This window comes from Paenibacillus sp. J22FR21 (assembly GCF_056269135.1).
Window position 1 is genome coordinate 1 of record NZ_JBWDNJ010000013.1, and the last position, 57,671, is coordinate 57,671.

A 57,671-nucleotide genomic window follows, 5' to 3' on the forward strand; every position below is an offset into this window, starting at 1 on the left:
GAAAAACCTTCCAATATAAATTCGGAGGGTTATTTGTAATGCTTAGATTCTAGTATAGCAGTATTTTTTCAAGCTTCTAATGAAAAATGTTGACAAGATATTAGCTGGTTTCGTTCTTCACCTCACTAGAATTTCACTTATTCTACATCCAAGCGCAAAAAAGAGACCCGCAGCAACGGGCCGCGGGTCTAAAGTATATTTTTAAAAGGGGGTTGAGACTTATTATAGACGGACTTCATTAAAGCAAGATGAAGTTAGCATTTCAATCGTGTTACATTTTTGAGCTAGCGTGCCCCGACAGTTGGTGTCCCCTCTCACTTGCGTTTCCCAAAGAAAAGCTGGCTCACACGTTTAGAGAAGTCTTCTATTCCAAAACTTGCTGTATCAATTCGGTTATACCAGTTCGTTATGGTTTCCAAGATCCATAGAGGTACCTGTACCTCACTTATCAGAGGATAAAAATGTTTATATGTCCACACCAAGTGCTCCCACCGACTATCGTTACCTTCCTTGATATATTCCGATACATCAAGCACTTTGCCCCTGCCTTCATGCAGAAGAACATTTTTCAGATGAATATCCCTCGGGTTCAGTCCCAGACTGCGGACAAACTCTCTGGCATGTTCAACGTCTTCTATGACTTGCTCCGGAACACGGACACCTTGCAGAAGACAATCATATAGGGTGACGCCTTGTTCAAAACTTAATACCAAATAGTTAGGTCCTGCACCGTAACATTGAGCGAAGTACGGTGATCCTTCTAAGCGTTTGTATATTTCGGCCTCCGCTTCCTTCTTCTCTAATGACTGAGCGGAATACACTTTATAGGCGTAATTTGGGGTGTTCGGGTGATAAAAGACCGCGGCATCCGTACCGATGCCAATGCAGCGCAAGTCTTCGGCAAAACCGATGACGGAAACAGGCTTATTATTTTCATGTCCCACGACCTCAATATCCCTCAATACTTCCTCAACTTGACTCCAGTCTGCAGCCATCACGATCTTCTCCTTCTACTTCATATTTGAGTATGTAATCTTTTCTCCTGATTTCAGATTTATGGGTCTACTACTATCAGTATTCCCCTCAATTTTAAAAGGATTCCCTTTAGAGCCGTTCGTCGTGATAATCGGATCATACATATAAAAGTGTAGATCACTAATCTCCAATTCACCGGTGTTCTTCACTTCAATAGAATAACTTCTGTATTCTTCACCAATCTCCTGACTAATCAAACTAATCTTCATTACCGATCCCTTCCCTTTGGCGAAGTATACAATATAACAACTCCCCCAAACAACCATTATGTGGGATTAATATAAATATGAGGGAGACTATCGAATTCTTTAACGGTTGCCAGCGTGGCTATTTTATGAAAGGAACACCTATTAAAATTCTAACGGTTGCGAGCATCGTTATTCACGAGATAAGCTTTGCTTTCTATCGAAAAATGCCCAAATAAGCCCGTTTGCAACCGTTAGAAAATAAAAACGGGCTTTTTCAGCCAAATAGCCACTGTCACAATCGTTACAGGTTGGTAGATGGCTTTTATGTAGAAGGGTCATCCCTTTTGCACGATAGGCTAAAAAGAAAAGCCCACCTTTCCGCTACAACACGGAAAGATGAGCCTCCACTCATGCATTAATAGAAATAATCGTATCCACCGTATCCGCCATATCCGTCATAATAACCGCCGTAACCGCCAAACCCTGTGAATAGTCCAATTGCGAGTAAATCGAACAGTAACAATGGAAGAAGAAATTTCACTTTAACTGTTTTGCCTTTTTCCTGTGTAAGAATCACACGGTTACCTTGAATTGACGACAGTGTTCCTGTAACTACTGTCCCGTCCTTCTTGACCACATAGATCTTCTTACCGTAATACTTTGAAATCTGTTGTTTGCTGACAGCCATTCGTCATTCCTCCCTCTCAACAGCTTGACTACTCTATTACTCTATTCAAGTGCACCGGAGGATGTTTGGGATTTTCGTAGAATTGCAAGGACCAAATTAATTTAATACCTAATAACGAGAACAGCACTCCGCATAAACGCGAAGTGCTGCTATTCTCAGCTACCAAATGAACGAAGCCAATGAAGCCGTGACCTAGTTGCCGTAGACTTCAAAATCATAAATGGAGTACGCATAGGTGGTTCCTCGCACGGTGCCGGACATCCTCACGAATTTGGCATTCGTTGCGGCAAAGGTAACGTTCGATACGCCGCCTGTTCCGGTAGTCGTCGAATACTTATCTGTCCACGTGTTGCCGTCGGGGGAGGTTTGGATTTTGAAGCTGCTGGCATAGGCGGCTTCCCATCTAATGATGGCCCTCGCTACCGATTGCGATGAGCCAAGATCCACGTAGATCCACTGCGGATCACTTGTTGCGGATTCCCATCTGGTGGCCGTCGTTCCGTCCGTAACATAGCTTGCTGCATTGCCATTCTGTACAGAGCTTGCCGTTGCCGTCTTCCCTAATGCCAGATTAGTTGGCGCATAGACCTCGAACTCATAGATCGAATAGGCGTACGTCGTCCCCCGCGCCGTTCCATTCATTCGTACATACCTGGCGTTCACAGGGTTGAACGTGATGTTCTGGATTCCACCGGTACCGGTTGTAGTCGTATAAACATCCGTCCAATTCGTGGCATCCGTCGACACTTGAATTTTGAAGCTGCTTGCGTAAGCGGCCTCCCAATTCAGCTTGACGCTGCCAACCGTCTTCGGTGCACCTAAATCCACATAGATCGTTTGCGGGTCACTCGTAGCGGATTCCCATCTTGTTGCCGTCGTTCCATCGGTTACATAGTTAGCCAAGTTATTGTTCTGAACCGAGCTTGCCGTAGCTGTCATTCCCAATGCTAAGTTCGCGGACGGTCTGTATCCCACAAACACATTATTAATGAGAATTTTGTTCCCGCTATAGGTCTTGGTTCCGTTCGCCGGCGACAATACGATTACAGCAGCCGAATCGGCTGGGAGCGTTATCGATCTTGATCCGGTAACGTTCGTTTGGAGGATTGAATCGCTGACCGCATCATAAATATCGACAGCAGTACTCCCAACGTTAATCGATACCGTCTGGCTGGTCGTATACGGATTATAGTACAGATAGGAAGCATAAGCCGAATCATGGAAGAAGTCCGTTTTCAGCAGATCGAGCTGCAGGATTTGGCTTATATTCGTCGTCTTAATGATCCCGCCAAACACACCTGAGAGCGCACCGGAGTAAATCCCGAAGTTCGTATTATAAGGCCAGCCATACGTTAAAGGATCTCCGGTAGCAAACGGCGCCTTCGTGCTGTCTCCGATTTTGCGGTAACGCAAGCCTTCATACGGAATGCCATGATTAGGGTCGCCTGTCCAAAATGCGCTGTCCTGCAGGGTCGATCCCACTTGATCGCCATAATAGAGTCTGGCATTACTCGCCGCATTGAGCATCCATTTGCCGATTGCACGCGCATACCGCTGGTCATATCTGGCTACCGGAACAATTCCCATCGCCGCTGCAAATGTGTTCATAGCAAACGCATAATTGCCGCCATTGTCATTATTGGAGCCCATCAGTCCATCCATAGCATAACTGCCGAAGCTTCCTTTGAGCCCTCCCCAAGTAGGACGATGGCTGGAATTCGCATCAAATGCCCAGTTCATCATCTTGGTCACATCGTAGCTTCCACCTTGCTCCGCATTTAACCGCGATGCCAGCAGCGGCCCCCAATATTCGAGCGCTTCGTAGGATGGATTGCTCGTTTGATTTTGCAGGAAGTTCATGCTCCATTTGGCCGCGTTCAAGTAGTTCGCCGTTCCGAATTTCTTGTAAGCCCAATATTGCAGCAAACCCGCTCCTATTGCCGCATCCGGCTCCGTGCGATTACCGGTAAAGGGAGCATTCGCCGCAAAATCATAACCCAAGTAATTATAATTCACGTTGCTTCCACCCATGTTCACAATCGCGTTATACCACTTATTCGCTGTACCCTGTAAAGCGGCGTCCATTGCAGTAGAGGGATACAGATAATCCAAGCCGGCAAAAGTTAACGTAGGAAGGAGCACATACCAGAACTCCTCGCCTGCCGTGACCGCATTCGGGTTATTGTTGATGATGCCTTCAGCAGTGAAGTAGGTCCTTGTCATATCTGCAAAATTGACGTTGGAGTAGCCATTGCCGGTCTGATTGCTCTTATTAATGCCCGTAAGTGCACCGCCGAGAACGGCTGCCATCCCTGCAATTGCCTCTTGTTTGCCATCAGGTATGACGCTAGTCGGTCCGACATAAGCAGGAAGCTTAAAGGTTGTCGTCGTCATATTCAGATGCGTGGCATCCCATAATGCAAGTGGCTTATAAGTCCCGGTAGAGGCGAAATCGAAGACAACGGAGTCAAAATCCCTTGCCCGCTGATTCCAATCGATCATACTGTAATTCACAGGCTGATTCGGCAGTGAATCGACGTAACCGATACTCGCCTGTCCAATCGGTGCGGCATGAGTCGTATCCGGAAAGACCGTTAAGGAGACGGAGCAAACCATTGAAGCAACCAGAGAACAGCTAATCACACGCTTTAGCATTTACATAACCCTCCCGATTTGGATGCCTGCACACCTACTAACCAACTCCCACTCTACTTCCCCTTCTATTAAATGGAGCCCCCTTTCACCTTTAGAGTTATCGCAAGTTATACCTGTTCGTACTCCAGAAAAGGATCGCCGATCTCGATCCGATAAGCTTCGGCGTCACTCGCCCCTACATAGAGATCAGCAAGACCATTCGGCCTCCTCACAATCCCCCCGCTAAAAATAACATCCGTCAGATCAGGCCGTTTGGCTGCCCCCTTCGGAAAGCTGGACCGTCTTGCGATAATTTTCATCGGTGTTTTCTCGAACGTATCCGGATGAATGGCGAACGTCATCGCTTGATAATGTCTGTCCTCGCCTTCAAAGGAAGCAATATGTCCCAGCACGCCTACCAGACCATTGGAAAGCAGATGTGGTTCATTCGCTCCGCCCCACTCCAATTCTAAGAATTGATCTTGAAATACAGGCGCATCCGCAATTCGATCTGCCGTAATGTCTTCCAGTCCGGCGCATTTGAAGAAACCAATCTTGCCTCGACCTCCCTTCTCGCCTTGCGGTCTGGTTAGGACGCCGATTTCACCGGTCGCCAATTCAATAAGGCGCACATCCTTCATATGACTCGGTCCCGTCAAGAACAGCGCCAAGCTTGCGATATCCTGTCCCCGGTAGAACTCCGTTACCCACGAGATGATTTTGTCCGGGTTGGCCGGATCCATGACGAGCTTCACGCCGCCGAAAATCAGCTCACCCTTAATACGGGTGAAGAACGGATCCTGCAGTTCGTATGGCGCATGCGAAGGATGCGGAATCCACGAATCGCCACGCTGATGGAAGAAGACGACTTCGGACAGTTCGGTTTCACGGCTCTCGACACGTCCCGCGATAATGGGTTCCCCTTTATCTAAGAAAGGCGCAGAAATATTGTAGACGTCCCGAGGGCCGACGCCTACAAATTGAATCCGCACCCCGGGTTGAACACCGGCGCTGGACTGCTGTTCGAACTGCTCCAGCAATTCCGCGCAGCTCTGCGGCGCTGTATGTTTGTGTAACATTACCATTCGTACTTACCTCCTCTATCTGTAAAGCAAAGTGCTACTCCTCGTAGGGAGGCGTCTTGTAACCGCCGGCATAAGTCGAATCCGGTTTGGCGAAATCACCTAGGAGGCCGCGACGCAGAGGCGTTGTTCGCTCCATAAGTTCGCTATCATTCTCGAATCGGTCGGAATACCGGAGCCAAGGCGGGCTGTAAATATAATGCATCGTGTACCGGTCATAGTCGTGGTTATGCTCATGCGAACGATGCCAAACCGCGTTATGAAACACCAATGCTGAACCTGCGGGTGCACAGACCACATGCCGAAGCGGACATTCCTCTGTTCCCTTCCGGACACTATCCGGCATTGGCACACGGCTGCGATGACTGCCCGGAATCATTTCCATGTTTCCTTTACCTGGCTCGCTTTGGTCCGTCAGCAAATACGAGACTCTAAGCTGAAGAAGCGGAATCGGATGCCCCAGCAGCTTAAAGTCGAATGCGCTCGATCCATCCTGATGCCAGCCGCCATGCTTACCGCCGGCAGGCTGAACGGTGCACCATGCGGATTGCAGAATGATGTTATCGGAGCCGTATAGACCGCGCACCTTGGGCATCGCTGCCGGGTGATCGATCAGCCGCTCCAATGCAAGTTCGCTTGCATAACCTTCGCCGACCTGATGGGAAACCTTCTTCGGCTGATCGGCATGCAGACGCTGCGAAGCTTCCAGACATGCCGCGATCTCCTCCGGACTTAGGACGTTCGGAATGACAAAATACCCCCATGATTCAAACATGAATCGGTCAAGCTCCGTAAATTCGCCTGGTTTGACGATCGGATTCAGCACATCAATCTCCTCCTTCGGGAAGCTCCCGGCTTCCCTTCATTAATAACAAACAGGCTCCCAAGAATCTGAGAGCCTATTCGCCTTTTCATGCGATTTGCTTATGTTATTGACCTTCGTATGGATTTGTTTTCAAGAACTCATTAAATTGTTTCTCAACTTCAGCGACTACCTTCTGGTACCCTGCTTTATCGAGTGCTTTCTGAATCTTAGTTAGATTACCTGCGGCATTGTCCACTACGCCGTGACCAATGGTGTACATCTGCGAGCGAACCTCGCTTACTTTCGCAACTTCTGTCTTCACGCTGTCAGGCACGAAGCTGAAGCCGGCATTCGGCATCTTGTAGAAGAAGTTTGTATCCCCCATGTTGTTGAGCATCGTTACAATATTATCCGGTGTTTTGTTGTCGTAACGAACCATCGTAGGGTTCCAAGTAAGCGTGAAGCCCGGGAAGTTGTAGTTCGTTGCTGCATCAACTGTTGCCGGGTAGGAGTATTTCGTATCCCCTTCCGCCTGCCAGTGCTTGCCTGCAATACCGAACTCGAACAGGTCATGATTCTCTGGACTCGCGAACAACCAGTCAAAGAAAGCAAGCGTGCGATCAACGTTCTTGGAATTTGCAGGAATAGCTGCAAAGTTCCACGCTTTAAAGTCGCTTCCTACTGCTTTTGCTGTTCCATCCATAAGGCCCGGTGTAATGACGTAAGCACCGATCTTCGCACCTGGAATGGATGTCTCCAGCTGTTGGCTTTCCGAAGAGTAAATATCAAGCGTACGGAACACGGATGCTGCCTTACCGGACATAAATTGGCCATCCGGATCCTTCTGTGCCAAGATATCCTTCTCTAGGTAACCTTTCGTGTACCATTCGCGAACCATATTGAACCCTTTAAGCGGATCCATTGTATTCATCGGCTCAGGAAGCAGCTTCAGGAATTCCGGATCGCTGTAGCCATCGATTGTTTTCGCTGCATAAGCCGTTCCGTCCGGCTTAATGGCGACGCTGACGCTTGTACCGCCCATGTTCACCATGTAGTTATGTTTTGCTGTGAGCGGCTGTGTCATCGTGAGCAGCAAATCGGAGACGTAATCGGTGCTGCCATTGAACGTAAATGGAACGATCCCTTTGTCATTGGCAAGCACTGCATCGTAGAACTTCTCCAGATCAGCCAGTGATTTAATCTCGCCGATGCCGTACTTCTCAGCCATGTCTTTGCGGTAATAAATGGTTGCGCCGCCACTGAACGCATGCGTAAACGGAATGCCATAGACATGCGAGCTGCCTGTTTTGTCTGCGAAGCTGTTGTTCTTGAGATATTCCGGTGTGAAAGCTTTCTTCAGACCCGGGTATTTATCATTATTGAAGTAAGAGTCCAAATTGACGAGCTGATCCTTCGAAATCATCGCGCTGATGTTCGGATTCGTCCACTGCGCCGTAAATACGCTGTCCACTTGCTCGCCGGCTGCCAGCTTCAAGGAAACCTTTTGGCCGATGTCATCAAATGTCGTGAAGTTGAAATGGATCTTCGTATTGAGCGTATCTTTCGTTTCTTCGTAGAACTTGTCGAGCACCGCTTCCAGATCGTTGACGTTCGCAGTTGGAGAAGGCATGTAGAATTCAAGCGTCACTTCTTCAGGAGCCGTGCTCTCTGTTGTTTCAGCTGCGTTTGAAGTGTTGTTGGTTGCCGCCGTATTCGTCTCGGCTGCCTTGTTTGTGGTGTTCGCCGTATTGGCGTTATCCTCGGAATTACCTGAACAACCTGCTAATGCTGAAAGAGACAATGTCGCTGCAACAAGTAGCGCCGCGTTTTTATGCAACTTTTTTCTCATTTGTATACCCCTCTCGATCTGATTGGAACGCTATATGCTAACCGGCTTTCCGGTAATAGCCTGAACGAACGCTCTATGAATCTGGTCAAGCTTCTCTCATCCTTTAACGGCTCCGACCGTTAAGCCCTTGATAAAATACTTCTGAAGGAACGGATAGAGCAACACAATCGGACCGATCGATACCATCGCTGTCGCTACTCGAATGCCGATGGTCGGCACCGTTGCACCGCCAAGCGCTGCCCTTGCCGCTGAGCTTAATGAGGAGTTCAGAAACTCAGCCTGCTGCTGCAGCCGCATGATCAAGTATTGAAGCGTAAACAGCTTCTGATCATCGATGAAGAGGAGAACTCGGAACCATTCGTTCCAATACCCCATGGCCGAGAATAAACCGATGGTTGCAAGAATTGGCGCTGACAGAGGCAGGATGATTTTGAAGTAGATATAGATATCGCTTGCTCCATCGATCTTCGCTGACTCGGACAATGCCTCCGGCAAAGATGCGAAGTAATTCTTCATTAGGAATACGTTAAAGCCATTCAACGCACCAGGGATAATCAGTACCCAGATGTTGTTATGCAAATGCAGCATGCGAGTCGTTAGAATGTACGTCGGGACCAAGCCACCGTTAAATACCATCGTCACATAGGTGAAGAATGTGATGCGATTCCGGTACTTCAAGGTGCTGACCGTCAGCGGGTAGGCCAGCGAGCTCGTAAGGAAGAGCGTCAGTATAACGCCGCCGATGGTCGTGATGATTGTAACGGAATAAGCGCGGTAAACACTCTGCGTCCCTGTGAAGATCAGCTTGTATGCGGTCAGATCGAACTGCGATATCCATAAGCTGTAGCCATTGCGAATCAGTGCCAGTTCATTGGTGAACGATGCGGCAAGCGCAATCCACAGTGGCAGCATACAGATGAGCGCGAATCCGATGATGGTTACGTAGAAGACGGTTAGCAGCGTCCGGTCCCCCATCGTCTTGTGGTGCATGGCGATTCCTCCTTTCAAGGCCGGACCTTAGAACAGTGCCGAATCCTTCGATAACTTGCGTGTGATGCCATTAGCTGAGAGTACGAGGATGAAGCCGACGACGGCTTGGAACAGGCCGACTGCCGATGACATTCCAATATCATTGTTCATGCGAAGAGCGCGGTACACGTACGTATCAATGACATCCGTCGTCGGTCGAAGTACCGGATTATCGCCTACAAGTGCATAGATCATGCCGAAGTCTCCGTAGAAAATGCCGCCGATCGACAAGATGAACAGCATCAGTGTCGTTGTCTTCAGCATTGGCAGTGTAATGCGAGTAATCGATTGGAACCGGTTGGCTCCGTCAATGCGAGCCGCTTCGTACATCTCTTGATCCAAACCGCTAATCGTTGCCAAGTAGATGACGGTACCGAATCCAACGCCCTTCCACAGACGAAGCATGACGAGAATGAACGGCCACCAAGAAGCATCCTGATAATAATTGATAGGCTCTAGTCCGAAAATACCGAGTACATGATTGATAACTCCCGCATCGGTGGAGAATAGCGCGATCGAGAAGATCGAGATAACCGTCCATGAGATAAAGTTCGGCAGAAACATAAAGGATTGCGCGATCTTCTTCACCGTCTTGCTGCCAATCTCGTTAAGACCAATCGCCATAAACATTTGGACAGCAAGCCCGGTAATGATGAACAAGATGTTCAGATAGATCGTATTGATCGTGACCGTTATCCAATCGTTGGAGGTAAAGAAGAACTTGAAGTTCATCAGCCCTACGAAGTCACTCTTCAGTCCATACAGTCCTGCCATCGGATTGTAATCCACGAATGACATGTACAGCCCGGCCATGGGTAAGTAGTTGAACACTATGAGGAACAGAATACCGGGTAAAGTGAGCAAGTACAGATACCGGTTCTTCATAATCTCTCGTAAGAACGTGTCTTTCTTCTTCCTCTCAGTCGGTGGCTTCGACTGCGTTTGCCGCTCAAGCGTTATGGGAGCTGGCATGGTTGTTCCTCCTCTGGTCTATCATTTGTGTACACTCAAAGTTGATTATTCAGCTGCTTGAGCCCAAGGTTGGCTCTAATTGCTTCTATTGAGATTTCTACATAACCGATCGAGGTATCGCTTGCCCCGTAGTAGATCTTCACCAGGCCATTCTCATGCAGAGCGCCGCAAGGGAAGATGACATTCCCGAAAAATCCTTCCCGCTCATAGTCCGTCTCCGGCTCCATGATCGGCTCCACACTTCGTGCAATGACTTTCCATGGCTCATGCTTATCCAGCAGCAGCGCCCCGATGCAGTAGCGATTGGACTTGTCCGCACCGTGATAGATTTCGAGCCAACCCTCTTCGATTTCGAACGGGACTGCGCTGGCTCCAATTCGGCCGTCATCCCAGAAGCCCTGCCTTACGCCAATGAGGTGACGATGGTTGCCCCATTGCTTGAGATCGCTGGATTCTGCAATCCACATCTCCGGTTGTCCGTAGTGGGAGCAAGATGGACGGTGAAGCGCATAGTAGCTGCCTCCAATCGAAGCCGGGAAGATCGCAACGTCTTTGTTATCGGGGTGAAAAATGTTCCCTTGTCTAGTAAAGGTAATGAAGTCTTCGGTTGTGATCATGGAGGTGCAGATGCCATATTCAGAGATTGCAGAGTAGGTTATGTAATAGATGTCTTCTATTAAAGTAATGCGGGGGTCTTCGATGCCATAGCTCTCATAGGAATTGCTGGGCAGAAGGGTTGGTTCAGAATCGATTGTGAACTGAATGCCGTCTGTGCTCCTCGCCAGTCTTAAATGAGAGATAGACGTTAGATAATTTCGTTCAGGCGTGCGGATGACTCTTACATCGGAGAAATCATATTCCGGCTTGCGTTCAAGCGTATGCAGCATGATACGGTCTTCGGAAGGACGATACAGGGGTACTACGTAAACCTCGGGATTATCGTTAATCGGACGTTCAGCAACACGGAGCAGCAGGATCGTTTCATCTTGATAGCAGGTAACTCCTGCATTGAATACCCCGATGACCTCCATATTCGAATTGGAAGCGTTAACATTTTGAGGTTGAATAATAGGGTTACTCGGTGATCGCCTCGGTTTCGTCAAGGGCACTCTCTCCTGTCCATTACTTCTCTGTTGTTTCAGGGGGAATTTATTACCTTATGTAAGCGATTATAAATTAGGTTATTATTTCCTGTCAACGGTTAAAATAAAGTTATTTTTCTCGAGGCGATTTTAACAGTAAATTGTTGGAAACAGCCATTAAACCTAGTATTAGTGCGGGTTTTATTGAAGTTAAGTGACCTTCAAAACCTACTTTATCGTAACTTTATGCCGAAACACAGGAAAGACACTTGGAAACTTATAACTTTACAATTGACTTGTTAAGTAACTTTTTATAGTATTTAGTTAGCAGTCAAAATGACATTATTAGGGGAAATTCGCATGCAGGTGGGTAAAGTTACGCTAGATACCATTGCCGCGCAGCTCGGCATTACGAAAGTGAGCGTATCTAAAGCTCTAAATAACCAGCCGGGTGTCAGCGATGAGTTAAAGAAACGTATCGTTCAATCTGCCCGTGAGCTTGGATATATTAAGAAGGGGAACGTCAAACCTTCTACTGCCGTCTCCAAACTGGGACTTATTGTACCTAAACGATTCTTTCTGGAATCGGATAACTTCTATACGAAGATCTATTATTATACCAATCAGGAATGTGCTAGGAAGGATATCAGCCTATCCTTATATGTTCTTGATCCCGAGCAGGAGCAGAACGGCTCGCTTCCGCTCTCCCTCATTCAGGACCAGAGCGAGCTGGACGGCCTGTTCGTTGCAGGAGAGGTAGAAGCAGACTACATGAAGGTGCTGCTGGGCTGCCCATTTCCCATTGTAGTTATTGATTTCTACAAGGCGGGTATGACACTGGACTGCATTCTGGCCGATAACTATCAAGCCGGTTATACCGTAACGAATTACCTGATCCAGAACGGACATACGCGGATCGGCTTCGTTGGCAATCCTCAATTCACAACCAGCGTAATGGACCGCTACTGTGGATATATTAAAGCCCTTACCTATCATCAGCTTGAGATTAATCCGAGCTGGAGAATCGTGAATAATGATATTAACAATTCCTATGTCATGGACTTTCAGCTTCCGGCTGAGCTCCCCACCGCATTCGTATGTCACTGTGACATGGCTGCCTATAAGCTGCTGCTCAAGCTGCAAAAGGAAGGCATTTCCGTACCTGACGAAGTATCTCTCATCAGTTTCGACAACACGGACCTGAGCCAGAGTGTTACTCCTGCGCTGACTTCGATGAATATCAGCAAACATGATTTTGCGACCGAAGCCGTTCACCGCATGTTGTGGCGTATCAAGCATGACAGCGCGCAGAGCAAGACGACGTATCTGCAAAGCACGTTGATTGTACGGGATTCAATTAAACGGGTGTAAATCCTATTATACGAAGGAAGGCTGCCGGAGCAATTGTGCTCGGCAGCCTTCCTTTGTTATTTACGTTTATTGCTACAAGGCAATAAATCGGATTAATCCTACTATTGCAAAAGCGAATAATACCGTGCCGGCCCCAATACCCGTAATCGCGCTGTTGGCCACTTGGAGCCTAGGGGCTACAAGTACGGCTACAATCGAGACGATAACCATAAGCGCTGCCAGCAGCCATAAGCTGGGATCATCAAAGACACTTTTCAAGCTAATAAAATGAATGCCTACGATAAAAGCGATCCATGGAGCGACATAAGCCTTGCGCTTCGATCGGATCAACATATACGCACCCACGCCAGCCAGGACAAATTCGCCATAAAACGAAATCAAATAGTTACGGAAAGCGGACACCTCATTCAAAGCGGATGGTGCATCCCAGTTCGTAACGCTCAAATATACTCCTGTTAAGCACACTACTAACGCAATCCCCGATGCAATGCCCAGATATATTCGCCAGCTAGTTCTGGGATTCTCTTGTGCCCAGCCAAACCATGCAAAACTAAACATGCCAAATACCGATGCATACATGGCGTAGTCCCTAATGTAATCCATTAACAGCCTCCTCCGCGATCACGTTGTTTCTTGACACCCATATTAGCTATTCATCTTAAATCAAGAAAACTTTTCCACTTAGGTTAAAACGAAATACGGTCATTAAAGTTGCACTTATTCTCCAGCCTTGTAGTTGTCCCAAAAGAGGACTCTTCATTAAGAAATTATTTTCATAGGACAAAAAAATGGCGTCACAGTTCTCCGATCTGTGGCGCCATTACAAACGCTTTCCTTTTTGTCCATTCGTCGAACTGACAGTGCATAGCCCTCTTGATAACTCTAACGAAACGTACAGGGCTTATAAGGATAATGCTAAGCTCCGAATGAGCTCAGCCTGCGTGAAGGGTTGTTTCCTCCCCCAGCTTTTCACGCTAACGAGGTAAGGACTTGCCGGGTTCTTCCGGTGGTAGAAACCGGGAACGCGCATGACGCGAGCGAGGTCTGTGATTTTGGGATCGGAGTTGAACTTACGGGCCAGTGCTCGCTGAATGGGAACAAACCAGCCGATCGAGCCTTGACGGATTGCCCAGTAGATGTGGTAGCCGTTCTTGGTTTCGACGATCATTGCACCGCGAATGAGCTTTCGGTGCTTGGCAAGAAACTTCTGTTTGAGCTGCCGCACTCTTCGCTTGCCTCGCTGTCCGAGCAGCTGATAAAGCCCTTGCTTGGTGGGTGTCACGCTGATGGATTCGATCTGTTCCAACCGGTCCGCTTTCAGCTCCTGCATGCGGCGCTCCGCCTCTTCTCTCGTATCCAACAATTCGGAGATCTTGTTGAGGTCGACGTCGATGAAGTGAGCGCGAACCTCCTTGAAACGGCCTCGGGCCTGCTCCCGATAATTCACGGTCATGAACACCGCATAACCTTCCTTGTTTTTGCGGAGCAGCGGAACGGTACGCTTTGCGGGAGTCAGCAGCGTAATCCGGGACAGCCGGCTCTCTAGCTGATTCAATGGCTTATGCAGCGTCATCGCCCTCGTCTTGCTCTGCGAGGTGGGTAGAGTTGGCTTGCGGGCCATCGTATCGTGGACGAGCGTAAAATGTAAGGTTTGGCCTCTTTTGCAGCCGAGCTTCTTGATAAAATGCCGGAATTGACGGGAACGCGACCGCATGCGGCTGGCATGCAGGTTCAAACTCTGCTCCACTCCATCACTTCCCTCTATTTTAGGCTGACATCACACGATCACACGCTGCATCCGCCTTTACACAATCATATTCTGCCAATATTCCATTCGTGTGGTCACACATCATGCTTTGCTGCATTCATACTAATATCTACTACTTGTTTCGCGAATGCAGCAAACGGTTCAATCAGATCAGGCCTACGATTAATAGCCCATCTGAGGTTATCGAAAGCCCTTAATAACAAATAATGCCTGATGTCAGAAAGGTCTTTTCCACTCATTCCATACCCGTCTATAAACGCTTCGAATTCTTCGGCATTTGGGCTCTCTTCCAGCCCTAGAATCTGGTAGTGCATTAATTGAGCAACAGTCGCATGAGGTACCACACTTACTTTCGCATTCCAATCCAGCAATACAACTTGGTTTGCCTGATTGACAATGGTATTCTTTAAAGAGAGATCTCCGTGGTTTAAGCCGAATTGGAACGGTTTATTCTTCATAACTTCAAACCATTCTATTATTTTCTTCGACTCCAGGTTAGTGATTACTCCAAGCTCAATCAAGCGATCCTGCTCAGTCAAACTATTAATATTGTGCTGTACATACCCTTGCCAACTACCGTCTGATCCAGCATGAGGCGGTGACTGAAACTCACCATGGATGGGATCAATCAGATTCTCCCCGTATCCTTTCACTGGAATAGAATGAATAAGCTTGGCATATTCACCCAGTTTTCTCCAAACATTAGACTTGGGTAAAGTAGTGTCAACCCCGCTCTCTCCCTCAATAAAGACTTGCATCATATATGCGCTCTCATCAACTATGCCAACGGACAACACCTCAGGACCCGGTACTCCTGCTTCGACTGCTTGCTCAATACACCATTTCTCTTTAATAAAGCTTGGGAATGCGTCTTCATTGTTCATACGAACAACAACTTTATGCGTCTTCATTTCGACTACGTAAACCTGATTTGTGATGCCTTTATCTATTATCTGATAAGAAGCTATTACCTGCTCCTGGAGAAAATCGCCTGCAATTTGTGCTGCCAAACTAACTAAGGATTCCTTCATTGTAACTTTCATCCTCCCAGAAGTGCCGTGCTCCGAAATCCCAGATAGCTTAAACCTAAATCGAACTGAATGCAAACATGATTTCTGCTTCACAAACCATTTCATTGTTAACCATGGCAAGGCCTTTTCCTTTGACTATCTGTCCCTTGATTCGCGTTACTTCAAACGTAAGGAGGAGTTGGTCTCCTGGTTTAACTTGCTGTCTGAATCGACAATTATCGATACCGGTCAATAAGCCTATTGTTTGACTGCTTTCTCCTTTGGACATAACGATACCACCGACCTGCGCCAATGCTTCGACAATCAAGACTCCAGGCATAACTGGATAGTCGGGAAAATGACCAAGTAAATAAGGTTCATTGATTGTCACATTTTTGATTCCAACCGCTTTCTTGCCCTCATCTATTTCTAAGATTCTATCAACCAATAGAAATGGATATCGATGAGGAATAACCTTTTTTATTCTTTCAATATCAAGCATGGATTGCCTCCTCCTGTAGGTCAGTGTCCAAGATGGTCTAAAACATACTTGCGTGAACTGCTTTTTGGAATTCTATACTGCCCTCACCGTATTCGGCAATAAGTTCATGTTTTTCAGCATCCGATAGATCAGCTTTTACTACAATCTGTTCATATTGATTGATGTCGGTAGCTACGTCCTTGTGTTTAACACTTACCTTAGCATGGATCTCTTGTTGCTTTTGTTCGAGTTCTTTTTTTAATAATACCTGAGTTTTCTTGATTACAACTTCTTTACCCTTGAAGTAATCTTTCAACTTAGCAGACAGCTTTTTAGTCTGTGCATTATTTACTTCAAACACAAACTCATAGTGGATATTCTCCCTATTTATGCTGTTCAACCAGTAAAAACCAGCTTTATCAAAGTCAGCATTGTTAGGATATACTTCTTTGATTACATCGTACATACCCGCATCGTACTTTTCCTTATAAGCACCAATCTTAGGATCCAAGTCGTCAGACACTTCTGCTTTCTTATTAGGAGGAGCAGGCAAGTCCTCAGACACTTCTGCTTTCTTATGAGGAAGAGCAGGCAAGTCCTCTGACACTTCTGTTTTCTTAGGGGTAAGATTAACTGCAATTAATATTATTGCTAGACTTATTGCTGCAACGATTACATATCGAATAATAAAATGTCTCCTCCTGTCAGTGCGGTACTAAGCCATCATATCAGCGATTGCGATTGGATAATACAGGGGATTTCAGGGTTGAACAATCATGTCCATTACTTTAATCCCATGAGTCAATAAGCCACTTTCCATTCTCCATCTTCAGCACATAAAAAGCATCAGATGCTTCTCCATTTGTCCCTGGAAGGTCAGTCTTTTCTGAGACAATTGCAAAATACTGACCATACTCATTCTTGTTAATTGATCTTAGCGTAGCAGATAAATATGTTACGTCACTGGACGTGTAATGACTTTTTCCATGGTACTTGATAAAATTGGTTGTAAACAGCTCATCATGAGCAGCATTGTTACGCTCATTCTGATACTTCACATGGAGATTTATAACGTGTATGCATTCTAGGGTCTCACCTTTAAAGGAACTCTCATCGATATAAGTTCCATATTCATTTTCAAAATTAGGGAATGTTGCGGTTGCTATTCTCACATATCCGCAGCCCGTAATAAATAAAAGCAGCAATGTGATTATTAAGAAACGATTCATCAGAAACTCATCTCCTTCACACTAATTATTTACGAAGGAAATGAATAATAAAACCATTCGTTAAATTACGCTTTTTCGCCCTTTAACGCAATAAATAAGAGCAGCTGCGGATCGCAAGCTGCCCCATGATTATTCTAAATTATCGATCTCCGATAGTTTAGTGATTTGCGAGTTCGAAATTGTGCCATGATAGATAAATACATATAACTGCTACTGCATAGAAGATTACAGAAAGTTGAAGATTCCTCCGCATTTTGATGCCATACGCACAAAAAAAGATAGCAGCAGCTAATTTGGCACAGCTTTGATAATACGCATTATCCGAAAAAAAAGAACTACTAAATATAATTGTAATAAGTAAAGTTGAAGAAATTAGAATTTTAAACCACAGTGGTTCCCTCAAGAATTGTCTATACATAAATTTAATCCTCTGCATCACGTCTATATTCCTTCCTAGTTAAGTTGCTTTTTTTACCATAATAGCACTGGCTTTCAAGCCAGTCTGTTTACTTCGGATTGCTTTTCTTGCATGAAGCCACCTCTTGTTTCTAGAATGGCATTGCTTTCCACTTTATTTCCTCGTTAGCCCGCTTCGTATTCTCTTGTTATCGAATCATAAATTTTTACCATCCTTAGAAAATGATGAGTTTCTTCCTTGATACATCTAACAAGGTAGTCACTTAAGAGTTTTTTTCGAGGAAGTTTTCTATCTAGATTACCAAAGCATGCTTCCGGAATCTCGAGTAGTTGTTTCTTGAATACAGGTATTAATTCAAAAAAAGTCGGAGGGTCAAGCTCCCATGTTTTAGGGCTCGTCCCCTTTCGGAATATATTATGATAGTGGAGAGGAGCCCTATACTCTAGTTGTAGTTTCGGAAATATCCAATTGTCACAAGCAACGATGATATGACCAACATTCCAGAGAATATTGTTATTGAATCCATCTGGAACAATAAGGGCGAAGTCTGGATTTATCCCTTCTATAAAGGCTATAGATTTGTTCCGAACTTCCTTAAATTTCATGATGTCATTATCCAAGTTCTATTCCTCCTTTTTGCTACTACTATCGTTGATGCCATTCGACTATGAAATCTAACAAAAGATTTATAAAATATTATTGGCAATTCCTAAGGCAATTGAAGGCCGGGAGCGAGGTGAGCAATTTCCTTATGCTATTTTCGATAAGGAACTGAAGGCTTACGTAGGCTCTACTCGGTATTTGCGTATCTCGGAGGAACATCACAATTTTCCTGCTACTCATTTCTAAATTTTGCAGCTGCTTTTACTCACTTAATTAAACTCATGTAATTGGTGGTTATTGGAACTTGTTTAAATCCCCATTTTTCGTAGAATATCACTTTATTATCTGCGCAAAATAAATCAACTCGTTCGATTCCCCTTATTAATGCACTATTAACTACCGCTTCGATTAGCAACCTTCCAAATCCTTCACCTTGAAATTGTTTCAAAACGATAACATCATAGATAGTTGCTCGGAAGACGTAGTCAGTCACAACTCTCGTAAATCCTATTAGTTGATCTGATTCAGAATCACATAAACCAAATATATACGAGTTATCAATCATCAATCGAACTTCTTCACTCGTTCTTGCCTTTGTCCATGAAGCTTCATTGTATAAGTTCATTAAATCTTGAAAATGCCTTTCTGATAGCTGATTTACAATATAGGTCTATTCATTATTTTACTTCCTTCCTGATAGCCGGTACGGGTTGTATAAAGCCAATGCTTCCTTAGTCATTACTCATGAAGCCTTCAACAAAGTTCCTTCTTTTTGTAACCATACTACAAGTTTATCGAATGTTATCTTAGACTTTCCGTATATTTGGTATTCTTTATTATCAATCATAAAAGTTCCGGATTCGCGATAATCAACCATATAATTTCTAGTATCACCGTCCTTATCTCTATAAATAATATTAATCATAATGACATCAGCAGCACCGCCTTTAAAACTAGTAACTCTTCTTCGATAAGAAGTGGAATCCAGAATGCTAACCAACTCATTTTTATTTTCCATTAATTCTTGCTTATTTCTAAATTCATATTCGAGAAACTGTCCACCCGTAATATAGGTCACTTGAATAGTTTGAATATTATCAGTCGCGGGTAGTATTTTTTGAATTTTCAATGGATACGTAAAATAGGTTATTGCACCTAAAGTTAGTAGCACAATAAGAAGCAACAATAATCTTGAAAGTTTCAACAACTTGCCCCCAATCTTCGCTAATTTACAAATTCTGCGAGGTGATAAACTTTCCTGCCAGTGAACAAAAACAGCCATCTGTATAAAAAAAGACCACCAGCATGGTGGCCAGGCTGTCGAAACCCTCTGCGATGAGCGCATGCTTTGTCGCTTCCGGCTCTAACGGTTGTCACAGTGGTTATTGGGCATAAATTCGCCTATTTTATTTTCTAACGGTTGCCAGCGAGCTTATTTGAACATTTTCCACTAGGAATAGCCCCATATGCTGTAAATAACGTCTGTCACAACCGTTAGCCTTTCAAAAAGCCTTATTTTCATGAAATAGCCACGCTGACAACCGTTAAACTTTATTCCCACCGAAACCGAGACTTCTCGGGCAGATTAAAGGCTTGAACATTATTGTTCAAGCCTCAGGCTGCCCGAGACTTTCTCGGGCAGCCTGAGAAACCCGCCGTTTTAAAAAACGGCAGGTTTCACTACAATCTGACCACCAGCATGGTGGCCTATAAACGGTTATGCAGATATTCGGTAACAGTAATCACGAACCGACATAATACTGTGCCTGTGCATTCCACAGTTCAGCGTATTTCCCATCCCGGTCGGTTATGAGTTTGTCATGGGAACCGCGTTGGATTAGACGACCCTCGTGAAACACGGCGATGTCATGACAGAACTTACAGGACGAGAGCCGGTGGGAGACGAAGATTGCTGTCTTGTTGCTTATTAACTCATTGAAACGGGAATAGATCTCGAACTCCGCAATGGGGTCCAGTGCCGCCGTTGGCTCGTCAAGTACCACAAAAGGCGCATTCTTATACAGTGCCCTTGCCAGAGCGACCTTCTGCGCTTCGCCTCCTGAAATTTCAACACCGTCATCCGAAAAGTCCTTATGCAAGAAGGTATTTAGCCCTCCCGGCATTTGGTTTAACTTCGAGCCAAACCCTGCCATAAGGAGTGATTCCTCCGCCAATTCTGCGTCATAGCTCTCGGAAGCAGCAACGTTATGGCCGAGTGAGAAGGAATATAGCTTAAAATCTTGAAACACGACACTGAAAACGCCCATATAGGCCGAATAGTCGTACTCCCTAATATCGATGCCGTTTAAAGTGATTACACCCTCTGTTGGTTCATAAAGCCGGCAAAGGAGCTTAATCATAGTCGTCTTGCCGCTGCCATTCAACCCCACAACAGCAACCCGCTGGCCGATATTAAAAGTCATGCTAAGCTGCTTAATGGCATAGTTATCGGCACCGGGATACTTAAACGACACGTCACGGAACTCAAACTCCAGATCCCCTTGCGGGATTTGTCTGCTTCCTTTGCTCTCTCGCATGTTGTCCGGCAGGTCAAGATAATCGAAGCTTCGTTCGAGATACTGATTGTTTGTAATAAAGTTGCCCAGAACCGAGACAAGCTTGGCCAGCGCGTTAACAGCGCCGGAAACCGCGCCGATATACTGAACCACGCTGCCTAAAGGATACATGCCATATAACGCACGCAGACCGATAAAGAGATAGACGCAGCCGCCTAAGACGGCGTTCACGGCCGCTGCCAATGCGTTGTTCTTACCGATTAAGTCGAAAATTCTGTACCAGAACTCCGCTCCCACTGATTTATTGTAATGGTCCTCGATTGCTGAAGCCTGTTTATAGAGGCGAATATCCTTGGCCGCATTCTTTACCTGCATATACTCGTTAAAGAAATGGACATAAGTGTTTGCTTTCGGATTTTCCTCAAACACCGTTTTCTGGATCCTCTCCTCCCTTTTCTTGAGAACATAGGTGAAGGGAAGGATAAGCAGGATAAGAATGATCAGCAAAACGGTGGCAAACGGTGATGTTATGAACGTCTTCTCGTAGGAAGCAGCCGCTGTAAACATGCCGAAGAACAGTACGATAGACACGATAAGTTCAAAAAAGGGCTGCAGCAGTTCCGGCAAACTGTAGTGCAAGCGAAGAATGCCAAGTCCGTTGCCGTTTGTCTTCGCTTCAATATCCGCTAACATTTCATTATTCATCGTATCTTCCACTTGATCGTAATTAATCTGCATGTACCGATTGCCTAGGAAGAAGTAGAAACGTGCCCACAAGGTACTGTTTAAAGTCGTAATCCGGCGAGAGACCACGGCATTTGCAGCTGTAAAAACAAATGCAAGCCCTACTGCAAGTGCGGCGTACAGGATAATGCGACTAGTGTCGCGCGCGCCGGCCAACTCGTTAATGATCTGTGCAGACAGGAAAAGGATCATTAACGGCTGTACAGCTTTAATAAAAGAAGAGACGAAAGTAAGTGGAATATAGGTCGGCGTAAGGCGATTAACAATCCCGTATCCCCGGCGCAGGTTATGCCAGATGGAGCGCGTCTTCATTCTCGGAAACCTCCCCGTCCTTGTAGTAGTGGGACTGAACGTTAAACATCTCCGCATATTTCCCGCCATGTCTCATGAGCTCATCGTGCGACCCGCACTCGGCGATGCCTCCGCCGTCAATGAACAGAATTCTGTCGCAGAAACGCGTGCTTGCCAGTCTGTGGGAAATGTAAATGGAGGTTTTACCGGCAGTCAGCTCGGCGTAACGCTGATAGATTTCGCTCTCCGCGATAGGATCAAGCGCAGCAGTCGGCTCATCCAGAATAATAACCGGCGCGTCTTTATAAAGTGCGCGCGCCAGCGCCAGCTTCTGCTGCTCGCCGCCTGAGAGTTCAATGGCATCGTTGTGTACGCGGCGTACAAGAAGCGTCGACTCCCTTTTCTCAAGCCCGTTTACTTTATCCATAAGACCGGACATTTCCAGACATTTCTTCACCTTCTCGTAATCTGTCTTCTCCGGCGATTGTTGAGATATATTTCCGGCAATATCACAGCAGAACAGATGGATATCTTGAAACACCGTCGAGAAAAGCGCAAAGAATTCATCTCTGTTATAACGCGTTATATCGACGCCTCCGAGCGTAATCTCGCCGGTTGTCGGCTTATAGAGCCCGCATAAGAGCTTGATAAACGTCGTCTTGCCTGCCCCGTTTCCCCCGACAATGGCAATGCGCTCCCCAGGCTTAATATCAAGATCTATGCCGGTAAGGGTCGATCCGTTTGCCTCCGGATATGTATATCCTACGTTTCGAAGCGTAATCGCGGGAGGCAGCATTTCTCCGGACGGCAGTTCATCGCCAGTGCCGGTATTGGAAATATCAGGGACGTCAAGATAAACGCGAATATCTGACATCTCGCTTAAAGCACGCATAAGCTCGCTTGAGCTTCTCAATATGCCCGATAACCAACCAGCGAACGCGCCAATGGCGGCAAACACGAGCACGAAATTGCCTAAGGTCATCTTGTCGTTTATGAGCAAATAAATGAGAAACGCGTATGCTGCACCGTCACGCAGGAGGCTGAGCGCTGCATCCGACAGTTGAGCCTTCATATCACCTGTCGCTACCTCCCGTTCTTTCTTGTTGCTTGTAGCGAGTACATTTTGAAAGATACCGTTGATTAAACTGCCTAGATCATATAGGCGTATATCCTTGCCGCCTGACGGCTCTTTCGATACTTTCTGGATATACCACAGCTTCCCATGAAGCTTGGACCGCTCCTCGCGTGTGTCCATCTCAATCTTACGGGCACGTGAGAGCGCAAGCCAATTGATTCCGGCTGAAACAGCTAGAAAGAGAATAATTAGAGGATGTACCGTTACAATAACCATCCCGTATGTAAGAAAGCCTAATACGTTCATAACAAGCTGTGAAATGTTGCGCGGTACATTGGAGGCGGGGGAGTGGTTACTTTGCATGGCACGCCATGCTTTTTCCCCCAGCTTGGCGTATCCGGGACTCTCTAGCACCTCGAAATCCATATGCAGATGCTTATGCATCGTAGTTTGAAGGTGTTTCAATATGCTGATTGTACCGACAGATTCATTGGTAATGAGATCGGCATAGCTCTTCGCACTGCTCAGCAAGGCCAGAAGAAGCGCCATAGCGCCAACTGACAATATAAACCTGCCTGGCGTGACACCTGCTGTAATATGGTCGATGACAATTTTGGGCATAAGGATACTTACAAATGGCAGACCAACACCAACTAGCACCGAGATGACACAACAAATCAGCGTGAGTGGCCTTGCCCGCCAGTGCAACCGCATAGCATAATTGATGTTTGACCAAGCGGAATACACCGTTCCTTTCTCAGTTGACACTCTAAATCCCCCTTATGGTAGTAATAATTAATCGTGCAACATCGTGAAGTGCAATGTCGGAATCAGCATAGCACACCCGCGAATGACAACCTATCAAGCATTAGTTGAAATTGCAGGATTTGGGAGATTCAATTAACGGTAGAATTAACTACCATTTGAAATTTATTCCTCTAATTTCTTCGTAATAATCCCGTTTTCCTGCCCGTTAACGTAAGAAGCCGCCGTTCGTGCCGGCAGCTTGTAACCATAAAGAATTAAAGAGACCGTCCTCTATAAAGAGAAACGGTCAAAGATTTTTCTATTCTGTGAGTAAAATATGATCTTTTTGAAACTTCAACTATCCATTCATTGTGTTGTCTTCTGTCATAGACGCCAGCATTGAATTGGTTGTTTATTCAGCTATCGTCTCCCGTTAGTCCAAAGATGTCTGACTTATTAAAAACTGACTTCCTTTATCAGTAATTAGTAAGTTATTTTCTCTATCGTATTGAATACATCCATTCCTCAGTAGGGAAGTTCTTGCATTAATTATTCGATTTCTATAAGTATATTGTCTTCCGCATTTCACCATTTCCTTCAGATCTTGCTCTGATAGCCGAAACAAAATAACTAAATCATCTATTATTCCATCTGTATTGTAGAGTTTTCGATCATTTAATATCTGAAGGAATGGGAGTATGAATTCCCTATATGAAGGGATGCTAGACATTTTATTTCCTCATTTCAATAAATTTCAAATGTAGTTTCATAGTGGGGATAATTGAATTATAGTTCCCCGATAGTTCAATCATTTTCGTAATTGAACTATTGTTCTCCGTTAGCGCAATTATGGTTATCCTTTAGTCAAGTTTAATAAACTTATCAAAGCAGTATGAATCCTTGTTATAACCATTTCAGTGTATTGAAGCAGTTCAGTGCCTACCCTAAGACGACGAGAATCTTTATGAACAGCAAGGCCTGAGACATGAAGATAACCTTATTCCGGCGAACCGCCGAGCTAAGGTTGTTTTTCAAATCTATGTATATCATTCAGCTATCGTTCCTCGCTTACTCTTCGGTCCGACCAAAGGAAACTTTTCGAGGCACATCAGTTTCCTTTAATCGTTCATAAGCTTCAACAATGTCAGGTACATGATTTTTAGTTAGAATAACTCCGTTTATTACGTTCCTAATTATTATTAGTTCATCTTCATTACATGTTGAGAGTTCTGTAATTGAAAGGTGTAATTGCTTCTCAAAATGCCTGGAAAGGGCATTGGTAATTGATGTTTTTTCATTGTCATTGAGTTGTTCACATAGAGACATAATTGTAGCTATCATTTCATTCATGCAGTCAATTACACTCCTTATTCAGGTTTAGTTCAATACTACTTGTCATTAAAAAATCTTCTATGTCTCAGATCAAGCAATTGTATGTCTTTAGAACAATTTCCACAGTAGTACCGAAACTTCAGATGATATTGGTTTCCATACATATGAGTTCCGTTCATGTTGTACCAACCTCTTTCGAGAAAGGTTTTTTCATTATTTTTCATCAACTTTCTCATGCAATCCGGACAGATCTTTTTATAGAACAGTAATCGGAGAAGTTCCTTTGGATTTAACTCAAATTTGTATGATGGCATACCTAGATCCCCCGAATATTAATTAATTGTCTTCCTCCATATGTGCCTAATTCCCGTTAACATAACCATTCACGATGAGCGCCACTTCTTTCTCAACACCCTGATCGTCGTACTTATGATCATGAATAAGATAAAAATATATAGCATTGTAAAGAAGTAGGATGACAACGTGAAGCTTATTCAAGTAACCGTTTGAGTAACAGAACCATCTGAATTGTCGTCAACAGAGATTGAGCTGTACTTTATAAATATGATAAGAGCAATGGGAAGCAATGCTGAAATGATGATACCTATGATCATATCTTTTAACTTGAACATGCTGGACTTCCTTCATATCAATTAATAGTACTGAATTGCCTACGCCTATGCTATTCACCCTGCTTGAATATACCACATACTGGAACAATTTTGCCCGAGAATTGGCTTAATGGTGCGATCCACGGAAGCCGAGAGTTCGAAAATCAATCTCTCAACGATAAAAACGCTGCAGAAATAAATCGGGAGTTCAAAAATGCAACTCTCAGCTCTGAAACAAGCTCCTTGCGCTGCCGATGGACGCTGAGTGTTCAATAATCAGACTTTCAGCGTCGAAATCACCGCAAAACTGATCCTAGAGTTCGAAACTGCGACCCTCAGCTCCCTATAGAACGCACAGCAAAAAATAAAACTGTCGCATGATGACAGGCTAATTTACATATTATTAATAGATTTACGCCACCTCGAATAAGATGGTAGATTATAGGTGAACGCCACCCAACCCCTATTCGTGAGAAGGAGAACCATTCCACAATGAAACTATGGCTGCTAGACTACCATCCTTCCTATGCCCGCTGGGAATTCGAGCATATGGAGGATCATGAACGCCTCGTCTTCGACGGTGAACCTATGCTCGCTACCTGGATTCCACCGAAGCTGAAGCGATACCCGAAAGATAAACCTTCTGATTTCCTGAAGCGACATAACGGCGCTCTGCTTGTGACTGAGAAGGCTATGAAGCTGTTTCAGCGCCATCTTCGTCCCGAAGAAGCCGAATTTCTGCCGGTGGAGTATGAGGCTGATACCTATTATTTTGTTCATGTCCTCAATCTCGTGAATGGCATTGATGCTCCGAACTGCAAGGTGGAACGGATCGGAGACACGTTGACCGGCTATGATCGTTATGCTTTTCACGAGCATATCGTAGCACAGCATAATATACAGAGAGTCCGGTTCCACGAAGGAAACAGGCTTGTACGTTACCCGTTCGTTGGCGATACATTGCAGAGAGCAATAGCGGATTCCGACCTTGCTGGCTACCAGTTAATAGAGATGTGGGATTCGGAACGCAGCTGGCAGCAAAAAGAAGCCGATTTTCAAGTGATGGTTGATCTATCGGACCGATCGCGTACAAAAACCTTCGATTACGCAACCGCGATGACTTACATCGAGAAGAAACGCATGATCGTTTACAGCGGCAAGTGGGCCTTGCGCCATGATCCGGGTACCGGCATGCTTATCGGAGATCTGCTCGAGGATGGCACCTACGAATGGATGGATCCGATGTTTATTCCTCCAATCTTATTTGGGGTAACCTGGGGCATTAAGGATCCTGAACCACCTGCCACCGGCCTGCTCGGAAAACTTATCGGAGCCATCACTGCCAGCCGAAAATAACATATGCCAATTGATTCTGTAACGGTTGTCAGCGTGGCTATTTCATGAAATGAACACCTTTTAAAATTTTAACGGTTGTGAGCATCGTTATTCCCTCCATAATGGTTGATTTCAATCGAAAAATGCCCAAATAAGCTCGCTGGCAACCGTTAGAAAATGAAAACGGGTTTTATGGGCTATATAAGCACTGTGACAACCGTTACAGGTTGGAACTGGTTCTTTATCCAATCAACCGTTACAGGTTGGAAGATGGTTCCCATCATATCGAATAAAGCTGGCGCAGAGCTGTATTTTCTTCTGAATCCGGAGACCGATTGCCTCCTTTGCCCATACAATGAAATAGGCATTTTGGAGAATGTTGAGGAGGCAGAGGCGACATGCAGTTCGAACCGACCTTACGGTCGAATATTATCGCGGCAGCCAGGGAGTTGCAGAGCAGCCCAGCTGGATTTGCTACGTTTAAGAAGTCGTTTTGCAATGAGAAGTATTGGACGTTGACGGACGAAGGCGGATTTCAACTCAAGGAGGACGTGATGCCGGCCGACGCCATCCAAGATATTTTCTCGAACGGGAAAAAATACGGCTTCGAGTGTGCAACGGCTATCATCATCGTGTTGTACAAAGCCGTTCTGGATACGCTCGGAGAAAGCCCGTTTAATCGGTTATTTCAGAGGCTATACCTGCACTCCTGGCAAGCAGACAGCGACCTCGGGCTAATCAGTGAAGATGCTCCAAGCGAACAATCGCAGCCCGGTGACGTATTATACTTCAAGAACCCGGATGTCAATCCCGAGAAAATGGAATGGCAAGGCGAGAATGTCGTGAAGCTTAGCGACGACCTGTATTTCGGGCACGGCATTGGCATCAAGAGTGGAGAAGGCATCATTGCATCGCTTAACAAACGACGCATCGAAGATGCAACGAAATCAGCTTACCTGGAGGATCGGTTCATTTATCCGGATTTCTATCATTTGTCCCAATACGCTCCGGCTGATATTCGCATGTACTACAATACAACGAGATGGCCAAACCTGCATGCAGTAGGTGCGAGCATCGGGGTACGGAGATACATCCGGCGTTAACACAAAGGCCAGGAAGAGCGAATGCTCAACCTGGCCTTCTATCATTTGGTCCCACCCGGGACTTGCCTTTCTTTCACCAGCTTCAAAGTCGCCACAATCAGGAAACTGACAATGACGAGCAGCAGCCATGAGCTCACTTTACCAACATGTACGATCCGCCATGAATCGGCTTGATCCGGATATTCCCATGCTCCGAAGAAAGTGGCGACATTCTCGGCGATCCAGATAAAGAATCCAATTAACAGGAATGAAGGCGCAAGCGGCATTCGGTATCTTGTACCGCCAACCATGAAGGTGACCCAAGTCCGCCAAAATACGATAAGAACGAGTGCTGACAACCACCAACGAGCATCGATCCAATAATGATGGGTGAAGAAGTTCAAATAAATCATAGCAGCTAGCAGCACCACCACCGGGAACGGCGGCCATCTAACCAGCTCAACATCCATCCGCCGCCAAGCCTGGCAGAGATAACTCGCAACACTGGCATACATAAAGCCACTGTATAACGGAACGCCAAACACCTTCGTGTACCCCTCCCCGGGGTACGACCATGAACCCATATGCACCTTGAAGATTTCAAGTGCCAAGCCTATGATGTGAAACAAAGTAATGACCTTAAGCTCATCACGTGATTCAAGACCGGAACGAACCATCCACCACTGCATCGTAAGGCAAATGAGCAGCAGCAAGTCGTATCTCGGAAGCCAAGGAATCTGAATAAGCTGCGTTAAAGCCAGCGAAGCGAAAATCACAACAGGAAACAGACAAGACCATGCCTGCTCCCAGCCGAAACGAACGAGCTGCAGCAACACTCTTCTCATTATTCGTCCATTTTGTATTCTAAGACATCTCCCGGCTGACAATCCAACGCTTTACAAATCGCCTCTAATGTGGAGATCCGAATCGCTTTAGCCTTCCCGTTCTTCAAAATGGACAGGTTCGCCATCGTAATTCCGACCCTCTCCGAAAGCTCCGTTACGCTCATTTTTCGCTTCGCCAACATCACATCGATATTAATAATGATCGCCATGTTATTCACCTCAGACCGTTAGGTCGTTTTCTGATTTGATATCTATGGCATTTCTCAGCAGCTTCTGAAGAACCGCCGCGAAGACCGCAATGACGAGCGAAGCAAAGATAAACACCATCCCGATTAGAATAACACCCGGAGAATCGTCTCTCTCTGCCAAGAGGTAGAAAAGAGGCATCCCTAGTACGAACAAGGCACTGATTACGAGCGCGCAAGTTTTGATATTCTTCAAAGCAGTAACAGCGAAATCCGAGAAAGCCTCGTTCTTGTCAATGTAACCTAAAAGTTTGAAAGCTTGATACAGCGCAATATAGAAGGGAATCACCGTTGCATACAGATCAATACACACAAAATATTTCAGATACGTATGATCCGGATATAATTCTGCAAGATAATTCGCGATCTCAGGGATTACAAATATGCACATAGCCAGAACCGGAATGCCAATCAGAAAAACAGTTACCTTTAAGAAGAGGGTTGAACCTCGTTCCATGACATGCACCTCATTTTCGTTATTCTCCACTTGAATTTATCACATAATTTATCGTTTTGCAATAAATTTAAATCGTTAAACACACTATTTATGTTGTTTTACCGAAAATAAAAAGGCCGCCAACAACCGTCCGGCAGCCTCCATTAGAATTCCCCTTGCTCGCGATTATGAGTGCTAAAGCTTCTTAACCATATGGATATCATGAGGTTCTTTTTCAAACAGTTCCTTATCCACCTCTAACGTATGAAGCGAGCCGCAGCTGGAATAGAACTTTACCGCGGACTCCGTTTCGGTCGATGATATATAGAGAAACTCGGCCCCTCTTGCGATGGCTTCATTACTTAGTAAATCCAAGATACGCCTGCCGATGCCTTGCCTCCGGTAGTTCCGTGTAACATACATCAGATCGACCTGCAGCTGCTTGTTGTCCGGACCTCTGAATGGATGAGCTAAGACACCGAATCCAACGAGTTTATCTTGATCATACGCGCCAAATGCTGCTCCGCCGCTTAGAAGTTCATATTCATAGCGAGAAATGATTGCTAAGTAATCGTCTTCTCCCCAATTGGGACATTCATGTTCCGATCTAATCTCATCAAGCGTGCCGTCCTTGCATGTATAGATCACATGGATGGTTTCCGAACGGTCAATGTCTCGTATGGACGTTGCATCTTCGAGTTTCATTTGTTTGAACGTAATCATCATTCGTTGCCTCCTAAGTGGAATGAAACTAGATACGCGCCTTGGTGCCACAAGCCATCACAAAGTTCAGCATAGCATAAGCCTCAGACGAAGTATTCAGCTTCTCAGAGGCATGTTTCATGTGGTCCAGTTCTTCCTGAGTAATAACGCCATTCTGGTACAAACCCATGAATCGTCTGCTATCAAACTGATACCGGAAGCCGTCTATACCAAGTAGATCGCTATGCTGGAGAATCGAATCCATATCCACATCCGTAAAATCGGCTTGTTTCAATAGCCTCGGCAAGCTTCTGCCGATCAACCGATTCCCGCCATTGGAAGCCACATAGTCTGCAACCTTCTGCAATACGGACGGCAGCATAGGTAAGTTGGGATGCAGCGCGCCAAATATCCCATCATCGACATCAATGATGGCAAGCTTTCCCCCTGGCTTCAGCACACGAGAGATTTCTCTGGCCGCTGCCAGTGGATCTTTCAAATGGAGGAAGAGCAGTCTTGCAATAACGAAATCATAGGAATTGTCCGGCAGCCCAGTATCATAGACAGAGGCACGGACAAACTCCAATTGCGTTGCAAATTGTGGATCTATTCGATTACGGGCTTCGTTCAAGAGTGCCGGGTCAACCTCCAAAGCGGTAATTACACTGTGGGGCAACTGTCCGACTAGCTGTTCCGTATAGAAACCAGGGCCGCTGCCCACTTCCAGTATCCGCATTCCGTCCCGTAAGCCAAACCATTGCAAGTTACGAAACTCTTTCTCCCACCCCATCAATACTTGTACCTGTAAACGAGCCAGCTCATCTGTGTAACCCAGCACTGCCTTCTCAATATTGTAAGTAGAATTCCGCTCGATCATATGTACCTCCGGGAGCACCACTGTGATAGTGGATGTAAATTACCATTCCTATAGGCAATGATACTTTACATTTATATCCTAAAAAAGAGAAAGATGCTCTTCTGAAATTTCTTATTTACACTCAGCTCTGCATTCCACTGCAACCACTTGCATTTCACTAACCGCGAATACTAATGAAAAAAAGCAGCCGAACTATCTCGGCTGCTTCATATCTATCCTTTTAGTGCGTTGCCTGCAGCGATACCTTCTCGCTCAGTCCAAGCGCCCGCGCTGTTGAAAGCTGATGTTGACGGATCAACTCCGGGTTCTTCAGCAGGGACACGCCGTAAGAAGGAATCATTTCTTTGATCTTCGGCTCCCACTCGTTGATATGTGTAGGGAAGCATTTCTTGATGACTTCAAGCATAACGGAGACTGCCGTGGAAGCACCCGGAGATGCACCAAGCAATGCTGCAATGGAGCCGTCAGCGGCGCTGATTACTTCCGTACCGAATTGAAGCGTTCCTTTGCCGGCCGCAGTATCTTTAATAATTTGTACGCGCTGGCCTGCTACTAGTAATTCCCAATCCGCGCTGTTTGCATTCGGAACGAATTCCCGCAATGCTTCCATGCGTTTTTCTTTGGATAGCATAACTTGCTTAATCAGGTAGGTGGTCAAGGAAACGTTCTTCACGCCAGCTGCCATCATGGTAACGAGGTTATGCCCTTTAACGGAAGACGACAAATCGAACATCGAACCGAATTTCAAGAACTTCGGTGAGAACCCGGCAAACGGTCCGAAGAACAGAGACTCTTTCTTCTCGATGACCCGTGTATCCAGATGCGGAACCGACATCGGAGGCGCGCCGACCGGAGCTTGTCCGTAGACTTTCGCGCGATGCTGCGCGACGACTTCCGGGTTCTGACACACCATGAAGAGTCCGCTTACCGGGAATCCGCCAATCCCTTTTCCTTCCGGAATACCGGATTTCTGCAGCAAATGCAGACTTCCGCCGCCACCGCCGATGAAGACGAACTTCGCCGTTTGACGTTCTACCTTACCGGACTCAACATCGCGCACTTTCAGCTCCCAAGTGCCGTCTGACGCACGTTTGATATCATCCACGTTATGGTTGAATTTAATATCGACATTCTCGCTCTTCAGGTGATTAAACAAGATGCGCGTTAAAGCGCCAAAGTTAACATCTGTACCCGATTCGATTCTTGTAGCTGCGATAGGTTGATTGACATTCCGATCTTTCATCATCAGCGGAATCCATTCCTTCAGCTTCGCCGGATCTTCGGAATATTCCATCCCGTCAAACAGTGGATTGTGCTCCAATGCTTTAAACCGTTTCCTCAGAAAGTTTACGTCTTGTTCCCCTTGAACAAAACTCATATGAGGCACGGGTACGATAAAGTCCTGTGGATTACGAATCAAATTGCTGTTCACCAGATAAGACCAGAACTGTCTCGAAAGCTGGTATTCTTCATTCACTTTAATAGCTTTGCTGATATCTATGGACCCGTCCGGTTTCTCGACAGTGTAGTTAAGTTCGCAAAGTGAAGAATGTCCTGTTCCTGCATTATTCCATTCGTTTGAGCTTTCCTCACCAGCGGTTGCGCGTCGCTCGAGCACCGTAATGTTCCAATCCGGCATCAATTCTTTAAGCAGCGAACCTAAGGTAGCACTCATGATTCCGGCACCGATTAAGATAACGTCTGTATTCGTTTGTCTGTTGCTCATGTTTACCGTCCTTCTACTCTACGATTTGCAGAAAGGATGTGAGCGTTCCTGCTAAAGCGCCACAGCAAGCCAGGGTAAAACCTTATCACACATCTTTTCCGGTCATTTTTCTCTCTCCTAGTGTATCACTATTATTTAGAGATTAAAATAATTGGGACCAATAATCCTTTACAAATTCGTGTACCAATTACACCTAACATATCCTTTATTCCACTATGCTGGCCGTTAGAGGTAAAAACTAACAGGACTCATACCTTTATTAGTTTAACCATTTCTTCCTATCAAATAACAAAGCCAAATCTCTCCAAAGCCGGCGATTTAAATAAATATCATGGGTTGCAAAAAAAGGAGCCATCTGCGGCTCCTTTTCGTGTCGAAGATCGATCGAATTCCTAAACTGCGCCTACCACCGGATGGGGAACATACGGCTCCTCCAGCGAAGCGATTTCTTCACTTGTCAGCACAATTGACAGAGCGGCTACCGGATCTTCGAGATGAGCTAACTTCGTTGCTCCGATAATCGGTGCAGCTACCGGCTGTTTCTGCAATAACCAGGCCAGTGCGATCTGTGCACGAGGTACGCCTCGTTGTTCTGCAATTGCCGCAACGCGATCGACAATCAATCGATCTGCATCTGCAGTTGCATCGTATTTCCATTTCTGAACTTGATCGGTTTCGGAGCGATGAGTCGTTTCCGACCAATCACGCGTCAATCGTCCTGATGCAAGCGGGCTATACGGAATGACACCGATTTTCTCTGCTCTGCAAAGCGGCAGCATCTCCCGCTCCTCTTCACGGTACAGAAGGTTCAAATGATTCTGCATCGACACAAACCGGGTCCATCGGTTGGTCTCCGCTACATGTAACGCCTTAAGAAATTGCCAGGCATACATCGCAGAAGCTCCGATGTATCTTGCCTTTCCCGCTTTTACAACGTCATGCAGAGCTTCCATCGTCTCTTCAATAGGCGTATTGTAGTCCCAACGGTGAATCTGGTACAGGTCCACATAGTCGGTTCCCAATCGCTTCAGACTCTTATCAATTTCACTCATAATAGCCTTGCGCGAAAGTCCGGCACCATTGGGTCCTTCATGCATGCGAAAATGAACCTTCGTCGCCAGCACAATTTCATCGCGATTGGCATATTCCTTAAGTGCCCGTCCCACAATTTCCTCGCTTGTTCCATCTGCATAAACATTCGCCGTATCGAAGAAATTAATACCAAGCTCGAGCGCTTTCTTAATAATGGGACGACTGTTCTCTTCATCAAGAATCCACGGATGCGTCCATCGCTCAGCAACGCCAAAGCTCATACAACCAAGACAAAGCCGAGAAACATCGAGTCCCGTATTGCCAAGTTTCACATATTCCATCTTATTCACCACTTCCCTGAAATTTGGGATTCATCACATGTAGTTTACTCCAATTGTGCTCCGGCTGCATTTATCCGATATTATCACATTAGGAGTTAAACTGTAACATTATTACATATTTGCGAACAGCGTTACACCAAACTTCTCCGGCTTCTCATTAAGATAAAGAGCGAGACAATCAATACGGCCAGACAGACCAAGTATACGTCGCGAAACCCAGCATACTGAGCAATGATTCCGCCGCCTAAATTTCCGAGCAGCCTTCCCAGAATGGACCCGTTGTAATACAAAGTAGTGGACATTCCCGGTGAATTCGGAAGCAGCTCCGAGAAATAGCTTAGTCCGTTGCCCATTACGATAGCCACGAATGACGCTTGTAATAGCTGTGCCGCAATGAGCTGCCAGGAATCGTTAGAAACACTCAATATGCTGTAGTACAGGATTGCAATAAAGCAGGCGATAATCATTAAGGAATGGTTCGAAATCTTACTCCCCAATGCGCCAAGCGCAAGCATGATGGGAATCTCCAAGCCCGCACAAATGCTTACGACTACTCCCACATTTGCATGAGTGCCATGTAGCTCGTTTACGATAAACAATGGTGTAACAATCCCATTTATGGCATTAACCGCAAATAGTAAAATGAAAGCAAGGAGCGGAATCCAGAGCTGCCTGCGGCCAAGCGGAGCTGCGTCTGCATGGGATCTCTTAGGGGAAATGACGCTCTTATTCGGCAGAAAGAGAAACACTAATGAAGCAATTGCAAAGAAAATGGTCGATGTCCCCAGGAAGAGTCCTTTATATCCGACAACGCCTAAAATTACAGTTCCGACTAAGGGTCCAATCAGGAATCCCAGTGATACCAGCGAACGTAACGTAGACATTGCAAAAGTCTTATCGTCGAAGCTGCTCTCATTGGCCGATTCCTGAGCGTAAGCATACATTTGCGGCATCGCAGCTGCCCCCAAGCCACTGAAGAAACTAACGATAATAAGCAGAATCATATAGTTATCGAACAGTAAGTAGGACGAGTACCCCAGAGCAGATGAAACCGCGGCAAAGATGATAATCCATTTGCGGTCCAGCCTTTGATCCGAATGTTTACCGATAAACGAATTCGCTACCACGCCGCTTAATGAACTTACCGCCGTCAACACGCCGAATAATCCCGCGCTCATACCCAATTCTTCCGTACAATACAGCGCTAAGTATGGCAGCGTTATGGATATCCCAATGCCGACCATCAGCACACAAATGACGAATAAACCATATCCCTTGATTGCATGTAAATTTCTGAGTCGTGTGTACAAGGCGAAGTGATCCTCCTTCATTATCCCGTTAACCTCTACTTATTATGAAGCAATGAGCTACCGACCGTTATCCCATTCGTCTCGAATCCTTGCCTAATCCTTTCACCTTGGAGTCAACTTCATCACAGAAAAACCTTCCATCATCACATGGAAGGTCTCGATTTATGCCCATTTATGTTTTCAGACGTTTAATATCTTGTCTTGGAGGAAAACCGAACATGCGGGAGTATTCGCGGCTGAATTGCGAGGGGCTCTCGTAGCCCACTCGAAATGCCACGTCAGTAGCATCTTCCGATTCGGTTAACAGGAGTCGGCGGGCTTCTTGAAGCCTGAGATGTTTCTGAAATTGAATCGGGCTCAGGGCGGTTACTTCTTTGAAATGCCGATGGAACGATGAAATACTCATATTCGCGATTTCCGCAAGCTCCTCAATCCGGAAAGCACGATCATATTGGTTCATAATCTGATCAATAACCGCTTTAATTTGTAGGGTTGAGCTGCCTTCCATAGCAATTTGCCCCAGCATCCCGCCGTTCTCTCCTTGAAGTACTTTGTAGATGATCTCCTTCGTAAATAATGGAGCCAGAACGGGGATATCTTGGGGACGATCCACTAAACGGGCTAACCTGATGATCGCATCCATCAATGACGTTTCCATCTGACTGACAACTATAGCTCTCTTCGGATTTTCTATTGGCAGTACATGAACATCCGACTCACGTAGAACCTCTAAGATTTGGCTCGGTGTGAACTCAAGCTTGAAGCCCAAATAGGGAGCATCCGGAGCGGCTTCGGTTACTTGGGTGGTCACGGGCAAATGGACGGATACAACCAGGTAATCGGAAGGAGAATATCGGTAGAGATCATGTGCAAGATATACTTCCTTCGCTCCTTGCACCACCATACATAAAGATGGCTTATAAACGCCATGCTTCGACTCAAATGCATGCGAGAGACGCATGAAATACAGTGACGGAACAGCAGTCGGATGAACGCCATCTGTTACGGCGTGGCGCTCAATGATAGTAACGAGTTCATTTTGTTGTAAAGTCATCATTTCAGACATTGGATCCCCCCGGTCGGACATTTCTATAGCTCGATTATAGTCCATCTTCGTTGGCCGCATAAGTGGTGCTGAGAGGATTAGGCAAAGATTCGAGACGAATGGGATAACGAACTCAAATCCATCTGTTACATACTAATGAAAACGAGCTTCTACACGGGAGGATTATTTATGCACAACGTGATCTTAAACAACGGTGTTGAGATGCCTATACTTGGTTTTGGTGTTTTTCAGATTGCAGATCCAACCGAGTGTGAACAAAGCGTGTATGACGCTATTATGGCAGGCTATCGGATGATTGATACAGCTGCCTCCTATCAGAATGAAGAAGCCGTCGGCAAAGGGATTAAGCGGAGCGGCGTGGCAAGAGAGGAAATATTCATCACTACGAAGCTGTGGGTTCAGGATACCGGCTACGAACGCACGAAGAAAGCGTTCGACAGGTCGCTCAAGAGATTGCAAGTAGAGTACTTGGATTTGTATTTAATTCATCAGCCGTACGGCGATGTGTATGGCTCATGGCGCGCTATGGAGGAACTCTATCGTGAAGGAAAAGTTCGTGCCATCGGCGTTAGCAATTTCCACATGGATCGTCTGCTCGATTTGATGCTGCATAATGAAGTCGCTCCTGCCGTAAACCAGGTTGAGACGCATCCGTTCAATCAACAACAGGACAGCGCAGCCTTCATGAAAGAGCATCATGTTCAGATCGAATCCTGGGCACCTTTTGCCGAAGGAAAAAATAACTTGTTCCAGAACGCGGAACTGGCAGCCATAGCCGAGAAGCATAATAAATCCGTCGCTCAAGTGGTCCTGCGTTGGCTGGTCCAAAGGGATGTCGTTGTCATTCCAAAGTCTGTTCGTAAAGATAGAATGGCCGAGAACATCAACATCTTTGATTTTGAACTACACCAGGAGGATATGGAGTCAATTGCTGCGTTAGATACGAATCAGAGCCTGTTCTTCTCTCATCGCGATCCCGCAATGGTACAATGGTTAGGTGCAAGAAAACTTGATATCTAACGGAGGTCGAATTATGCAAACGATTCGAAATATGTTCGCGCATATGGATTGGGCAAACCGCCAGCTGCTTGAGGCGTTACAAGCTGCGCCGAAGGATGAAGCGAATAAGGCAATGCTTCTGTTTCTGCACGTGCTTCAGGCGGAGCGCATCTGGCTGACTCGGCTGCGCGGCGAGAGCAGTGAAGGAATCGTGCTGTGGGTAGACGATGCGGATTCGCTCGACTGTGCAGCACTGATCGAAGCGAACGGAAGTGGCTATGATGCTTTGCTCAGCGCCATGCCCGAAGAGCAGCTGGACACGCTTGTAGCGTATCGAAGCCAGGCGGGAGCACCGTTTGAGACATCGACTCGGGACATTCTGACCCATGCCGCCCTGCATGGCCAGTACCACCGCGGCCAGATCAACACCATGCTCCGCCAGAGTGGGGCTCAGCCCCAGCCAGTGGATTACATCCTATTCGCGAGACTCAGCTAGCGATGAAATAGAACTCCTATAGAACGAGAAGGGCTGCCAATTGGCAGCCCTTCTTATTTTGAACTAGCGATTACTAAATAGTTAATAGATCGAATATATTGGGTTCAGGATAAGGTAATGAAATGGATTGGAGGTAGTCGCTTATGGAATATTCTATAGCCACATCATCTAAGCGAATCACAGATTTGATCACCATTGTAAAGGAGACGTATGATGTCCTTCACCGAGAGTCGGATCTGTCGCCTTCAAATTCCAAGATCACGAGAATGATCTCTAATCTGTCACAGGTTATCAGGCAATCCTACACATCGGATGAAATCCGATATGTTATTGGGAATGCAGACATAGCAGCTCTGAAGACAGGTTTGCTTGACAAGCTATCTGAAGCCGAGTACCAGATGGAGTTGTTCGACTCCCGTCACCTCTGCAATCAGCTCTATTTCGGGGTAGACAGCCTGTTCCAATATAAGAACTGGAGGAAATATGAAAGTCTTGTCGGTGAGGAGATTAAGCAACTCGGCAGGCTCAGTCGGCCGGAAGACGCCTCTGCGCCTATCGTCTTCGTGGGAAGCGGACCTTTACCGCTTAGTGCTGTGCTGCTTCATCTGCGATGGAATGTGAACGTCTGCTGTCTGGATATCGATCCGGACGCCTGCGAGGCTGCACGGTTGTTGATGGAACGACTCGACCTAAGCGAATACGTGCAAATTGTACTGGGAGACGGTGCAGCGTTCGATTATGCTTCGTATCGGCACGTGTTTATTGCAAGTCTTGTATCGCGGAAGGACGATGTGCTTGAGCAAATCCGCGGTACGAATACGGACACCTTGGTGGCAATACGTACAGCGGAAGGTATACGCCAACTGATGTATGAAGCAGTCAATGAGGAAGCCATGGCCGCCGCCGGTTGGCAACTGCTTGGCCTTACATCGCCAATGGTAGACACCGTCATCAATTCAACTCTGTTCTACCGTCTGGATTCGCGGTGTAATTAAGCAACCCTACTATTTCCGCAGCAAGCGGCGGTCCAGCAAGAAATTGCCGAGCGGGAGAAAGGCAGCGCCTAACGCGAATAGCACGTTGACCAGAGACCAACGATGAACGAACGTCACATGTGCGACCGCAATCAGATAAAGCCCGAAGAACAATCCATGCAACGAGCCGACAATGCTCACGGCTTCCGGCAGATCAGCGGCATACTTGAGTGGCATAGCGATGCAGAGCAGGACGATGTAAGAGAGCCCTTCCAAGAGGGTAATAATTCGCAAACGGCCCATTGATGTAGTGAACTGCATGAACTTCGACCTCCTAGTTCGCCCCGATCCGGGACGAGATTCTCTATTCAGTATACAGGGGTGTCCCGGTCCTGCCCAATGAACATATTGTTACATGCCGCATCATTAACTAAAAGCAAAGATTCTAAATTGTGCCATGAGGTAAACAGTAATAAGTACATTGATTGCGAGTATAAAGATTGCACTCAGATTAACGGAATATTTCCCAACGATCTGACGGTACACAAAGGAAAGCAAGGTCATAATCACACCGTATCCAATGGGGACAACGAAACTATAAAACATTTTTTCGGTTTCACCAATGTCACCCGGCGAGGCATCAGCTGCTGTGAAACGCCCCATTGCGATCCATATTCTTATAATCCAGTAAAATACAAATGATAGGGTCGATAAGCCTACCAGATAGACTGCATAACCGAGTACACTAAGGCTTAGTCTATTCTTCAAACCTTGACCTCCCAATCTATTCCCTTGTTAGCCTAATCACCCGTGATAGCTGTAATAATCCTGTGCATGTACCACTTTGAATCCAACCGATTCATACAACCTTAACGCATGGTCATTCTTCGTTTCGACTTCCAAATGTACCGAATATCCGGCCGCACGTTGCTCATGGATAACTCGGCGTAGTACTTTGCTGCCTATCCCTTTGCCTTGGTGTTCGGGTAGAATGGCAAATCCATAAATCCATGCTTGCCCCTCTTCGCGACTCACTCGGATTTTCCCTACTGTCTCTTCATTAACGCCAATCATGAATACATCGGTGTTACCCGCATAAACGCGACTTTCCATCGCATGGGCATCTGCTTCGTCATCTCCGAACGCCTGCACGGATATGCGTACACGCATTTCGTAATCTTCCGGCGTCGCTGGCCTCAGTATAATGCCGTCCGTTTCGCCAAGCGGCTTATCCTGCCACTCCATTTGATGCTCCGAGAATGCATACTCGGCGCCTTGTTTTCTCAAGAAAGCTTTTGCCGCATCTGATCCCGCAGGCGCATTCAACAAGATTCTCTTGAATCCGTTCTGCTGGACCTTCTCCATCGCATGCCGGAACAAGCGCTGGAAATGCCCCTTCCGCCGTTCACTCGGTTTCACCATGCCGCATACTTCGACCGTTGAGCCAAAAGCATACAAACCAACGAACGCTATAAGCTGTTCATTATCATAATGAAACAAATCGAGTCGGTCTGATTCGCGTCCTCTAAGCATCTCCCAGTTGAGCTTCAGCTGTGCATGATCATGAGCTTCACACTCGATCTGCAATTGTTCGATATCCAGTAATTGTCCAGTCGTTAGCATGTTTATCTCCTTTGCGTTTCTGTTCGATCAGATATCACTTATTCAAGCTTAGAAGGAAGTTACGCGTCGATTGATAGGCATCGTTCCAGCCCATTTTGGCATAGAAGCGAAGCCCATCCATACCTTTAAAATAATACGCACCCAGCAATCTCTCCTTGAAATCCGGAATTACAATTCCGGCTTGCTCTTGGTAATCCTGATAAGCTTGAACCACTTCAAGCCCCGGCATATGCCTATCCAGTATCGCGAGATCTACAAGGAAATCGCCGTAGGCGCAGTTACCGTCTATGATCCCGGTAATGCACTTGCCGTCCGATAAGATGTTCCACTGGTGAAAATCCCCATGAATAAAATGACGATGCGGCTCATTGTAGACCGAATACGTCATTAACCGGCTGTAGCATTCGTCAAACACCTCTTTCTCCAAGCAGGTCGTTTGAAAGAGGTCATACCAGTTCTCCCAGAAGTTCCCCGTCTGATCCTCCGAGAACACATCAACCAAATAGTCCTTCCACGTCTGATACGTTCCGTCTCCCGTAGGTGTAATCCACCCATATCCGCTTGTTGAGCCCAGCTCGACATGGTTAATACGAGTCAAAATCTGTATCAACTCCGGAAGTTGGTTACGTTGCTGCTCCTCGGTGCAATCTGCGAGATTGCCGCCCTCTATTCGATCTATGATTACATATCCCAAATGCCCGACTTTCCCTTGCCTCAGAATCCTTGGAAAAGGTATTCCCTGACTAGATAACAGGTTCGAGATGTAACGATCCGTTTCGTATGCCCCTGCCATGTCGCTGAATTTAATGACATGACCTCTTCCTGCATGTATAAAGGAGAACACGCTGCTCAGGTTGCCTCCTGACATCGGCGTGATCTCTGTCACGGCTGATCCCAGATGAGCGATCAATACATCCTCTATCTCGGCGATAGATAGATTCGGTTTTTCGTATGCAGTCATAATTACAACCTCCGATCTGCTTTTCATCTGTATTTTTCGTTTGAATTAGCCTTCTATATGATTTCGCAACGCTCGGATCATTTCCTCTCCATGACCGGCATGGGCTACTTCGAATGCCCGAGTTGCTCCCCTCTGTCACATGATTATCGGCTTCAGAATCATATGCCCGAACAGAAGTAGGTGCTTTCTCCTGCCCCGTATAGTGCCAATCACCTGATTTCCATGATGTTCCGTTTTGCCTTGGATAATTATAGTAAGATATAAAGAATGATAGAGATTCTGAACATGAAAGGAAGTGTGCGCTTTGAACAGAAACTCGAAAGACAAAGGTTTTCAGCCCAGAGCCGCTCGTACGCAAAAGAAGAAATCCACCCTACTCCTCCTACAGGCAACAGCAGGTATCGTTATTATTGGTGGAATCCTGTATAGCATTTATGCAGCACAATCCGGCTCCGCACCGAAGCAAGCCGCCACAGGGAATGATCCCGTGGGCATGCAAGTGATCACTCATGATTCTACAACCAAGGATGACGGAGACAAGGCTGTTCATGAGTTAGCGCCTGCTCCCGGGGAATCCACTGGCAACACGACTACTACCACGAAGCCCGCGACTTCGGCCAGTAACGATCAAGAGGCTGCTGCGGACCCGGTCGTTACGCCGGAGAAGCCGGAAATTAAGGTCGTCCAAGCCAGCAAACCGGTCAGTAAGCCGACTAGTAAACCAACATCAAGCTCAGCCTCTAAGCCTGCCGTGAAATACCCGATGACCTATGTTCTCAAAAAAGGGGACACGCTGTCCTCCATCTCGATGAAATTCTATCATTCGAAGCAGCATGTCGCTCGCTTGGCGGAATACAACCATATTGTGTTTATTAATGATATGGTCGAAGGGGATACCATCAAGATTCCGGCGATCTCATCGACTGCCGGAGCATCAGCTTCTAAGCCACAGGACATGGACTACTCCAAGGTCACCTTACCGGCAACCTATCTGGTGCGCACCGGCGATACCTTGTCTACCATCTCCCTGCAATTCTATCAAACGAAGAAGAATGTAGAGTTGATCGTGAAACAAAACAAGCTGGATCCTACCAAGAATTTGATCGCGGGAAGCTCCCTTATCATTCCGGCTATTCCGGTCGTGAAGCCGATTGCGAATCATACTGTGCAGCAGGGCGAGACGCTCTCCAGCATCTCCAAGAAACACTATGGTTCCGCTAAATACGCTGTCAACATTGCACAAACCAATCATCTGCAAAATAACGACGATATTAAAGCAGGCGATGTGTTGAAAATTCCTTATCTCAAATCGTAAACCTGGGAGCTGCCGCATTACGGGCAGCTCTTTCTTTTATCCAGATGCACCTTCACTCGTCATCATCATCATCCGAATCCGAGAACAACTCATCAAGAACCGTCTTCCTATTCTCGAGAAACCGCCTTGTAACGATATAATGCAGCGTATCCTCATACCTGATTTCCTCAATGGGATGGACATCGAAGTTAACGATTTGAGCATCCGGGTAGCCAAGCAGAATTGGTGAATGCGTCGCAATTATGAACTGCGCATCCTCTTCCAGGTCCTTAATGACTCGCATTAGAGCCAGCTGCCTTGCAGGCGATAATGCTGCCTCCGGCTCATCGAGCAGATAGATCGCCTTCTTGCCGAATCGATGCTGGAACAGCGACAGGAATGCTTCCCCATGGGATTGCTTGTGCAACGAACGACCGCCGTAATACGGCAGGCTATCCGGCATCGTATCAATATGCGAAGCGAACTGATAGAACGTTTCTGCTCGCAGGAAGAAGCCATTCGTAATCTTCGGCATCCAAGACAGCCGAAGATGCTCTCCAAGAATGGAATGCGCGGCATCCACATCATAATTATTGTTCCGCCCACCGCCGGCCGTATTAAATCCGCATTGAAACGCAATCGCTTCAAGCAGCGTGGATTTCCCCGAACCATTCTCCCCCACCAGAAAGGTCACGTTAGTCCGAAACGATAATGACTTCAAATATTTCAACGCTGGTATGGAGAATGGGTAGCGCTTCGGATCTGTTTCCTCATTCCTAATCAGTTCGAGACTGCGCAGGTACATCGATTTCAACTCCAATACCATTCAATAGTTAGATTAAGCTAATGCTCTCGCTAAGTCGTACTGTCAATATAATCCTCTGTCGAATATCCCTCGGGTGATTTACTGCTGTAAATTTGATGATAACCGTCACGCTTCCAGCTGCTTAACACCGGTGCTTCAACGACGGTTTGATCCAATAGCTGCAGAAACTCCGGATGATGCAGTTCCACCCACTGCCTCGCTTGTTTGATCGTATCAGCATGAGGAATGACAATGGATTGCGGGATAACGTCAGCTAGATTATTATAGATTTCTCGTTTCTCAACCAATCTGGTGAAGACAGAAGTATCCTCGTTTATCGCATCAAGCGACTCATCCACTAGCCGGTAATAGAAGCCTTGAACCTGCGTATTTTGTTTATCCGGAAAAGGTCTTTCGAATCGAAGGATCTTCACAATGTGCGGATTGTTGTTGAACCATTTATTCTGCTCGTAAACGATGGAATACGAAATATTGATATTGGTATCGTCACTTGTCGTGTTAACCTGCTCATAGCTGCAAGGTATTAATCGATCGCCATAGGGGCTGATCGAGAGACTGTATCCTTCAGGAGATGTACCATAACCATTTGCCCTCGCTACCATGATTTCGGTCTGTTGCAGTGCAACGATCAAAACAACCAGCACACAGGTGATTACAATACCAACTAACTGCTTTTTCATTAGCTGCTCTCCCCGGTTGTATCTGCTTTACTTACCTTGCCCGAGATATACTCCCCATCATATATGCCTGTTTTCCAAATGACTTGACCGTCCGCTCCGGATGCTTCGATTTTAAGAGGGTCTGGTCCATTTATAGGGGCAGCTTCGAGCTCGTCGAAGGATACGAACCAATAGCGGCCTTGTCTCGTTGAAATGATTTTAGCCTTCTTACTTCCTGTAACCTGCTTAACAACCACATTCTGTATATCGTCATCCGTAATGACACCTGCAAAAGTAAGCTTAGGTATATACGGAGCATTAATCATTCCCCAATCAAACCCTTCTACAGGGTTTACCTCTCCATTTCCACTACTGTTCCAATCCCCTCGTTCATTGGAGTAAAAGGCGTGCCGAAAACCCGTATCATCTTTATAGAGAAGTATTCTTCCTAATGGCACTTCTTCTTGGTAAATGAATTCGTACGAATCCGGATCGGACATTGTCATAAATAACTTATCCATCTTCTCTTCTTCTGTCTCCGTACATCCCGCGCAGAAGAGCATGATCAGGAATAGAAAGCATAGCTTTTTCACATCATCACCTGCCGTTACTATTAGTCACATCTGCCTTTTCTCTGAAAGAACCGAACACACCTGTAACAAGCCCAATAATGCCAATCGTCACACCATATCCTGTTGATTCATGGAAAGCTAATACGATTAAGATGCCAAACAGCGTTAGTTGAAGCCCTAAGAGCTGCACTTGAAGAACACTGGGCTTGATAAAATCCAACATGACCCCCACAACAAACATCAGTGTAACAATGACAATAAATACCGTTACAATCATTAAGCCGATGCTCACCATTTAACGTTTGGACCTCCATCCGATTAGTCTGATGCCGCTTCTGTTAATAAAGGTGCGTACATCATGAGTGCATGGTTCTCGGTGACATACTCATCGTTAATCAGTTCACGATCATGATTGTAGACACGGCGATGAAGCACGTTTCGCCGAACATAACCGCCCCAATACTGCTGCTCGATGCGATGCTCCTTCTCATAGATTTCGTATGCATGCAGCGGCTTCTCGCTCGCGCGCCACTCGCCTGTAAGAACATGGTCTTTCAACTCAAGCACCAGTTGAAAGGGAACTGACGTCGAATTCATAATCATAAGATCCAAGTAATTATAAGAACAAGTCGCTCCACTGCCGAAGGGCTGTGTACGGTTCGCGTCCGGAAACACATCATAGCTATGACGATGGCGCTCCACGACGGTAAGAGGCGTATGCAGCGTCATCCAATAAATTAAATTCGATAGCTGGCACAACCCTCCGCCTAACCCTGACTTGAATTTTCCATAGTGCAAAACCATGCCCGGCACATAGCCTTTTCGCGCAGTTGTTCGTCCGATCAGCTTCCAATAAGACATGGTCTCTCCCGGAGCAATGACGAGCCCTTGTAGTCGTTGAATCGCAAGCGCCAAATTAATCTCTTTGTTATGCTGCAGCCACATATCCACGTCCTTCAGCTTCCGCAGCGTTGGCGTTGAATGATGAAATACCACATGTTCCAGCGGTTCCACTGCGAATGTCTGCGCGAATGAGATACCTCCGAACAGCCACCGAGCATATCTGCGCCATGTAAAATAAGCAGTCCCCATCATAAGCCGCAGCCTAGATCTCCGAATGGGTTTCATCTACACTGCACCTTCCTTATATGATCTCAACTTCTATATTTTTACACTTTAATTAAGACGTGAATCGCTTCAAAAAGTTGCAACGCAAAAAAGACTGCCGGCAGGCAGTCTTTGGGAGTTGAGACACTGAGCAATGGATCATGCCGTTGCACGGATTGCATGATGCTCGCACCAATTCCGGAGAAACTTCAGATTCGTGTTAAAATAATGATCGTCCTGCCAAGCGCCCCAGACATGCCCGAAGCCGGTGTGGAGACCCATTAACCATATTTCACGAATCGCTACAAATATAGGTATCGATTTAAGATCGTATTCACCTAGCACTTTAACCTTCTGATAGGCATCCAGGAAACCAACCCAATGCTCATTGTCGTAATCTTCCTTCTCTTTCCCTCTCACCCTATTCCATAAGAAAACGGACACATCATAAGCTCTCCATCCAAGGCCGCCACAATCGAAATCGAAATGGGTTAAAGCACCTTCATGAAAATGTACGTTGCCTCCATGAAGATCACCGTGACACATCCCCCATTCCAACTCTGTTGAAATTTCAGCTATGCGACTCGACAATACTTGAGACAATGATTCCAGATAATCGATGTCCTCTGGTCTGTGAGATAACAATTTCGATTGTCGAATGTTGTGAAGTGGTTCTTTAAGCAAATGCTCCAGATCAACCTTGAATCTTTCCTGACTACAGTTGAAGTCGTCCATAGCCAGATGCATCTTGGCCACCTGCTCACCATACAGCTCCGAGCTCGCTTTGGTATCGGAATAGCCGCCTTCCGCATACGTAAACAGAACCGCGTAGCGCTCACCCTCAGGGGCATCTAGTTCAATTGCGTAACCTCCGTCCTTTCTGGGGACTGGCGCCGATACCGGAATTTCTTTGTTATCCAAATATTTCAATAATCCCACTTCGAAATCAACGTCATGTTTATTCCGCCAATGCTCTTTATAAATCCGAAGAACGTATTTGCTTGTTCGGGTCTTCAGAATATAAGTATCATTGAGCCCATTCGATAGAAACCGGCATTCCCTAACGTCTCCTATTTCATAATGATCGTTTATTGCAATAGCTAATGCATCAGAAGATATAACAGAATGATAGACAGGAAGTTTTAGCATTTACCGATCCCCCTCGGTGGCTCATGATGGATTTGATTTTAACTCAGCATCTACATCATGCCATAGGAAATCTAATCCAACTAGATTGAGTTTATTTATAAAATGTTCTCGACTATTGTTGGTCCGATATTAATAACGCCCTGTGGGTTCGTTAGCTTAACACCGCATCAACATAAGGCAGCTTCGCTGCAGAACATCGCAGCCACTTTTAACCTCTAACAATCTTCTCAACCCCCATCTCTCGGCGGAAGTATTTTCAGATGCTTGAAATCCTTATAAGCCTCTAGGTCGTCCAGTACTAGCTGTTTCCCGCGTCCTAATCCAGTAGCCAATCTGCCTTGCCCCGCTTCATACACCTGTAAGTAGCTCCCGTCCGCGAAACTGATCGACATCCCGTGAAAAAATGTTTCAACTTCAGCAGTGGAAGCAGCTTCCTCAACACCACTCTTAACGAATTTCTTCAGCATCCGGCAGACCTTGTTTATCGATTCATGGTCGGCCTTATGGGTACTAATTAGTGGAACATATAAGAGATCCCCATCCTGTAGATTTACGGATGTTATGGTTTCCGGACTGCATGCAGCCGCTAATTCACTGAGCGTTTTGGCCTTCGGCAGATTATTCCGTTCCTCCTCGTAAGAGGGCCGATCGTAAGTTAAACGAACAGAGCGATTCGTCTTATCCAAGGGATTGTAGTACATGAACTCCAGCGAACCATGTCCTATATCGCCGGCATAATATAGCCCATCTAGACTGTACAAGGCCTTATTGTTCAAAGCATTCGTCCGCTCTTCACCAGTCAATAGCTTATCCGCCAACACAACGACGGAGTGATCTTTCAGGTCGATAAGCGAGAGGAGTCCTGATCGATTCGGCCGAACGACCAAATAATCATCACCGATTGTAAGTACGGTAAATACCTCATCGCTGCCAGTAAGTGCCGGTAAATCATAGTCGTTTATCGTAGTGCCTTGTTCATCAACCACGGTCACGATTTTGCCATCGGATAGTACGATTCGCTGTAACCAGCCATCCGGTCGATACAGTTGGAAGTAGGTTACATTGGACTCATAGCTGTGCACATACGATGCTTTCTTTTGGCTCACAATCTTGTTGTCTCGAACAAGCATGCTATATTCATCATAGTGAAGAACTAACTTATCGTCTGTATATTTGTCTACAGCTGTAAGGATGTTGCTCGGGCCGCTTACTCCCCCGTTATAGAAGGATAGATCGCCTTTCACAGTGCCTTCCAACTTACCGATAAGAACGACAGGATGCTGTTCACTGAGCGCTCTATAAATCTCACTCGTCACAGGGTTCAGCCAAATATAGCTCCACGAGCTTGGTCTGATGTATGTATCCTTGCGTGTAATTCGAACGGTTTTGCTCGTTTGATCCCAGACGACCTCGGCCTTAGTAGCTTCAGAGAAGAAACGAAGCGGAGCGTAGATTCGTCCTTGTAAGTTAAGAAGAGGTGCTGTTAGTGCGACTTGACGGTCATTAACGGTTGCGGTCTTAGAACCGTAACTCAGTTTCACGGAGAGTTCCGGGTATTTCATGGACACCATCTTGGCTGCAGCATTCCAGGACACAATCGTTCCAAGCAGTTGACCCATATCACGTACAGATAAGTACACATTGCCTCTGGAAACGATCGGAGCGGAGTCCAACTCGTGCATGGATCCGTTCATCATCACCTTAATTCCGCTCGCTTTGGACGTATTAACAGCTCCGGAACTGTCTTCTGCAGAAGCAGAAATGGGGATGTTAAGCAGTATCGTTACAACTAACACGGTGGTGACAAGAAAGGGAAATCGTCTTTTATAAAGAAGCAAGGGATCATCCTCCTGTTTATTAAAGCCGGATGACCATTAGACGAGTGCACCTGAAAAATGTTGCGTTAAATACCTTAAAATGGATAAGTTGGCGAGAGGGAACAACGATCTGGCACAGGGGGGGGGGGGTGATACAAACTGATAATGTCATGAAATGCTGCCAATTATGCAACATTTCCTTGTTAGGAGGGGGCCAACCGCCACAAGCAGCATGTTGGCCGCGCCAAGCCGCAACCTTGGCTGCTTACGCCCTCCTCACCTTAAATTACCAAATATCCACAATAGGATCGTTACTCTCCAACCTAACCTTACTCTCAGCAATCCAATCCTTAAACCACTGATTATCCGAGCTGCTGAACGTTTCATCCCCGTCATAATCGCGAAATGCCCCGATGTAAACGATCAACTCTCTCAGCATTAAGAACAACGGGATTTGCTTCAAATCGTCTTCACCCAACGTGTTTTCGAGGCTATAGCCTTTCATGAATGAACGCATGAATCTGCGAGCCTGATCCTCCCTCAGCTCTCGTCCATCTTCGCCTCCATAGACATAAACCAGATAGTACAACTGGATCGCGATATCCTCAACAAACCAGCTGTACTGCGCTTCGTCGAAATCGAACAGCGTGATCTTCCCATCGCCTTCATCTCTGACAAAATTACCGACTCCCATATCCCCATGAATAAGTCCATAAGCATCGCGATCCGTTGGCATTTCGTTCAGCCGGCTAACCATCTGACTGTAGTTCTCTTTCACGCGCTGATGGGAGGGAGGAAGAATATCGATGTCTTTCAAGTAATCGTTCTGATGCCATTCCAATCTGCGAGTGCTGTCGTCTTCAGGCTGATACAGCTTCGATAAAGCATGCATTTTGCCCGTGATTCTACCAAGAGTTTCAAATAACGCATCGTCATCCAGACATGCCGGATAATTCACCTTCTGCCCTGACGCTTTCTCGAAGGAAACCGCAGTAAAGAACATCTCTGCTGTCACAATCACTTCCGTCCACTCACCGGCCGCAGAATGAATCGGCATCGAAGCTGAAATGCCGTGGCTCACCAAATATTGGATCCATTCCAGCTCTGCTTTTACCGCTCCGACTGTACGTCGGCTTCCCGGCGTTATTCGCAATATATATTCGCGCCCATTACGCTGATACTCGTATACGAAGTTTTGAAAACCACCGATTAAAGTTACCTCTTCCATGCTGATCCCATATCTCTCCGCCGCAATAGCAAGGACGCCATGACGATGAAAGAGGTCTGTAATGGTTTTTTCCATCTCAAATTCCCCCTAACCTGTACCTGCATCCAAGTGAGCAATCAACCGTTCATGATCGATTCAGCAAAAGCAACCTGTTTGACAAGATCCGAATACGCCTCCGCTGTTGCACCATCCTCTGCACTCCAGCATGAGCCCATCGCCGTTTCGACGAAGAGGCATTGTCTGATGATCGCGCTCGGAATGCCTAGCTTCTTCTCAAGTACGACGATAATCTCGTTGATTTTCGCATAGCCTTTCTCCGAATAATCATCATCAAATTCATTTAGGATAAAGCGCGGAACGTCAAACACCGGATCGCCTATTACACCTTTCGGATCAATGATTTGATAGACGCCATCCTGCCCAAGCAAAATATTATCATGATGAAAATCGCCATGCAGCAGCATCTGCCGTGTATACACTGCAGCCACCGATAGGCAGATATCTTCTGCTTTCTTCATGTAGGCTGCTAATTCGCTGCAATCTTGCTGCTTGCTCATGTACTCGGTTATTCTGCTGACCCAATCTACATAAGTCGGATATAACTCTGCGTTATCTGCCGCTATGTGCAGGTCTGTGTGCAGTGAGCTGAATACGTCCAATCTTGCCGCAAGCGAAGTCTCTTCCCTTAGCGGATTGCCCGGCTTGACGCACGCTTCAAGCAGCACGCCTCGAACCACATCCGCCGCATACACGTTGCAGAATCGTCTGCCATCATAATGGTGCAGCGTATGATATTCCGTGTTTATCTCTTCCGAGGAAATTCTGCCGATCTTAAGTACGGCGCTTCCGAATCTCTCTGATTCGCATGTAAACACCAGGTTTGCAGAATAGGAAGGAATGAGCTGAATTGCGCTGAGCGCCCATTGATCGGCGAAGGTTTCGAGATCCCGCAACACCTTCTCATAGAACGCTTGCCCAAAGTGACTCACGATTTGTTCGATTTCATTTTGCCGAAACTGATATTGCTTGCTCATACTAAGGCTTCTCCTCCACTATGCTCCATTCTACTCCGACACTCGAATCGTATTGCTATCAGGCTCCCATCCCGTAGTCCAGCCAAATGCCGCACCGAGTTCACGGACAGGCGCCAGCAATTCACCTCTTACACTATATACTTCCTTACCTATGGCGGTAGACTGCCCATTCACATAAATGCCGCCTGTTTCTTCTGTATGGAAGGAGAACTCCTTGCCATCCTTTAGCGCAACAGCAATTTTGTCCTGAGCGTTCCACGTCATTCGATAACCCATCGCTTCCATCATTCCTCTGACAGAGGCATAAACGCTACCATCGACCTGCATCGACCACATGACAATTTGCTTCCCATTCACCAGCACACGTGGAGCCTCCAATACGGGCTCATATTTGGTAACGGAGAAGGTTCCCCATGAGTACGGTTCATACGAGTAAGGAGGAACGCCGAAGCCCTCCTCTCCTCCAAGCTGACCTAATGTCCCGCGGCCAATCTGACCATAGCGGTTTAAGCCGGCCCCCCACAATGTACCATCCTTCTTAATGAGAAAAGAAGACCGAAATCCGCTGACAACCTCTACTGCCTGCTGATTCGCAAGCTTGACGGGGTGATCGAATCGATGCGGCTGCAAACCGTCTCCGATCTGACGGTAAGAGTTATTACCCCATACCCATACCTGGTCAAGCTGATCGAGCGCCAAACATTGCAAATAACCGCAAGATAGTTTATCTATCGATTGAAGCTCTGGGATTTGCACGAGATGGAGCGGCTCTTCCAACGGATCTTTGTTTCTACCCAGCACGCCGCCGTAATTATCTCCAAACGACCACACTGTACCGTCCGTGCGCAGAAGCAGCGTAGAGCTTCCCGAACTTGTAATTGCCTTGATATGATCAAGCTTCTCGAACCGTCTTGGTTTCGAAATGACGGCTTGTTTCCCCGTCTGGTAATAATACCAATACGGTGATCCCCAGTACCAGAGTTGACCGTTCTTGTCGATTACGAAGGCTGTAATACCATCGCTATGTATGGCTGTTATTGGAGGCAAACCCGCCACAAGGGCCGGTGCGGCGAGGGATTTCACTTTTCCATTCCCTAATTCGCCATACTCGTTGCTTCCCCATGCCCAGACCGTTCCATCCTTCTTCAGCGCGAACGCAGCATGATAACCTAATTCAATAGCCTTCACGTCTTGAAGTCCATCCATTTGTTTGGGAACTCTCGTGAATAGGGAATCGGTTGACGAATAAGTTACGCCGTCGAAAGTGCCATAACGTAAACTCCCCAACATCCATACCGTCCCATCTTTCTTCACGAAAGCGGCCGTATCCGAATAAGTCGAAGAAAACGAAATGGACTCCACATCCGATATGCCCGGAACTTGAACGGCGGTCGTTGTCAGGCGAGACGCAAGGTTAGCCCCCCAGGACCAGACCGTCCCGTCATTCTTCAGCGCAAGCGTACTTGCGTATCCGGAAGCAACTTGTTTCACATTCGTAATTACGTTTCCTCCAACTGTCATCGATGGCTCCTGCAGGCTTTCCGCCGAAGCTCCTATTGGCAGCATGAAACTAGCCATACAAACGAGCACGATCAACTTTAGTAAACGAGATTGTCTCACTTCCACTCCACCCCAGTACCATGAATTAGGATATCTTCATAGATCTTAGACGTTTACGCGTCAAAAAGGTTACTGACCTATTAAAAAGACCGCCACGAATGGCGGCCTTTCAAGAATGGACTACTTAATTCTCAGCTTAATATCCCCTTCGATTCGTGTTGGGTAATCGGTAATCGTGAGCGTCAGCGGACTCTGATAGTTCGCCTTCTTCATGAAATATTGGAACATGTCGCCGGACGTTCCTGTCATACCCGATTCGAAGGATTTACCGGATGCATCCTTGAATCTCATGTCAAATAAGCTGTACCCACGGTTCTTATCGAGCGGATTATCACTCTTTAACTTAAAGACAAGTATGCGCTGACCGTCTTCCTTGCTGGTGCCGATGTCTTGAAGAATTAGATTATCGTCCGGACCCGACAGCAGCTTCTTATGATCAAGATCAATCTTGATTTCCAGCTTGTTTTTGTCCAATGCCCGAATGCTGCCGGCCTTTAGATAAAGCCGGTCCGGTTTGCGGAAATAGTTGCTCTGGAAGTAGAGCACTTGCCGATACTCGCTTATGGTCGAACCGGATACGCCGTTAGTGATGGTCCCGAATGTTTCACCGCGCTCATCCTCGATCCGGATATCGTCAAAGTAGAATATCTTCTTCGTGTTGGCAGGATCGAAAGCTACTTCCAGCCCAATCCGGGTCGGATATACGGTCATTTTCTCAAAGGTAATATGTTGACCTTCCACGGTAACTGTCTTATTGATCGCAATAGTTTCCTTCAAGCCTTCAAACTTCGCTTTGTCCACAGGGACCGCAAACTTCCATACTTGACTGGTAGCTGTCTTCTCGTCCTTACCGGCCGTAAGCTCCAGATTGAGCGTATCCGGAATCTCAGCTCCCTCTTGAAAGTTAAACTCGAAGGTCCCTTGCTTGCTTACCCACTCTTCGCTGAAATTCGAGGAACCATGCGCGCTGCTGAACTCTATGCCATTACGTAGATCGATCTTCTGAAGATTGACGACCCGCTTCCGTCCATCCATATTCGTGAGCGTATAGAAAACAATTACTCTCGATTCATCGGCTAGTACACCATCCACGGTCACCTTAATACCGTCATGCTCCTCGGAGAGGCCGACCGGCTGCATAAAATCATTTTCCAATGCCAGCTCCAGCCCTTTGTCATAATTAATAAGCTCCACGAGTGACCGAAGTCCGGGCAAATCACCGACATAGGCCGCAACAACAGGCGAGAAGCGGACTGAAGCTACCATAGTCAGAAGCAGCAGACATGCTGTATAAGATGCGAATCTAGTTACAGTGCGGCGCCTTCTGCGTTGCCGGCCAAGACGCATGCCATTCCTAATCCTCTCATCGATCGTCCCGGGAACCGCAATTTGATTAATCTCTTCCTTCATTGCCTCCAACTGCGGCCACTCCTGCTCGCTCGAATCGCGAAAGTCATTCATGAGGTTCACCGTCCTTCTCCAGCCGCTTCCGCAGTCCGCCGAGTGCTTTGTGCAGCCATGTTTTGATCGTACCTTCCGGCTTCTCTAACGTTCTCGCAATTTCGGTGATCGTTAGATCATGATAATATTTCAGCTCAATGACGGTCCGATAGTTAGCATCCAGCCGTTCTACCGCTGATTCAAGCATGACTCTCTCCAGCAAAGCAGACTCGCCGCTCGCCACATGCAGCTCTTCGGCACCGGCCGCTACTTGCTGTATCTCATTCCGGCGAGACCGCCTCTTGGTCTCGTCCGCGCAGTAGTTCATCAGTATGCGTATCAGCCAACTGCCGAAATAACCAGGCTCCTTCAATTTGTGTATCTGCATGTAGGCCCGACAGGTCACTTCTTGCACAGCTTCAAGAGCGTCGTTCTCGTTCTTCAAATACGAATAGGCGATTCGGTACAGTTTATCCTTGTGCTGCGTAATGAGGCTGTAGAAGGCCGCATCGTCACCGCGTTTAGCTGCAAGAGCCAGCAATTCGTTATCCATACGTGCGTTTCCTCTCCTGCCATCATGCTTCTTCTACAAGTTAGACTGTGCAGAGCGGCAAACGGTTTTCGTTTATCATAAATTCTTTTATCGGCATGACAAAAGGCCACCTGATCGGCAGCCCTCCACGTAACGATCATCTATTCTTTCTTCCTACCCACATACATGAAATGTTCAGCTAAACTCAATAGCTCCTCGCGCTCACAAACTTGCTCCGCCAAGTCAAGCCAAGCCGATACCACCTCGGGCGGCTGCGCAAGAAGCTCCGGCTCCCGCAAGTATAAGAAGCTTTCGCAATTGATCACGTGCAGCTTCTCCAGTTGAAAGGCCTCAAAGAACGGCGCTACATCTCGGGGACGGATGTAATAGTTGTCCGTGAATCCATGTCCGGCAAAATTCGCATCCTCAATCATTGTTTGAAGCTCAGACCTGCGATCATCTGCTAGGATGAATGCCGGGTTGCGGATGAAGTAATCCCAAACGAATGAATAAGAAGAAACAAAGGATACGAATAGGACTCCGTTCGGCTTAAGCTTCTTAAGGCATTCCTGAATGGTCGCAGCTCGATCCTTCTCTTCTTTCAGATGATACATCGGACCCATGCACAGCACATGATCGAACTGCTCATCCGCAATGCTCGATAAGTCGCGGCTGTCTGCACACAGCACTTCAAGGGGTAACTCAAGCTCTTGCGCTTTGTTCCGAGCAAAGCTCACATTGTTTGGCGACAGATCAGCCAGCGTCACCTCACAGCCAAGCTCCGAGAGATAAAGAGAATACCTGCCCGGACCACCGCCGAGATCAAGAACTTTATCACCCGGCTTGATATAGCGGTTCATATATCGTTTGCTAAGCTCAAACTCAACCTTGTGCCGATCGAGCCTCTCCCATTCATAATGCACGGTATCATCGTAGAATTGGCGTACAATGTCAAGGTCATCCATAGGAACACTCCTCATCGTCGAACAAACTCATTTGGAACGAATCCGCAACCGGTGGTTGATAATAGGGCATTTCGGTTGATATTCCGTGCAGCGAGCAGGCTTCACGGAAGCGAAGCTCCAATTCCTTCTCGTTCTTCGACTTACACTCATAGGCAAGTCCAAATGTCCTTCTATATTGATTGCTCAATCCCGGAAATTCCTCATCCAGCTTTCGATAGAAATACGCCCGCTGCCGGTCTCGCAAAGTAACGCCAAATGCCGCAATGATATGTTTGACACCGGCGGCCGCAGCCCGCTCAACAAGCTGATCAATGTTATCCATTTGATCTTCCAAGAAGGGCAGAATAGGCATCATCGTCATCGTCGTCACGACTCCAAGCTTCTCAAGTTCAGCAAGCGTGCGGAATCGCTCTGTTGAGGAAGCTGCATGAGGCTCCAATTTGTGGGCCAGCTCGTCGTTAGGAGTCGTAATTGTCACCGCAACAGAGGCATACTTCGTGCTTAGCTGCTGCAGGACGTCGGAATCTCGGAGAATGAGGTCGCTCTTCGTTGTAATATGTACCGGAAACCGGAACTCGGCAATCATTTGCAGTGCACGCCGCGTCATCAGCAGCTTGCGTTCCATCAGCGTATACGGATCACTCATCGAACCCGTACCGATCGTCGATTCTCTGCTTCTCTTTGCAGCCAGCTCCTTACGAAGCAGCTCCAGCGCATTTGTTTTGACCGTAACATTGTGAAAGTCGTCGATCCCATACCGCTCACTTCGCGAATCGCAGTAGATACACTGGATGTCACAGCCGCGATACAGATTCATGGTATATTTAGTCCCAAACCAACCGGCAGGGTATTTATTAGGAATTAGAATACTCTTGGCTTCAACAGCTTGCATTTCACTTCGCCCTCCCACAGAAAAAAGAACATTTGTTCCTATATGAACAATAACATTTTTCCTTGTTTCTGGGAAGTGGATCTACTCGATCCTCAAAGTTAATTGATAAGTTTCCAAACCGACTTTGAATAAACCAGCCATGTGCTATAATCACAAATCTCATTACGTAACTCATAGACGTTGTCCATATCCGTGAAATGACCAACAGCCGCAATCGGTATTTTATATTCAGCAGTATCCTTGATCGCTTTGGACAAATCAATGAGTAATCCATCTCGGGTAGATTCCAATAGTGCCGTAGAGATTTCGGTCGGAATAGGTCCAAATTCTCTTCCCGTTAACTTCCGAAGCTTCTCGACAATCACGTTGGCGAGAAGCTCTTCATAATCATGCAGGTCCGTCACAAAGAGCTTGTTGAACCACCCATCATCATGCGCGTAATACGCAAATCTCAACTTAGGCACCTGGTGCAACGGTCTGGCGAAATGCCCGAAGAATAATAATTCGGCAATTTGATTGTCGCTTAATGCATCCAGATCCTCTTCTCGCGCGAAATCCACCCAACAAAAATCCCCATAACCATAAACATCGTCCTCAATCAACTCATCGAGCTCTTCCCGCGTCACATAATCGAGCCGAGAGTGCGGATTCCATTGCTCATTCGAAAATTGATGTTGGAGCAGGATCAGGTTCTCCGGTCTGGGAGACACACTATACATAAACTCATGAAATTCAATTCCATACGAATAGAAGCAGTTATTCGGATGCATTTGGCTGACATAAACCATATCTCTGGTTTTCTTCTTTTTCTTCATGGGGCGATTCTCCGTTTCACTCAAATAACACCTGCTGGTTGAGCCATAGATCCAGATCAACAGATCCTTGCACGCCTAACAACCGATAGAAATAACGATACACGGTGCGAT

General features: G+C 46.4%; 59 protein-coding genes (1 of these 59 running past the window's edge). 7 read left to right on the top strand and 52 right to left on the bottom strand.

Going from position 1 to position 57,671, the window contains the following annotated elements; genetic code table 11:
- Positions 1–314: 314 nt before the first annotated feature.
- From AC0YNS_RS29510 to AC0YNS_RS29555, 10 genes are all read right to left on the bottom strand, one after another.
- On the bottom strand, positions 315–995 hold the full coding sequence (locus AC0YNS_RS29510; RefSeq protein WP_475784503.1) for a serine/threonine protein kinase: 681 nt from the start codon (positions 993–995) through the stop codon (positions 315–317).
- A gap of 15 nt (positions 996–1,010) precedes the next feature.
- On the bottom strand, positions 1,011–1,244 hold the full coding sequence (locus tag AC0YNS_RS29515; RefSeq protein ID WP_475784504.1) for a hypothetical protein: 234 nt from the start codon (positions 1,242–1,244) through the stop codon (positions 1,011–1,013).
- Between the two features lie 394 nt (positions 1,245–1,638).
- The gene (locus tag AC0YNS_RS29520; protein ID WP_475784505.1) at positions 1,639–1,911 is read right to left on the bottom strand and encodes a hypothetical protein; all 273 of its coding nucleotides are present in this window, start codon (positions 1,909–1,911) and stop codon (positions 1,639–1,641) included.
- Positions 1,912–2,103: 192 nt separating this feature from the next.
- Positions 2,104–4,566 carry a discoidin domain-containing protein gene (locus AC0YNS_RS29525; RefSeq protein ID WP_475784506.1) on the bottom strand — a complete coding sequence of 821 codons (2,463 nt, stop codon included), beginning with the start codon at positions 4,564–4,566 and terminating at the stop codon, positions 2,104–2,106.
- A 107-nt stretch (positions 4,567–4,673) separates the two neighbouring features.
- Positions 4,674–5,630, bottom strand: a complete 957-nt coding sequence (locus AC0YNS_RS29530) for a DUF1861 family protein (RefSeq protein WP_475784507.1) — start codon at positions 5,628–5,630, stop codon at positions 4,674–4,676.
- A 34-nt stretch (positions 5,631–5,664) separates the two neighbouring features.
- Complete coding sequence (locus AC0YNS_RS29535; RefSeq protein WP_475784508.1) at positions 5,665–6,453, bottom strand: phytanoyl-CoA dioxygenase family protein; 789 nt, start codon at positions 6,451–6,453, stop codon at positions 5,665–5,667.
- Between the two features lie 103 nt (positions 6,454–6,556).
- Positions 6,557–8,281, bottom strand: a complete 1,725-nt coding sequence (locus tag AC0YNS_RS29540; RefSeq protein ID WP_475784509.1) for an ABC transporter substrate-binding protein — start codon at positions 8,279–8,281, stop codon at positions 6,557–6,559.
- Positions 8,282–8,377: 96 nt separating this feature from the next.
- Positions 8,378–9,271, bottom strand: coding sequence for a carbohydrate ABC transporter permease (locus AC0YNS_RS29545; protein ID WP_090980804.1), 894 nt, complete (start codon positions 9,269–9,271; stop codon positions 8,378–8,380).
- A 27-nt stretch (positions 9,272–9,298) separates the two neighbouring features.
- The gene (locus tag AC0YNS_RS29550) at positions 9,299–10,282 is read right to left on the bottom strand and encodes an ABC transporter permease (protein WP_475784510.1); all 984 of its coding nucleotides are present in this window, start codon (positions 10,280–10,282) and stop codon (positions 9,299–9,301) included.
- Positions 10,283–10,317: 35 nt separating this feature from the next.
- A complete protein-coding gene (locus AC0YNS_RS29555) occupies positions 10,318–11,385 on the bottom strand; it encodes a glycoside hydrolase family 130 protein (RefSeq protein WP_475784511.1) in 1,068 nt (355 codons plus the stop codon).
- A gap of 339 nt (positions 11,386–11,724) precedes the next feature.
- Between AC0YNS_RS29555 and AC0YNS_RS29560 the strand changes: the two genes are divergently transcribed.
- On the top strand, positions 11,725–12,735 hold the full coding sequence (locus AC0YNS_RS29560) for a LacI family DNA-binding transcriptional regulator (RefSeq protein WP_475784512.1): 1,011 nt from the start codon (positions 11,725–11,727) through the stop codon (positions 12,733–12,735).
- Positions 12,736–12,807: 72 nt separating this feature from the next.
- Here the strand turns inward: AC0YNS_RS29560 and AC0YNS_RS29565 are convergent, their stop codons facing one another.
- The 13 genes from AC0YNS_RS29565 to AC0YNS_RS29625 form a co-directional block, all read right to left on the bottom strand.
- Entirely contained in the window at positions 12,808–13,338 is a 531-nt protein-coding gene (locus AC0YNS_RS29565; protein ID WP_475784513.1) for a hypothetical protein, read from the bottom strand.
- Between the two features lie 298 nt (positions 13,339–13,636).
- Positions 13,637–14,482: a DNA-primase RepB domain-containing protein gene (locus AC0YNS_RS29570; RefSeq protein ID WP_475784514.1), complete on the bottom strand. Its 846-nt coding sequence runs from the start codon at positions 14,480–14,482 to the stop codon at positions 13,637–13,639.
- A 95-nt stretch (positions 14,483–14,577) separates the two neighbouring features.
- Positions 14,578–15,534, bottom strand: a complete 957-nt coding sequence (locus AC0YNS_RS29575) for a phosphotransferase family protein (RefSeq protein WP_475784515.1) — start codon at positions 15,532–15,534, stop codon at positions 14,578–14,580.
- 55 nt (positions 15,535–15,589) lie between these two features.
- Positions 15,590–16,015 carry a 3-hydroxyacyl-ACP dehydratase FabZ gene (gene fabZ / locus AC0YNS_RS29580; protein ID WP_475784516.1) on the bottom strand — a complete coding sequence of 142 codons (426 nt, stop codon included), beginning with the start codon at positions 16,013–16,015 and terminating at the stop codon, positions 15,590–15,592.
- Positions 16,016–16,052: 37 nt separating this feature from the next.
- Positions 16,053–16,601: a hypothetical protein gene (locus AC0YNS_RS29585; RefSeq protein WP_475784517.1), complete on the bottom strand. Its 549-nt coding sequence runs from the start codon at positions 16,599–16,601 to the stop codon at positions 16,053–16,055.
- 181 nt (positions 16,602–16,782) lie between these two features.
- Positions 16,783–17,223: a hypothetical protein gene (locus AC0YNS_RS29590; protein WP_475784518.1), complete on the bottom strand. Its 441-nt coding sequence runs from the start codon at positions 17,221–17,223 to the stop codon at positions 16,783–16,785.
- A gap of 582 nt (positions 17,224–17,805) precedes the next feature.
- On the bottom strand, positions 17,806–18,261 hold the full coding sequence (locus AC0YNS_RS29595) for a DinB family protein (RefSeq protein WP_475784519.1): 456 nt from the start codon (positions 18,259–18,261) through the stop codon (positions 17,806–17,808).
- 248 nt (positions 18,262–18,509) lie between these two features.
- Positions 18,510–18,869 (bottom strand): GNAT family N-acetyltransferase, encoded by a 360-nt coding sequence (locus AC0YNS_RS29600; protein ID WP_475784520.1) that lies wholly within the window; start codon positions 18,867–18,869, stop codon positions 18,510–18,512.
- A gap of 117 nt (positions 18,870–18,986) precedes the next feature.
- The gene (locus tag AC0YNS_RS29605; protein WP_475784521.1) at positions 18,987–19,448 is read right to left on the bottom strand and encodes a hypothetical protein; all 462 of its coding nucleotides are present in this window, start codon (positions 19,446–19,448) and stop codon (positions 18,987–18,989) included.
- Between the two features lie 538 nt (positions 19,449–19,986).
- Entirely contained in the window at positions 19,987–21,816 is a 1,830-nt protein-coding gene (locus tag AC0YNS_RS29610; protein ID WP_475784522.1) for an ABC transporter ATP-binding protein, read from the bottom strand.
- Positions 21,791–23,638: an ABC transporter ATP-binding protein gene (locus AC0YNS_RS29615; RefSeq protein WP_475784523.1), complete on the bottom strand. Its 1,848-nt coding sequence runs from the start codon at positions 23,636–23,638 to the stop codon at positions 21,791–21,793. Before AC0YNS_RS29615 ends, AC0YNS_RS29610 begins: the two co-directional genes overlap by 26 nt.
- Before the next feature lie 412 nt (positions 23,639–24,050).
- Positions 24,051–24,347: a winged helix-turn-helix domain-containing protein gene (locus AC0YNS_RS29620; RefSeq protein WP_475784524.1), complete on the bottom strand. Its 297-nt coding sequence runs from the start codon at positions 24,345–24,347 to the stop codon at positions 24,051–24,053.
- Positions 24,348–24,685: 338 nt separating this feature from the next.
- Positions 24,686–24,967, bottom strand: coding sequence for a hypothetical protein (locus AC0YNS_RS29625; RefSeq protein WP_475784525.1), 282 nt, complete (start codon positions 24,965–24,967; stop codon positions 24,686–24,688).
- A 1,085-nt stretch (positions 24,968–26,052) separates the two neighbouring features.
- Here AC0YNS_RS29625 and AC0YNS_RS29630 point away from each other — a divergent pair.
- Complete coding sequence (locus tag AC0YNS_RS29630; protein ID WP_475784526.1) at positions 26,053–26,916, top strand: imm11 family protein; 864 nt, start codon at positions 26,053–26,055, stop codon at positions 26,914–26,916.
- A 377-nt stretch (positions 26,917–27,293) separates the two neighbouring features.
- On the top strand, positions 27,294–27,998 hold the full coding sequence (locus AC0YNS_RS29635; RefSeq protein WP_475784527.1) for a protein-glutamine gamma-glutamyltransferase: 705 nt from the start codon (positions 27,294–27,296) through the stop codon (positions 27,996–27,998).
- A 41-nt stretch (positions 27,999–28,039) separates the two neighbouring features.
- Here AC0YNS_RS29635 and AC0YNS_RS29640 read toward each other — a convergent pair whose 3' ends face one another.
- The 9 genes from AC0YNS_RS29640 to AC0YNS_RS29680 form a co-directional block, all read right to left on the bottom strand.
- On the bottom strand, positions 28,040–28,822 hold the full coding sequence (locus AC0YNS_RS29640) for a DUF817 domain-containing protein (protein ID WP_475784528.1): 783 nt from the start codon (positions 28,820–28,822) through the stop codon (positions 28,040–28,042).
- A complete protein-coding gene (locus AC0YNS_RS29645; protein ID WP_091222640.1) occupies positions 28,822–29,031 on the bottom strand; it encodes a helix-turn-helix domain-containing protein in 210 nt (69 codons plus the stop codon). Before AC0YNS_RS29645 ends, AC0YNS_RS29640 begins: the two co-directional genes overlap by 1 nt.
- A gap of 10 nt (positions 29,032–29,041) precedes the next feature.
- Complete coding sequence (locus AC0YNS_RS29650) at positions 29,042–29,524, bottom strand: DUF2975 domain-containing protein (protein ID WP_475784529.1); 483 nt, start codon at positions 29,522–29,524, stop codon at positions 29,042–29,044.
- Between the two features lie 174 nt (positions 29,525–29,698).
- Positions 29,699–30,229 carry a GNAT family N-acetyltransferase gene (locus AC0YNS_RS29655; protein ID WP_475784530.1) on the bottom strand — a complete coding sequence of 177 codons (531 nt, stop codon included), beginning with the start codon at positions 30,227–30,229 and terminating at the stop codon, positions 29,699–29,701.
- 25 nt (positions 30,230–30,254) lie between these two features.
- A complete protein-coding gene (locus AC0YNS_RS29660; protein ID WP_475784531.1) occupies positions 30,255–31,082 on the bottom strand; it encodes a class I SAM-dependent methyltransferase in 828 nt (275 codons plus the stop codon).
- Positions 31,083–31,302: 220 nt separating this feature from the next.
- Positions 31,303–32,808 (bottom strand): malate:quinone oxidoreductase, encoded by a 1,506-nt coding sequence (locus tag AC0YNS_RS29665; RefSeq protein ID WP_475784532.1) that lies wholly within the window; start codon positions 32,806–32,808, stop codon positions 31,303–31,305.
- Between the two features lie 392 nt (positions 32,809–33,200).
- Positions 33,201–34,181 (bottom strand): aldo/keto reductase, encoded by a 981-nt coding sequence (locus AC0YNS_RS29670; RefSeq protein ID WP_475784533.1) that lies wholly within the window; start codon positions 34,179–34,181, stop codon positions 33,201–33,203.
- Between the two features lie 131 nt (positions 34,182–34,312).
- Positions 34,313–35,491 (bottom strand): sugar efflux transporter, encoded by a 1,179-nt coding sequence (locus tag AC0YNS_RS29675; RefSeq protein WP_475784534.1) that lies wholly within the window; start codon positions 35,489–35,491, stop codon positions 34,313–34,315.
- A gap of 172 nt (positions 35,492–35,663) precedes the next feature.
- Positions 35,664–36,557: an AraC family transcriptional regulator gene (locus AC0YNS_RS29680; protein WP_475784535.1), complete on the bottom strand. Its 894-nt coding sequence runs from the start codon at positions 36,555–36,557 to the stop codon at positions 35,664–35,666.
- Between the two features lie 168 nt (positions 36,558–36,725).
- Between AC0YNS_RS29680 and AC0YNS_RS29685 the strand changes: the two genes are divergently transcribed.
- The 3 genes from AC0YNS_RS29685 to AC0YNS_RS29695 all read left to right on the top strand — a co-directional run bounded on the left by AC0YNS_RS29685 (position 36,726) and on the right by AC0YNS_RS29695 (position 39,047).
- Positions 36,726–37,577: an aldo/keto reductase gene (locus AC0YNS_RS29685; protein WP_475784536.1), complete on the top strand. Its 852-nt coding sequence runs from the start codon at positions 36,726–36,728 to the stop codon at positions 37,575–37,577.
- A gap of 13 nt (positions 37,578–37,590) precedes the next feature.
- A complete protein-coding gene (locus tag AC0YNS_RS29690) occupies positions 37,591–38,052 on the top strand; it encodes a DinB family protein (RefSeq protein ID WP_475784537.1) in 462 nt (153 codons plus the stop codon).
- Positions 38,053–38,195: 143 nt separating this feature from the next.
- Positions 38,196–39,047 carry a nicotianamine synthase family protein gene (locus AC0YNS_RS29695; protein ID WP_475784538.1) on the top strand — a complete coding sequence of 284 codons (852 nt, stop codon included), beginning with the start codon at positions 38,196–38,198 and terminating at the stop codon, positions 39,045–39,047.
- Between the two features lie 9 nt (positions 39,048–39,056).
- On the opposite strand, the gene AC0YNS_RS29700 is transcribed toward AC0YNS_RS29695, so the two are convergent.
- The 4 genes from AC0YNS_RS29700 to AC0YNS_RS29715 form a co-directional block, all read right to left on the bottom strand.
- Positions 39,057–39,347 (bottom strand): DUF3817 domain-containing protein, encoded by a 291-nt coding sequence (locus AC0YNS_RS29700; protein ID WP_090980738.1) that lies wholly within the window; start codon positions 39,345–39,347, stop codon positions 39,057–39,059.
- Between the two features lie 105 nt (positions 39,348–39,452).
- A complete protein-coding gene (locus AC0YNS_RS29705) occupies positions 39,453–39,794 on the bottom strand; it encodes a hypothetical protein (RefSeq protein WP_475784539.1) in 342 nt (113 codons plus the stop codon).
- A 36-nt stretch (positions 39,795–39,830) separates the two neighbouring features.
- Positions 39,831–40,649 (bottom strand): GNAT family N-acetyltransferase, encoded by an 819-nt coding sequence (locus AC0YNS_RS29710; protein WP_475784540.1) that lies wholly within the window; start codon positions 40,647–40,649, stop codon positions 39,831–39,833.
- Between the two features lie 34 nt (positions 40,650–40,683).
- Positions 40,684–41,610, bottom strand: a complete 927-nt coding sequence (locus AC0YNS_RS29715) for an aminoglycoside phosphotransferase family protein (RefSeq protein ID WP_475784541.1) — start codon at positions 41,608–41,610, stop codon at positions 40,684–40,686.
- A gap of 304 nt (positions 41,611–41,914) precedes the next feature.
- On the opposite strand from AC0YNS_RS29715, the gene AC0YNS_RS29720 reads away from it, so the two are divergent.
- Complete coding sequence (locus AC0YNS_RS29720; RefSeq protein ID WP_475784542.1) at positions 41,915–42,925, top strand: LysM peptidoglycan-binding domain-containing protein; 1,011 nt, start codon at positions 41,915–41,917, stop codon at positions 42,923–42,925.
- A 52-nt stretch (positions 42,926–42,977) separates the two neighbouring features.
- Here the strand turns inward: AC0YNS_RS29720 and AC0YNS_RS29725 are convergent, their stop codons facing one another.
- The 16 genes from AC0YNS_RS29725 to AC0YNS_RS29800 form a co-directional block, all read right to left on the bottom strand.
- Positions 42,978–43,709, bottom strand: coding sequence for an AAA family ATPase (locus AC0YNS_RS29725; RefSeq protein ID WP_475784543.1), 732 nt, complete (start codon positions 43,707–43,709; stop codon positions 42,978–42,980).
- A 50-nt stretch (positions 43,710–43,759) separates the two neighbouring features.
- Complete coding sequence (locus tag AC0YNS_RS29730; RefSeq protein WP_475784544.1) at positions 43,760–44,410, bottom strand: hypothetical protein; 651 nt, start codon at positions 44,408–44,410, stop codon at positions 43,760–43,762.
- Complete coding sequence (locus tag AC0YNS_RS29735) at positions 44,410–44,982, bottom strand: hypothetical protein (protein WP_475784545.1); 573 nt, start codon at positions 44,980–44,982, stop codon at positions 44,410–44,412. Before AC0YNS_RS29735 ends, AC0YNS_RS29730 begins: the two co-directional genes overlap by 1 nt.
- A gap of 4 nt (positions 44,983–44,986) precedes the next feature.
- A complete protein-coding gene (locus AC0YNS_RS29740; RefSeq protein WP_475784546.1) occupies positions 44,987–45,256 on the bottom strand; it encodes a hypothetical protein in 270 nt (89 codons plus the stop codon).
- A gap of 23 nt (positions 45,257–45,279) precedes the next feature.
- Positions 45,280–46,089 carry a VanW family protein gene (locus tag AC0YNS_RS29745; protein WP_475784547.1) on the bottom strand — a complete coding sequence of 270 codons (810 nt, stop codon included), beginning with the start codon at positions 46,087–46,089 and terminating at the stop codon, positions 45,280–45,282.
- Between the two features lie 138 nt (positions 46,090–46,227).
- Positions 46,228–47,217, bottom strand: coding sequence for a phosphotransferase (locus AC0YNS_RS29750; RefSeq protein WP_475784548.1), 990 nt, complete (start codon positions 47,215–47,217; stop codon positions 46,228–46,230).
- A gap of 227 nt (positions 47,218–47,444) precedes the next feature.
- Positions 47,445–49,055, bottom strand: coding sequence for a copper amine oxidase N-terminal domain-containing protein (locus tag AC0YNS_RS29755; RefSeq protein ID WP_475784549.1), 1,611 nt, complete (start codon positions 49,053–49,055; stop codon positions 47,445–47,447).
- Between the two features lie 265 nt (positions 49,056–49,320).
- Positions 49,321–50,337 carry a phosphotransferase enzyme family protein gene (locus AC0YNS_RS29760; protein ID WP_475784550.1) on the bottom strand — a complete coding sequence of 339 codons (1,017 nt, stop codon included), beginning with the start codon at positions 50,335–50,337 and terminating at the stop codon, positions 49,321–49,323.
- Between the two features lie 41 nt (positions 50,338–50,378).
- The gene (locus AC0YNS_RS29765) at positions 50,379–51,296 is read right to left on the bottom strand and encodes an aminoglycoside phosphotransferase family protein (protein WP_475784551.1); all 918 of its coding nucleotides are present in this window, start codon (positions 51,294–51,296) and stop codon (positions 50,379–50,381) included.
- Positions 51,297–51,326: 30 nt separating this feature from the next.
- Positions 51,327–52,916, bottom strand: coding sequence for a stalk domain-containing protein (locus tag AC0YNS_RS29770; RefSeq protein ID WP_475784552.1), 1,590 nt, complete (start codon positions 52,914–52,916; stop codon positions 51,327–51,329).
- Positions 52,917–53,036: 120 nt separating this feature from the next.
- Positions 53,037–54,377 (bottom strand): DUF4179 domain-containing protein, encoded by a 1,341-nt coding sequence (locus tag AC0YNS_RS29775; RefSeq protein WP_475784553.1) that lies wholly within the window; start codon positions 54,375–54,377, stop codon positions 53,037–53,039.
- The gene (locus AC0YNS_RS29780; RefSeq protein WP_475784554.1) at positions 54,370–54,909 is read right to left on the bottom strand and encodes a sigma-70 family RNA polymerase sigma factor; all 540 of its coding nucleotides are present in this window, start codon (positions 54,907–54,909) and stop codon (positions 54,370–54,372) included. The genes AC0YNS_RS29775 and AC0YNS_RS29780 overlap by 8 nt, the downstream gene beginning before the upstream one ends.
- A gap of 140 nt (positions 54,910–55,049) precedes the next feature.
- Entirely contained in the window at positions 55,050–55,853 is an 804-nt protein-coding gene (locus AC0YNS_RS29785) for a class I SAM-dependent methyltransferase (protein ID WP_475784555.1), read from the bottom strand.
- Positions 55,846–56,745, bottom strand: a complete 900-nt coding sequence (locus AC0YNS_RS29790) for an SPL family radical SAM protein (RefSeq protein WP_475784556.1) — start codon at positions 56,743–56,745, stop codon at positions 55,846–55,848. The genes AC0YNS_RS29785 and AC0YNS_RS29790 overlap by 8 nt, the downstream gene beginning before the upstream one ends.
- Positions 56,746–56,843: 98 nt before the next feature.
- A complete protein-coding gene (locus AC0YNS_RS29795; RefSeq protein WP_475784557.1) occupies positions 56,844–57,560 on the bottom strand; it encodes a hypothetical protein in 717 nt (238 codons plus the stop codon).
- 16 nt (positions 57,561–57,576) lie between these two features.
- Positions 57,577–57,671, bottom strand: the 3' portion of a protein-coding gene (locus AC0YNS_RS29800; protein ID WP_475784558.1) for a phosphotransferase. 802 nt of this gene lie beyond the right edge of the window; only the last 95 of its 897 coding nucleotides appear in the window; its start codon lies beyond the right edge, outside the window; the stop codon is at positions 57,577–57,579.

Coding starts and splice junctions, on each gene's coding strand:
- AC0YNS_RS29510 (WP_475784503.1), bottom strand. CDS start 995: ATGGCTGCAGACTGGAGTCAAGTTGAGGAAGTATTGAGGGATATTGAG.
- AC0YNS_RS29515 (WP_475784504.1), bottom strand. CDS start 1,244: ATGAAGATTAGTTTGATTAGTCAGGAGATTGGTGAAGAATACAGAAGT.
- AC0YNS_RS29520 (WP_475784505.1), bottom strand. CDS start 1,911: ATGGCTGTCAGCAAACAACAGATTTCAAAGTATTACGGTAAGAAGATC.
- AC0YNS_RS29525 (WP_475784506.1), bottom strand. CDS start 4,566: ATGCTAAAGCGTGTGATTAGCTGTTCTCTGGTTGCTTCAATGGTTTGC.
- AC0YNS_RS29530 (WP_475784507.1), bottom strand. CDS start 5,630: ATGGTAATGTTACACAAACATACAGCGCCGCAGAGCTGCGCGGAATTG.
- AC0YNS_RS29540 (WP_475784509.1), bottom strand. CDS start 8,281: ATGAGAAAAAAGTTGCATAAAAACGCGGCGCTACTTGTTGCAGCGACA.
- AC0YNS_RS29545 (WP_090980804.1), bottom strand. CDS start 9,271: ATGCACCACAAGACGATGGGGGACCGGACGCTGCTAACCGTCTTCTAC.
- AC0YNS_RS29550 (WP_475784510.1), bottom strand. CDS start 10,282: ATGCCAGCTCCCATAACGCTTGAGCGGCAAACGCAGTCGAAGCCACCG.
- AC0YNS_RS29560 (WP_475784512.1), top strand. CDS start 11,725: ATGCAGGTGGGTAAAGTTACGCTAGATACCATTGCCGCGCAGCTCGGC.
- AC0YNS_RS29565 (WP_475784513.1), bottom strand. CDS start 13,338: ATGGATTACATTAGGGACTACGCCATGTATGCATCGGTATTTGGCATG.
- AC0YNS_RS29575 (WP_475784515.1), bottom strand. CDS start 15,534: ATGAAGGAATCCTTAGTTAGTTTGGCAGCACAAATTGCAGGCGATTTT.
- fabZ (WP_475784516.1), bottom strand. CDS start 16,015: ATGCTTGATATTGAAAGAATAAAAAAGGTTATTCCTCATCGATATCCA.
- AC0YNS_RS29590 (WP_475784518.1), bottom strand. CDS start 17,223: ATGAATCGTTTCTTAATAATCACATTGCTGCTTTTATTTATTACGGGC.
- AC0YNS_RS29600 (WP_475784520.1), bottom strand. CDS start 18,869: ATGAACTTATACAATGAAGCTTCATGGACAAAGGCAAGAACGAGTGAA.
- AC0YNS_RS29610 (WP_475784522.1), bottom strand. CDS start 21,816: ATGAAGACGCGCTCCATCTGGCATAACCTGCGCCGGGGATACGGGATT.
- AC0YNS_RS29620 (WP_475784524.1), bottom strand. CDS start 24,347: ATGTCTAGCATCCCTTCATATAGGGAATTCATACTCCCATTCCTTCAG.
- AC0YNS_RS29625 (WP_475784525.1), bottom strand. CDS start 24,967: ATGAATGAAATGATAGCTACAATTATGTCTCTATGTGAACAACTCAAT.
- AC0YNS_RS29630 (WP_475784526.1), top strand. CDS start 26,053: ATGAAACTATGGCTGCTAGACTACCATCCTTCCTATGCCCGCTGGGAA.
- AC0YNS_RS29635 (WP_475784527.1), top strand. CDS start 27,294: ATGCAGTTCGAACCGACCTTACGGTCGAATATTATCGCGGCAGCCAGG.
- AC0YNS_RS29640 (WP_475784528.1), bottom strand. CDS start 28,822: ATGAGAAGAGTGTTGCTGCAGCTCGTTCGTTTCGGCTGGGAGCAGGCA.
- AC0YNS_RS29645 (WP_091222640.1), bottom strand. CDS start 29,031: ATGGCGATCATTATTAATATCGATGTGATGTTGGCGAAGCGAAAAATG.
- AC0YNS_RS29650 (WP_475784529.1), bottom strand. CDS start 29,524: ATGGAACGAGGTTCAACCCTCTTCTTAAAGGTAACTGTTTTTCTGATT.
- AC0YNS_RS29655 (WP_475784530.1), bottom strand. CDS start 30,229: ATGATGATTACGTTCAAACAAATGAAACTCGAAGATGCAACGTCCATA.
- AC0YNS_RS29660 (WP_475784531.1), bottom strand. CDS start 31,082: ATGATCGAGCGGAATTCTACTTACAATATTGAGAAGGCAGTGCTGGGT.
- AC0YNS_RS29665 (WP_475784532.1), bottom strand. CDS start 32,808: ATGAGCAACAGACAAACGAATACAGACGTTATCTTAATCGGTGCCGGA.
- AC0YNS_RS29670 (WP_475784533.1), bottom strand. CDS start 34,181: ATGGAATATGTGAAACTTGGCAATACGGGACTCGATGTTTCTCGGCTT.
- AC0YNS_RS29680 (WP_475784535.1), bottom strand. CDS start 36,557: ATGTCTGAAATGATGACTTTACAACAAAATGAACTCGTTACTATCATT.
- AC0YNS_RS29685 (WP_475784536.1), top strand. CDS start 36,726: ATGCACAACGTGATCTTAAACAACGGTGTTGAGATGCCTATACTTGGT.
- AC0YNS_RS29690 (WP_475784537.1), top strand. CDS start 37,591: ATGCAAACGATTCGAAATATGTTCGCGCATATGGATTGGGCAAACCGC.
- AC0YNS_RS29695 (WP_475784538.1), top strand. CDS start 38,196: ATGGAATATTCTATAGCCACATCATCTAAGCGAATCACAGATTTGATC.
- AC0YNS_RS29700 (WP_090980738.1), bottom strand. CDS start 39,347: ATGCAGTTCACTACATCAATGGGCCGTTTGCGAATTATTACCCTCTTG.
- AC0YNS_RS29710 (WP_475784540.1), bottom strand. CDS start 40,649: ATGCTAACGACTGGACAATTACTGGATATCGAACAATTGCAGATCGAG.
- AC0YNS_RS29715 (WP_475784541.1), bottom strand. CDS start 41,610: ATGACTGCATACGAAAAACCGAATCTATCTATCGCCGAGATAGAGGAT.
- AC0YNS_RS29725 (WP_475784543.1), bottom strand. CDS start 43,709: ATGTACCTGCGCAGTCTCGAACTGATTAGGAATGAGGAAACAGATCCG.
- AC0YNS_RS29730 (WP_475784544.1), bottom strand. CDS start 44,410: ATGAAAAAGCAGTTAGTTGGTATTGTAATCACCTGTGTGCTGGTTGTT.
- AC0YNS_RS29740 (WP_475784546.1), bottom strand. CDS start 45,256: ATGGTGAGCATCGGCTTAATGATTGTAACGGTATTTATTGTCATTGTT.
- AC0YNS_RS29745 (WP_475784547.1), bottom strand. CDS start 46,089: ATGAAACCCATTCGGAGATCTAGGCTGCGGCTTATGATGGGGACTGCT.
- AC0YNS_RS29750 (WP_475784548.1), bottom strand. CDS start 47,217: ATGCTAAAACTTCCTGTCTATCATTCTGTTATATCTTCTGATGCATTA.
- AC0YNS_RS29760 (WP_475784550.1), bottom strand. CDS start 50,337: ATGGAAAAAACCATTACAGACCTCTTTCATCGTCATGGCGTCCTTGCT.
- AC0YNS_RS29765 (WP_475784551.1), bottom strand. CDS start 51,296: ATGAGCAAGCAATATCAGTTTCGGCAAAATGAAATCGAACAAATCGTG.
- AC0YNS_RS29775 (WP_475784553.1), bottom strand. CDS start 54,377: ATGAATGACTTTCGCGATTCGAGCGAGCAGGAGTGGCCGCAGTTGGAG.
- AC0YNS_RS29780 (WP_475784554.1), bottom strand. CDS start 54,909: ATGGATAACGAATTGCTGGCTCTTGCAGCTAAACGCGGTGACGATGCG.
- AC0YNS_RS29785 (WP_475784555.1), bottom strand. CDS start 55,853: ATGGATGACCTTGACATTGTACGCCAATTCTACGATGATACCGTGCAT.
- AC0YNS_RS29790 (WP_475784556.1), bottom strand. CDS start 56,745: ATGCAAGCTGTTGAAGCCAAGAGTATTCTAATTCCTAATAAATACCCT.
- AC0YNS_RS29795 (WP_475784557.1), bottom strand. CDS start 57,560: ATGAAGAAAAAGAAGAAAACCAGAGATATGGTTTATGTCAGCCAAATG.